General features: G+C 34.7%; 56 protein-coding genes, 1 tRNA gene, 1 other RNA gene and 6 pseudogenes (1 of these 64 cut by a window edge). 39 read left to right on the top strand and 25 right to left on the bottom strand.

The annotated features are described in order from the left end of the window. Positions 1 to 1,034 carry the start of an alanine--tRNA ligase gene (gene alaS / locus AAGD62_RS02090; RefSeq protein ID WP_155969157.1) on the bottom strand. It extends 1,609 nt beyond the left edge of the window, so only the first 1,034 of its 2,643 coding nucleotides appear in the window; its start codon is at positions 1,032 to 1,034; its stop codon lies beyond the left edge, outside the window. A 165-nt stretch (positions 1,035 to 1,199) separates the two neighbouring features. Here alaS and AAGD62_RS02085 point away from each other — a divergent pair, with 165 nt between their 5' ends. The 7 genes from AAGD62_RS02085 to gpmI all read left to right on the top strand — a co-directional run bounded on the left by AAGD62_RS02085 (position 1,200) and on the right by gpmI (position 7,096). Continuing rightward, a complete protein-coding gene (locus AAGD62_RS02085) occupies positions 1,200 to 1,643 on the top strand; it encodes a PAS domain-containing protein (protein ID WP_155969155.1) in 444 nt (147 codons plus the stop codon). Positions 1,644 to 1,741: 98 nt separating this feature from the next. Further along, positions 1,742 to 1,948, top strand: coding sequence for a 50S ribosomal protein L35 (gene rpmI, locus AAGD62_RS02080; RefSeq protein WP_007548610.1), 207 nt, complete (start codon positions 1,742 to 1,744; stop codon positions 1,946 to 1,948). Between the two features lie 20 nt (positions 1,949 to 1,968). Further along, positions 1,969 to 2,334: a 50S ribosomal protein L20 gene (gene rplT / locus AAGD62_RS02075; protein ID WP_006279340.1), complete on the top strand. Its 366-nt coding sequence runs from the start codon at positions 1,969 to 1,971 to the stop codon at positions 2,332 to 2,334. 12 nt (positions 2,335 to 2,346) lie between these two features. Next, on the top strand, positions 2,347 to 3,246 hold the full coding sequence (gene fmt, locus AAGD62_RS02070) for a methionyl-tRNA formyltransferase (RefSeq protein ID WP_155969153.1): 900 nt from the start codon (positions 2,347 to 2,349) through the stop codon (positions 3,244 to 3,246). Between the two features lie 80 nt (positions 3,247 to 3,326). Continuing rightward, a complete protein-coding gene (gene purH, locus AAGD62_RS02065) occupies positions 3,327 to 4,838 on the top strand; it encodes a bifunctional phosphoribosylaminoimidazolecarboxamide formyltransferase/IMP cyclohydrolase (RefSeq protein WP_155969151.1) in 1,512 nt (503 codons plus the stop codon). Between the two features lie 632 nt (positions 4,839 to 5,470). After that, positions 5,471 to 5,542, top strand: a tRNA-Asn gene (locus tag AAGD62_RS02060). A 33-nt stretch (positions 5,543 to 5,575) separates the two neighbouring features. Then, positions 5,576 to 7,096 carry a 2,3-bisphosphoglycerate-independent phosphoglycerate mutase gene (gene gpmI, locus AAGD62_RS02055; RefSeq protein WP_155969149.1) on the top strand — a complete coding sequence of 507 codons (1,521 nt, stop codon included), beginning with the start codon at positions 5,576 to 5,578 and terminating at the stop codon, positions 7,094 to 7,096. Positions 7,097 to 7,135: 39 nt separating this feature from the next. Here the strand turns inward: gpmI and fabD are convergent, their stop codons facing one another. After that, positions 7,136 to 8,116 carry an ACP S-malonyltransferase gene (gene fabD, locus AAGD62_RS02050; RefSeq protein WP_155969147.1) on the bottom strand — a complete coding sequence of 327 codons (981 nt, stop codon included), beginning with the start codon at positions 8,114 to 8,116 and terminating at the stop codon, positions 7,136 to 7,138. A 128-nt stretch (positions 8,117 to 8,244) separates the two neighbouring features. On the opposite strand from fabD, the gene rpmE reads away from it, so the two are divergent. From rpmE to AAGD62_RS02020, 6 genes and pseudogenes are all read left to right on the top strand, one after another. Further along, positions 8,245 to 8,448, top strand: a complete 204-nt coding sequence (gene rpmE / locus AAGD62_RS02045; RefSeq protein WP_007548602.1) for a 50S ribosomal protein L31 — start codon at positions 8,245 to 8,247, stop codon at positions 8,446 to 8,448. 38 nt (positions 8,449 to 8,486) lie between these two features. After that, a complete protein-coding gene (locus AAGD62_RS02040) occupies positions 8,487 to 9,272 on the top strand; it encodes an NAD kinase (RefSeq protein ID WP_155969145.1) in 786 nt (261 codons plus the stop codon). Between the two features lie 83 nt (positions 9,273 to 9,355). Continuing rightward, complete coding sequence (locus tag AAGD62_RS02035; protein ID WP_213863604.1) at positions 9,356 to 10,819, top strand: hypothetical protein; 1,464 nt, start codon at positions 9,356 to 9,358, stop codon at positions 10,817 to 10,819. Between the two features lie 357 nt (positions 10,820 to 11,176). Next, a pseudogene (locus AAGD62_RS02030) lies at positions 11,177 to 11,604 on the top strand (IS5-like element ISWpi1 family transposase); the annotation flags it as partial. A 51-nt stretch (positions 11,605 to 11,655) separates the two neighbouring features. Beyond that, positions 11,656 to 12,003 (top strand): IS630 transposase-related protein, encoded by a 348-nt coding sequence (locus tag AAGD62_RS02025; protein ID WP_155968342.1) that lies wholly within the window; start codon positions 11,656 to 11,658, stop codon positions 12,001 to 12,003. A gap of 19 nt (positions 12,004 to 12,022) precedes the next feature. Further along, entirely contained in the window at positions 12,023 to 12,514 is a 492-nt protein-coding gene (locus tag AAGD62_RS02020) for an IS630 family transposase (protein ID WP_155968340.1), read from the top strand. 107 nt (positions 12,515 to 12,621) lie between these two features. On the opposite strand, the gene AAGD62_RS06835 is transcribed toward AAGD62_RS02020, so the two are convergent. The 5 genes and pseudogenes from AAGD62_RS06835 to hemC all read right to left on the bottom strand — a co-directional run bounded on the left by AAGD62_RS06835 (position 12,622) and on the right by hemC (position 15,981). After that, positions 12,622 to 12,741 carry a hypothetical protein gene (locus AAGD62_RS06835; RefSeq protein WP_394356550.1) on the bottom strand — a complete coding sequence of 40 codons (120 nt, stop codon included), beginning with the start codon at positions 12,739 to 12,741 and terminating at the stop codon, positions 12,622 to 12,624. 129 nt (positions 12,742 to 12,870) lie between these two features. Next, on the bottom strand, positions 12,871 to 13,086 hold the full coding sequence (locus AAGD62_RS06830) for an IS3 family transposase (protein WP_353286574.1): 216 nt from the start codon (positions 13,084 to 13,086) through the stop codon (positions 12,871 to 12,873). A gap of 96 nt (positions 13,087 to 13,182) precedes the next feature. Continuing rightward, a pseudogene (locus AAGD62_RS02015) lies at positions 13,183 to 14,015 on the bottom strand (IS5 family transposase). Positions 14,016 to 14,224: 209 nt separating this feature from the next. Next, positions 14,225 to 15,112: a UDP-N-acetylmuramate dehydrogenase gene (gene murB / locus AAGD62_RS02010; RefSeq protein WP_155968567.1), complete on the bottom strand. Its 888-nt coding sequence runs from the start codon at positions 15,110 to 15,112 to the stop codon at positions 14,225 to 14,227. After that, a complete protein-coding gene (gene hemC / locus AAGD62_RS02005) occupies positions 15,103 to 15,981 on the bottom strand; it encodes a hydroxymethylbilane synthase (protein ID WP_010962666.1) in 879 nt (292 codons plus the stop codon). Before hemC ends, murB begins: the two co-directional genes overlap by 10 nt. A 293-nt stretch (positions 15,982 to 16,274) precedes the next feature. On the opposite strand from hemC, the gene AAGD62_RS02000 reads away from it, so the two are divergent. The 4 genes from AAGD62_RS02000 to AAGD62_RS01985 all read left to right on the top strand — a co-directional run bounded on the left by AAGD62_RS02000 (position 16,275) and on the right by AAGD62_RS01985 (position 20,297). After that, positions 16,275 to 17,107, top strand: a protein-coding gene (locus tag AAGD62_RS02000; protein ID WP_094189578.1) for an IS5-like element ISWpi1 family transposase whose coding sequence is annotated in 2 segments (ribosomal slippage) — positions 16,275 to 16,644 and positions 16,644 to 17,107 — 834 coding nt in all. Because the reading frame shifts where the segments join, the coding sequence is not laid out codon by codon here. 230 nt (positions 17,108 to 17,337) lie between these two features. Continuing rightward, the gene (locus tag AAGD62_RS01995) at positions 17,338 to 17,940 is read left to right on the top strand and encodes a cell cycle transcriptional regulator TrcR (RefSeq protein WP_155969403.1); all 603 of its coding nucleotides are present in this window, start codon (positions 17,338 to 17,340) and stop codon (positions 17,938 to 17,940) included. Between the two features lie 204 nt (positions 17,941 to 18,144). Then, the gene (rho, locus tag AAGD62_RS01990) at positions 18,145 to 19,548 is read left to right on the top strand and encodes a transcription termination factor Rho (protein WP_007549497.1); all 1,404 of its coding nucleotides are present in this window, start codon (positions 18,145 to 18,147) and stop codon (positions 19,546 to 19,548) included. 401 nt (positions 19,549 to 19,949) lie between these two features. Beyond that, on the top strand, positions 19,950 to 20,297 hold the full coding sequence (locus AAGD62_RS01985) for an IS630 transposase-related protein (RefSeq protein ID WP_155968342.1): 348 nt from the start codon (positions 19,950 to 19,952) through the stop codon (positions 20,295 to 20,297). Positions 20,298 to 20,472: 175 nt separating this feature from the next. Here the strand turns inward: AAGD62_RS01985 and AAGD62_RS01980 are convergent, their stop codons facing one another. Together AAGD62_RS01980 and AAGD62_RS01975 are read right to left on the bottom strand one after the other, a co-directional pair. After that, positions 20,473 to 20,955: an IS630 family transposase gene (locus AAGD62_RS01980; RefSeq protein ID WP_231115908.1), complete on the bottom strand. Its 483-nt coding sequence runs from the start codon at positions 20,953 to 20,955 to the stop codon at positions 20,473 to 20,475. 28 nt (positions 20,956 to 20,983) lie between these two features. Continuing rightward, on the bottom strand, positions 20,984 to 21,331 hold the full coding sequence (locus AAGD62_RS01975; RefSeq protein WP_155968342.1) for an IS630 transposase-related protein: 348 nt from the start codon (positions 21,329 to 21,331) through the stop codon (positions 20,984 to 20,986). Positions 21,332 to 21,417: 86 nt separating this feature from the next. On the opposite strand from AAGD62_RS01975, the gene AAGD62_RS01970 reads away from it, so the two are divergent. Further along, the gene (locus AAGD62_RS01970) at positions 21,418 to 21,729 is read left to right on the top strand and encodes a transposase (RefSeq protein ID WP_155968470.1); all 312 of its coding nucleotides are present in this window, start codon (positions 21,418 to 21,420) and stop codon (positions 21,727 to 21,729) included. Between the two features lie 35 nt (positions 21,730 to 21,764). On the opposite strand, the pseudogene AAGD62_RS01965 reads toward AAGD62_RS01970, so the two are convergent. The 3 genes and pseudogenes from AAGD62_RS01965 to AAGD62_RS01955 form a co-directional block, all read right to left on the bottom strand. Next, positions 21,765 to 22,597: pseudogene (locus AAGD62_RS01965) on the bottom strand (IS5 family transposase). A 59-nt stretch (positions 22,598 to 22,656) separates the two neighbouring features. Next, positions 22,657 to 23,372 (bottom strand): annotated as a pseudogene (locus AAGD62_RS01960) (IS4 family transposase); the annotation flags it as partial. A 296-nt stretch (positions 23,373 to 23,668) separates the two neighbouring features. Next, positions 23,669 to 24,061, bottom strand: coding sequence for a TraR/DksA family transcriptional regulator (locus AAGD62_RS01955; RefSeq protein WP_010963040.1), 393 nt, complete (start codon positions 24,059 to 24,061; stop codon positions 23,669 to 23,671). Between the two features lie 106 nt (positions 24,062 to 24,167). Between AAGD62_RS01955 and AAGD62_RS01950 the strand changes: the two genes are divergently transcribed. Then, a complete protein-coding gene (locus AAGD62_RS01950; RefSeq protein ID WP_151808123.1) occupies positions 24,168 to 24,815 on the top strand; it encodes a heme exporter protein CcmB in 648 nt (215 codons plus the stop codon). Positions 24,816 to 25,273: 458 nt separating this feature from the next. On the opposite strand, the gene trmB is transcribed toward AAGD62_RS01950, so the two are convergent. Further along, a complete protein-coding gene (gene trmB / locus AAGD62_RS01945) occupies positions 25,274 to 25,939 on the bottom strand; it encodes a tRNA (guanosine(46)-N7)-methyltransferase TrmB (protein WP_012673367.1) in 666 nt (221 codons plus the stop codon). Positions 25,940 to 26,078: 139 nt separating this feature from the next. On the opposite strand from trmB, the gene AAGD62_RS01940 reads away from it, so the two are divergent. The 3 genes from AAGD62_RS01940 (at position 26,079) to AAGD62_RS01930 (ending at position 28,438) form a co-directional block, all read left to right on the top strand. Continuing rightward, positions 26,079 to 27,731 (top strand): 30S ribosomal protein S1, encoded by a 1,653-nt coding sequence (locus AAGD62_RS01940; protein WP_012673366.1) that lies wholly within the window; start codon positions 26,079 to 26,081, stop codon positions 27,729 to 27,731. Positions 27,732 to 27,760: 29 nt separating this feature from the next. Next, positions 27,761 to 28,039, top strand: coding sequence for an HU family DNA-binding protein (locus AAGD62_RS01935; RefSeq protein WP_010963035.1), 279 nt, complete (start codon positions 27,761 to 27,763; stop codon positions 28,037 to 28,039). A 72-nt stretch (positions 28,040 to 28,111) separates the two neighbouring features. After that, complete coding sequence (locus tag AAGD62_RS01930; RefSeq protein ID WP_010082086.1) at positions 28,112 to 28,438, top strand: cell division protein ZapA; 327 nt, start codon at positions 28,112 to 28,114, stop codon at positions 28,436 to 28,438. On the opposite strand, the gene AAGD62_RS01925 is transcribed toward AAGD62_RS01930, so the two are convergent. Beyond that, on the bottom strand, positions 28,413 to 28,691 hold the full coding sequence (locus AAGD62_RS01925) for a succinate dehydrogenase assembly factor 2 (protein ID WP_006279484.1): 279 nt from the start codon (positions 28,689 to 28,691) through the stop codon (positions 28,413 to 28,415). The two genes, AAGD62_RS01930 and AAGD62_RS01925, sit on opposite strands and share 26 nt — an antisense overlap. A 99-nt stretch (positions 28,692 to 28,790) precedes the next feature. Between AAGD62_RS01925 and rseP the strand changes: the two genes are divergently transcribed. The 8 genes from rseP (at position 28,791) to surE (ending at position 41,261) form a co-directional block, all read left to right on the top strand. Next, positions 28,791 to 29,909 carry an RIP metalloprotease RseP gene (gene rseP / locus AAGD62_RS01920; RefSeq protein ID WP_155969478.1) on the top strand — a complete coding sequence of 373 codons (1,119 nt, stop codon included), beginning with the start codon at positions 28,791 to 28,793 and terminating at the stop codon, positions 29,907 to 29,909. Positions 29,910 to 29,917: 8 nt separating this feature from the next. Next, positions 29,918 to 32,254 (top strand): outer membrane protein assembly factor BamA, encoded by a 2,337-nt coding sequence (bamA, locus tag AAGD62_RS01915; RefSeq protein WP_341812756.1) that lies wholly within the window; start codon positions 29,918 to 29,920, stop codon positions 32,252 to 32,254. Beyond that, positions 32,255 to 32,806 carry an OmpH family outer membrane protein gene (locus AAGD62_RS01910; protein WP_155969474.1) on the top strand — a complete coding sequence of 184 codons (552 nt, stop codon included), beginning with the start codon at positions 32,255 to 32,257 and terminating at the stop codon, positions 32,804 to 32,806. Positions 32,807 to 32,810: 4 nt separating this feature from the next. Further along, positions 32,811 to 33,242 carry a 3-hydroxyacyl-ACP dehydratase FabZ gene (gene fabZ / locus AAGD62_RS01905; RefSeq protein WP_155969472.1) on the top strand — a complete coding sequence of 144 codons (432 nt, stop codon included), beginning with the start codon at positions 32,811 to 32,813 and terminating at the stop codon, positions 33,240 to 33,242. Positions 33,243 to 33,287: 45 nt separating this feature from the next. After that, the gene (locus AAGD62_RS01900) at positions 33,288 to 36,161 is read left to right on the top strand and encodes an FAD-dependent oxidoreductase (protein WP_341812755.1); all 2,874 of its coding nucleotides are present in this window, start codon (positions 33,288 to 33,290) and stop codon (positions 36,159 to 36,161) included. 303 nt (positions 36,162 to 36,464) lie between these two features. Continuing rightward, positions 36,465 to 38,024: a proton-conducting transporter membrane subunit gene (locus AAGD62_RS01895; protein WP_155969468.1), complete on the top strand. Its 1,560-nt coding sequence runs from the start codon at positions 36,465 to 36,467 to the stop codon at positions 38,022 to 38,024. Beyond that, on the top strand, positions 38,009 to 39,352 hold the full coding sequence (ffh, locus tag AAGD62_RS01890; protein WP_151808007.1) for a signal recognition particle protein: 1,344 nt from the start codon (positions 38,009 to 38,011) through the stop codon (positions 39,350 to 39,352). The genes AAGD62_RS01895 and ffh overlap by 16 nt, the downstream gene beginning before the upstream one ends. A 1,156-nt stretch (positions 39,353 to 40,508) precedes the next feature. Then, complete coding sequence (gene surE / locus AAGD62_RS01885) at positions 40,509 to 41,261, top strand: 5'/3'-nucleotidase SurE (RefSeq protein ID WP_010081939.1); 753 nt, start codon at positions 40,509 to 40,511, stop codon at positions 41,259 to 41,261. Between the two features lie 20 nt (positions 41,262 to 41,281). On the opposite strand, the gene hisS is transcribed toward surE, so the two are convergent. Together hisS and AAGD62_RS01875 are read right to left on the bottom strand one after the other, a co-directional pair. After that, positions 41,282 to 42,508: a histidine--tRNA ligase gene (gene hisS, locus AAGD62_RS01880; protein ID WP_155969466.1), complete on the bottom strand. Its 1,227-nt coding sequence runs from the start codon at positions 42,506 to 42,508 to the stop codon at positions 41,282 to 41,284. Next, entirely contained in the window at positions 42,505 to 43,077 is a 573-nt protein-coding gene (locus AAGD62_RS01875; protein ID WP_155969464.1) for a NifU family protein, read from the bottom strand. Before AAGD62_RS01875 ends, hisS begins: the two co-directional genes overlap by 4 nt. Before the next feature lie 169 nt (positions 43,078 to 43,246). On the opposite strand from AAGD62_RS01875, the gene AAGD62_RS01870 reads away from it, so the two are divergent. Then, entirely contained in the window at positions 43,247 to 43,498 is a 252-nt protein-coding gene (locus AAGD62_RS01870; RefSeq protein ID WP_223823149.1) for a J domain-containing protein, read from the top strand. 19 nt (positions 43,499 to 43,517) lie between these two features. Here AAGD62_RS01870 and AAGD62_RS01865 read toward each other — a convergent pair whose 3' ends face one another. Beyond that, the gene (locus AAGD62_RS01865; protein ID WP_223823148.1) at positions 43,518 to 45,047 is read right to left on the bottom strand and encodes an N-acetylmuramoyl-L-alanine amidase; all 1,530 of its coding nucleotides are present in this window, start codon (positions 45,045 to 45,047) and stop codon (positions 43,518 to 43,520) included. Positions 45,048 to 45,115: 68 nt separating this feature from the next. On the opposite strand from AAGD62_RS01865, the gene AAGD62_RS01860 reads away from it, so the two are divergent. From AAGD62_RS01860 to truA, 5 genes and pseudogenes are all read left to right on the top strand, one after another. Continuing rightward, positions 45,116 to 45,286 carry a J domain-containing protein gene (locus AAGD62_RS01860; protein WP_010082675.1) on the top strand — a complete coding sequence of 57 codons (171 nt, stop codon included), beginning with the start codon at positions 45,116 to 45,118 and terminating at the stop codon, positions 45,284 to 45,286. Between the two features lie 104 nt (positions 45,287 to 45,390). Further along, entirely contained in the window at positions 45,391 to 46,620 is a 1,230-nt protein-coding gene (locus AAGD62_RS01855) for a cytochrome b (RefSeq protein ID WP_006280242.1), read from the top strand. A 368-nt stretch (positions 46,621 to 46,988) separates the two neighbouring features. Then, positions 46,989 to 47,747: a cytochrome c1 gene (locus tag AAGD62_RS01850; protein ID WP_010963022.1), complete on the top strand. Its 759-nt coding sequence runs from the start codon at positions 46,989 to 46,991 to the stop codon at positions 47,745 to 47,747. Between the two features lie 284 nt (positions 47,748 to 48,031). Next, positions 48,032 to 48,154: pseudogene (locus AAGD62_RS01845) on the top strand (IS630 transposase-related protein); the annotation flags it as partial. A gap of 71 nt (positions 48,155 to 48,225) precedes the next feature. Continuing rightward, positions 48,226 to 48,963, top strand: coding sequence for a tRNA pseudouridine(38-40) synthase TruA (gene truA, locus AAGD62_RS01840; RefSeq protein WP_155969460.1), 738 nt, complete (start codon positions 48,226 to 48,228; stop codon positions 48,961 to 48,963). A 79-nt stretch (positions 48,964 to 49,042) separates the two neighbouring features. Here the strand turns inward: truA and dnaN are convergent, their stop codons facing one another. From dnaN to ffs, 7 genes are all read right to left on the bottom strand, one after another. Continuing rightward, positions 49,043 to 50,200 (bottom strand): DNA polymerase III subunit beta, encoded by a 1,158-nt coding sequence (gene dnaN / locus AAGD62_RS01835; protein ID WP_038199350.1) that lies wholly within the window; start codon positions 50,198 to 50,200, stop codon positions 49,043 to 49,045. Between the two features lie 123 nt (positions 50,201 to 50,323). Further along, positions 50,324 to 50,821, bottom strand: coding sequence for an invasion associated locus B family protein (locus AAGD62_RS01830; protein ID WP_006279310.1), 498 nt, complete (start codon positions 50,819 to 50,821; stop codon positions 50,324 to 50,326). After that, complete coding sequence (locus tag AAGD62_RS01825) at positions 50,814 to 51,707, bottom strand: RNA polymerase factor sigma-32 (RefSeq protein ID WP_174515941.1); 894 nt, start codon at positions 51,705 to 51,707, stop codon at positions 50,814 to 50,816. Before AAGD62_RS01825 ends, AAGD62_RS01830 begins: the two co-directional genes overlap by 8 nt. 318 nt (positions 51,708 to 52,025) lie before the next feature. Then, entirely contained in the window at positions 52,026 to 52,715 is a 690-nt protein-coding gene (locus tag AAGD62_RS01820) for an acyloxyacyl hydrolase (RefSeq protein ID WP_155969456.1), read from the bottom strand. Between the two features lie 589 nt (positions 52,716 to 53,304). Beyond that, entirely contained in the window at positions 53,305 to 53,637 is a 333-nt protein-coding gene (locus AAGD62_RS01815) for a YbaB/EbfC family nucleoid-associated protein (protein WP_010963017.1), read from the bottom strand. Between the two features lie 3 nt (positions 53,638 to 53,640). Continuing rightward, positions 53,641 to 55,242, bottom strand: coding sequence for a DNA polymerase III subunit gamma/tau (gene dnaX / locus AAGD62_RS01810; protein ID WP_012673353.1), 1,602 nt, complete (start codon positions 55,240 to 55,242; stop codon positions 53,641 to 53,643). 21 nt (positions 55,243 to 55,263) lie between these two features. Beyond that, positions 55,264 to 55,353, bottom strand: an RNA gene (ffs, locus tag AAGD62_RS01805) — signal recognition particle sRNA small type. Positions 55,354 to 55,589: 236 nt separating this feature from the next. Between ffs and AAGD62_RS06825 the strand changes: the two are divergent. Both AAGD62_RS06825 and AAGD62_RS01795 read left to right on the top strand, forming a co-directional pair. Continuing rightward, positions 55,590 to 55,706, top strand: a pseudogene (locus tag AAGD62_RS06825) (WPE palindromic element domain-containing protein); the annotation flags it as partial. Between the two features lie 107 nt (positions 55,707 to 55,813). Continuing rightward, positions 55,814 to 56,467: a glutathione S-transferase family protein gene (locus AAGD62_RS01795; protein ID WP_065094500.1), complete on the top strand. Its 654-nt coding sequence runs from the start codon at positions 55,814 to 55,816 to the stop codon at positions 56,465 to 56,467. 1 nt (position 56,468) lies between these two features. Here the strand turns inward: AAGD62_RS01795 and AAGD62_RS01790 are convergent, their stop codons facing one another. Then, on the bottom strand, positions 56,469 to 57,116 hold the full coding sequence (locus tag AAGD62_RS01790; RefSeq protein WP_010081993.1) for an O-methyltransferase: 648 nt from the start codon (positions 57,114 to 57,116) through the stop codon (positions 56,469 to 56,471). 250 nt (positions 57,117 to 57,366) lie between these two features. Between AAGD62_RS01790 and AAGD62_RS01785 the strand changes: the two genes are divergently transcribed. Beyond that, on the top strand, positions 57,367 to 57,645 hold the full coding sequence (locus AAGD62_RS01785; protein WP_006279425.1) for a DUF2671 domain-containing protein: 279 nt from the start codon (positions 57,367 to 57,369) through the stop codon (positions 57,643 to 57,645). The last annotated feature ends 26 nt before the right edge of the window (positions 57,646 to 57,671 follow it).

The raw sequence follows: 57,671 nt of genomic DNA, 5'->3' as shown, positions 1-57,671 counted from the left end.
AACGTCGTTTCTATTAAGCTTTTAGCTCTGATCAATTCAGGATAAATATCCCCCATATAAGCCGAACTCGTGCTATCTATCAGCACCGGAAAAACGCGATGGAGTAGGGAATCATTATATCCAAGCAGGTGGATATAACGCGCGGCTCTCCTAATTAATCTGCGTAATACGTAATTCCTGCCTTCATTTCCAGGGAGCACCCCCTCTGCGATGAGAAATGCAGCCGCGCGAAGATGATCTGCTACGATCTTATGCGCTATTTTATTTTCTGTTCTTCCACAATACTCTTGAGATTTATTTATCAGAGCAGAAAATAGATCAATATCATAGTTATCATGGACGTTTTGCATAACAGCCGCTATTCTTTCAAGGCCCATTCCAGTATCGATGCATTTTTTTGGCAATTTGTGTAAATTACCTTCTTCATCTTTGTTAAACTCCATGAATACCAGATTCCAGATTTCAACAATTCTATCGCCCTCTTGTAAATTAGGACTCCCATGGTCATAAAAAATTTCAGAACATGGACCGCACGGACCAGTGCTTCCCATACTCCAAAAGTTATCATCCGTTGTAATTCTTATGATTTTATCACTTGAAAAGCCACTTATCTTACGCCAAATCTCGTACGCCTCATCATCAGTATGGTAAACGGTTATGGATAGTCTGTTTTTATCAAGAGATAACTCCTTAGTGATAAATTCCCACGCAAATTCTATCGCAGTTTCCTTAAAGTAATCACCGAAGCTAAAATTTCCGAGCATTTCAAAAAATGTGTGATGCCGAGTTGTATAGCCAACATTTTCAAGATCGTTGTGTTTACCGCCTGCTCTTAGGCACTTTTGACTTGAAACAGCACGCTTCATTTCAGTTTTTTGAGCACCAGTAAAAATATTTTTAAACTGCACCATACCAGCATTTGTGAACATGAGCGTTGGGTCATGTTCTGGAATCAAAGGAGAAGAAGAAACCTGCTCGTGGTCATTACTTACAAAAAATTTTATAAATCTTTCTCTGATTTCGTTTAGCTTCATCGTTTTTATTGAGGTTATCTATAAATAATAAGTTGTAATGGAAATAAAATCAATACCACTCTCTAGATCTCAGAACTTCTAGTGACATGCACCTTGTGGTAAGAAAAAATCAATATATTCACGATAAATTTACCTCATATCTGTGTTTTATATGTGGAAATTAGAATGGAAATTTATGTAGGCAAAGAAAAAAGAATAGCAAATGTGGTGACTCAACACTGGAATGACATAAAAGGATCAGACAGAGATTGGCCAGAAAGGCATGAAATAGACACTGCAGAAATAATGGAATCATGGCAGCATTGTTTTGTCATTGAAGTCAAGGATCAAGGTTATATTTGTGAAAATGCAGGAGAAAAGGCTGTTGAATTCTATGGTTTTGAGAAAAAGACGCACATTGATAATAAGTATGCAATTGATGCACCATTTTTGCGACTATATAAAATAGATGCAGTTATTGATAAACTTGATACTGTAATAGAGAGTAAATGCCCGATCAATGAAGAGGAAGAAAGTGAAAGTGTTAAAATGAGGCAAGTATTGTTGCCACTTGGGAATAAAGAAGGTATAACACACATATTGGGCGTAATTACTTTTAAACTCCTTTAATATACAATTTTAATTTGATTCTTTAATAAAATTATTTATACTAATGCTTAATTACTATTAAAGAACTCAATAGTAGTGCTTGTAAATTTATTTGGAATATGAAGAAAATAAAATTAAAAACCAAATCTTCTGTGAAAAAGCGCTTTCACCTTACAGCTAAGGGTAAAGTTATTTCTACTCAGTCAGGCAAAAGGCATGGCATGGTAAAGAGAAGTAAATCTAATATTCGTAATCAGCGCGGTACAACGATTCTTGGTAAATCTGACTCGCGTATAGTTAAGCTTCATATGCCTTACGGTATTTAACAAAATGGAGGTAAAATAAAATGGCTCGGGTAAAACGTGGAGTCACTACTCACGCTCGTCATAAAAAAATATTGAAACTGGCAAAGGGTTATAGAGGGCGCGCAAAAAGTTGTTATAGAATTGCATTACAAAGAGTTGAAAAAGCACTGCAATATGCTTATAGAGACAGAAGAACCCGTAAACGTGATTTCCGTAGCTTATGGATAATACGTATTAATGCAGCAGCAAGAGAGCATGGGCTTACTTATGGTAGGTTTATGCATGGTCTTACACTTGCCGGCATTGATTTAAATAGAAAAATTCTTGCTGAGATGGCAGTTAATTATAAGGATGATTTTGCCAAATTAGTAGAAACTGTAAGTGGTAAATTAGCGGAGAATTCTTAAAGCAAAAACACCATGAGAATTATTTTCATGGGGTCACCAGAATTCGCTGTTAGTACGCTAAACTTACTATTGAAATCACAGAATAAAATAGTAGCAGTATACACCAAGGCTCCAAAACCTTCAGGGCGTGGACAGAAGCCAACGAAATCTCCAGTACATGTTATCGCTGAAGAAAGTAACATAGAGGTATGTACTCCTATCTCTCTAAAGTTTTCGGCAGAGCAAGGAAAATTTAGAAATTTCAAACCAGACGTTGCAGTTGTTGCCGCGTATGGATTGATACTTCCAAGAGAAATTTTGAATATTCCTAAATATGGTTGTATTAATATTCATCCTTCATTACTACCAAGGTGGCGTGGTGCAGCCCCGATACAGCACACAATTTTAGCAGGAGATCAAGAAACCGGGGTTAGCATTATGCAATTGGATGAAGGATTAGATTCCGGCCCTATTTTAAAACAGGAAAAATTTCTTATCGAAAAGAACGATAATTACAAGACATTGCATGATAAATTGTCTGAATTAGGCAGTGATTTACTGCTTGAGGTGTTAAATGAAATTGAAAAACAGGTTCCTATAGAGCAGAGCGATAATGATGCATGTTACGCTAACAAAGTGGAAGACTATAAAATTTATGCAAGTGATGCTTGTGAAGTTGCTTATAGAAAGGTTAAAGCGTTTTACCCAAAAGCATTCATTAAGATAGAAAATAAACGTATCAGGATACTTGATGCTGACTTTGAAGCTCTCGCTTCAGAACAAGGTAAGATTGTTAACGATAATATGCACATAAGTTTAAAAGGTGGCACTTTAATTCCTAAAGTTGTACAAATGGAAGGGAGAAATCCTTGCAGTATTGAAGATTTTATTCGTGGCTTGAAATCAAGCATGGTAAAAAAATTTATAGAATAGACTGCTTTAAATTAGTGTAGAAATGTAATAGCTAAATTTCCTTTTCTTAGATATAATCTTAAAAAACTTTCCATATAAAAATGAAAATAAAAAGAGCTTTAATATCAGTATACGATAAAACGAATATAATTGATCTTGCATCGTTTTTAACGCAGCAACAAATAGAAATTCTTTCAACGGGCAATACTTATAAAGTGCTATCTAGTGCAGGAATAAAAACACAAGAGGTCTCAGATTACACACAATTTCCAGAGATACTGGGTGGTAGAGTGAAAACTTTACACCCTAAAATTCATGGAGGAATACTTTATGATCGAGAAAAGCATAAAAAGGAAGTGCAAGATCTAGGTATTGAGCCAATAGACCTGCTTATAACTAACCTATACCCATTTTGGGAGACGGTGAATAGCGATTCAAGTGAGGAGCAAATTATAGAACAAATTGATATCGGCGGGGTGGCGTTAATTAGAGCCGCAGCAAAAAATTTTCATTTTACTTCAGTTATTTCTAGCATTCAAGACTATGAAGCACTGAAAGCTGAGATGATAGAAAATAACAATAAAACAACATTGGAATATAGAAAACACTTAGCAACCAAAGCATTTGCTCTCACTGCACACTACGATTCTAATATTCACAGTTGGTTTTTATCCCAGAGTAAAAATAATGAGTTACCAGAGTTTTTTGCTCTATACGGGCATAAAGTACAAGAACTCAGGTATGGTGAAAATCCCCATCAAAAAGCTGCATTTTATAGTAATCAATTTACAGAATATCCGTTGGAAAAACTACATGGAAAAGAGTTGAGTTATAATAATATAGTAGATATAGAATCCGCACTTAACATAACTTCTGAATTCGAAGAACCTGCAGCAGTGATAATCAAGCATAATAACCCATGTGGCGCTGCTATTGGTAATAATGCTTTGGAGGCATATGAAAAAGCTCTATCGTGCGATGAAGTAAGCAGTTTTGGTGGTATAGTTGCCTTAAACCGGGAGATAGATTTAAAGCTAGCAGAAAAATTAAACGAGATATTTTTGGAAGTAGTGATAGCACCATCGGTAAACAATGAGGCACTAAAAATTTTACAAAGAAAGAAAAATTTAAGAGTGATTATTCATAAATCTTTTCAACAAAATGTGAAATACCAAACTAAAAATGTTGTTGGTGGGTTTTTGGTGCAAGAAAATAATGACCACACAATAAAAGCAGAACAAGTAACAGAATGCACTGCAACAGAAAAAGAAAAGGAAGATCTTATTTTTGCCTGGAAAATATGTAAACATGTGAAATCCAACGCAATAGTTATAGCAAAAGATGGTTGTGCTATTGGCATCGGCGCAGGGCAAACAAGCAGAATAGATAGTGTGAACATTGCAGTGAAAAAAGCAGGTGAAAAATGTAAAGGTGCAGTGCTTGCTTCAGATGCATTTTTTCCATTCCCAGATAGCATAGTAGAAAGTGCAAAACATGGAATTACAGCTATAATTCAGCCCGGCGGCTCGCTGAAAGATCAAGATGTAATAGCAACCGCAAATGAAAATAAAATTGCCATGTTTTTCACTGGCGTTCGCAGTTTTTTCCATTAGGCTTTGTGTCTTATCGTCATACCGCCACAAACCGTCATACCGCGATTCATTCGCGGTATCTCTCAACATAGATCCCGCTAGCGGGATGACAAATATACCGCCGCGGCGCTAACAAGAGATCCCGCTAACAAGCAGCGGGATGACGAGCTTATCGTCACGCCGCCACGAACCTTCATACCGCCGCGGTATCTCTAGATCTCGCTAACAAGCAGCGGGATGACGGCTGTCGCTTAGCCACAAACGTTAAAAAATTTACCAAATAAAAAAAAGGCAAAGAAGCCCCGTGGTGCGAGTTTTGACCCTCTAATACTTTAAATTGGCGCTGTAATAATGTGCTAACGCTTAAAATAAGCGCGATTTGGCTGAATGTAGAAAAAATTAAAAAGACATGCAGCCGCTATAATTTTATGTAATCCGCCAATAGATACTCCAAGTTTTTTACTGAATTTTTGTTATTGAACCCGCGCGGATCAAAAACAAGTTTTGAGTCAGAAATACCCTTAATACTACAATAAGGGGGCTGGCGGAGTTTGTCAAGTAAGTTTTTTCGTTTCTGTGACCAGTTGGACTTAAAGTCTACACAAAAAACGTTTACAACCAACGTTCAACATGGTAAATTAAAAACGGTTTATTCCTCGGTAGCTCAGTGGTAGAGCAGTTGGCTGTTAACCAATTGGTCGCTGGTTCGAATCCGGCCCGGGGAGCGTTTCTCTGTGAAATTCTAGTGTTGATTTTATATGAACATTAAATCAGTGGTTTTATGTATACTAGATGGCTGGGGAAATGGAATAGAGAATAATAAATACAACGCTATCAGCAACGCAAATCCACCCTGTTGGCAATATATTAGCTCTAATTATCCAAAATGCAGTTTATCCGCCTGTGGAGCTGATGTGGGGTTACCTGGTGGTCAAATAGGTAATTCAGAAGTTGGCCATATGAATATTGGCAGTGGTAGAGTAGTAATGCAAAGCCTTCAGCGCATTAATCAAGAGATTGGAACAATAGAAAACAATGTAAATCTACAAAGTTTTATTAGTAATCTAAAAAGTAAGAACGGAGTATGCCATATAATGGGATTAGTGTCAGATGGCGGTGTTCATTCGCATCAAAAGCATATTTCAACTTTAGCAAATAAAATATCACAGCATGGAATAAAAGTGGTGATACATGCATTTTTAGATGGCAGAGACACATTGCCAAATTCAGGAAAAAAATGCATTCAAGAATTTACAAAGAGTATAAAGGGAAATGACACAAGAATTGCTACTGTTTCTGGGCGTTACTATGCTATGGACCGTGACAACAGGTGGAAGAGAACAATCGAAGCTTATGAGGCTATCGCATTTGCAAAGGCACCTTGTCATGATAATGCAGTATCGTTGATTGATGAAAATTATCAGAATAACATAACTGATGAGTTTATCAGGCCCGCAGTAATAGGTGACTATCAAGGTATAAAACCAGAAGATGGAGTGCTGTTGGCTAACTTTCGTGCTGATCGAATGATACAATTAGCAAGTATTTTGCTAGGCAAAACAGACTATATTGAGGTAGCAAAACTCTCTTCAATTCTAAGCATGATGAAATATAAAGAAGATCTCAAAATTCCTCATATTTTTCCTCCTACTTCTTTCGCTGATACTCTAGGACAAACAATAGCAGACAATAAATTGCAACAATTACGTATCGCCGAAACCGAGAAATACGCTCATGTGACTTTCTTTTTCAATTGTGGAAAAGAAGAACCTTTCTCTGGCGAAGAAAGAATACTCATTCCCTCACCAAAAGTTCAAACTTACGATTTGCAGCCCGAAATGTCAGCCTTCGAGCTCACAGAAAAGCTTGTAGAAAAAATTCATTCCCAAGAATTTGCACTGATAGTTGTAAATTACGCTAATCCTGACATGGTAGGGCATACAGGTAATATAAAAGCAGCCGAGAAAGCTGTGCTAGCTGTAGATGATTGTCTTGCAAAAGTGCTGAATGCTGTTAAAAAGTCAAGCAACACCGCATTAATTGTTACTGCAGACCATGGTAACGTGGAATGTATGTTCGATGAAGAAAATAATACACCTCATACAGCACACACTCTAAATAAAGTGCCATTTATTGTGTCTTGCGATAATCTAAAACTAAGAGACGGAAGGTTATCTGACATTGCCCCTACTATTTTACAGCTACTTGGAATTAAAAAACCAAACGAAATGACAGGCAGTTCGTTGATTTCTTGCATTACCCTCTGTCATTCCAGCTAAGCAGCGTTATGCACCGGAATGACATCAAATAGATGTGTTTTAACTTAATCCAACTTTTAAATTTTTTGCTGTTAGTACTAATGATTCATTAAAGAAGCTGTCAATATCACCAATACTATCTATATTTTTTGTACTGATAGATTGGTCAATTCTTTTGACCAAATTAGATAAAACTTTATTAGGGCCAATTTCAACAAATTTGTTAATGCCACGGCTTGACATATACAAAACCATTTCTCTCCATTTCACTCTGCTTACAACTTGCTTGGCGAGTAAAGTTTTTATAACTTTGGGATCACTCTCCTCTTTAGCTGTAACATTTGATATCAAAGGAACTATAGGACGGGTTATTTTAATACCCTTCAAAAACTCCAAAACTTTTTCATCAGCAGGTTTCATAAGAGATGAATGAAAAGGCCCACTAACCTGTAATTTAATTAGTTTCCTCACACTCGAGTTTTTGAATAAATCGGGTAACATTTCAAGAGCTTCTCTAGTGCCACTTATAACCACTTGTCCGCCACCGTTATCGTTTGCAATTTCACAAATTCCGTCAATTTGAACTGATTTCAATATATCTTCCACTTCATTTATCTCTGCTCCAAGCAACGCAACCATTCCGCCTTTACATTTCAGTGAAGCTTCATGCATTGCTTCGCTGCGAACTTTCAGCAGCTTGATTGCAGACTCAAGCGTTAACGCTCCTGCAGCACACAGCGCTGTATATTCGCCAACTGAATGCCCACAAACATATTTAACATTGTGATCAGTGAAAAGAGATTTGCCAAACACATGCTCCATAACACGTAGCATTGCAATTGATACTGCCATTATAGCTGGCTGAGCGTTTTCTGTAATGGTTAATTCTTCAATAGGACCGTTGAAGATTAAATGAGACAGCTTTCTATCCAATATGCTATCTACTTCATTAAATACTTGTCTTGCAACGGAAAACTCACTATATAAGCTCTTTCCCATTCCTACAAACTGAGAGCCCTGACCAGGGAAAGCGAAAATCATGATAATTATTACTTATTCCTTATTAAGTATAAGATTTTATTTATTTTTTGTCAATATTTTAGAATAATGATTGACTTAGTGAATTAAGTTCACTAGAATGTTAGCTGACTAAAAGTTTATAAACAACAATGAATTATCATAAAATTATTATAGTTATGACAGACGGTCAAGAGTTTGAAACTCGTTCCACTTATGGAAAGGAGGGAGATAGGGTAAAACTTGATAGAGATCCTCTTACTCACCCTGCATGGACTGGAAGTTTGACAAGCGGGTTAGCAAGTAAAACTAGCAAATTAGCTAAGTTTAACGATAAATATGGAAGCATTTTCTAATTCTCCTCCTCTTTAAGTTTTAGAGAGTTTACTGAAGCATGCATAAATACAAAAATATAGGCTATGTTGCTTCTCCATCACCAAAATCGCAGGAAGTATCTAAACTATTAAAGAAACTTAATTTTATCAATATAACAGAAGAAAATAAGTCCGAAATCGATCTATTGATAGTTGTTGGCGGTGATGGCTTTATGCTACGCACTTTGCACAATTACGTCATAGAAAATAAAAACATGCATGTGTATGGGATAAACACTGGCAATGTTGGGTTTTTGATGAATAAATGCTTTAAAGATTTAATTGATCATATAGAGCATGCAACTTCAACTCAGTTAACTTTGCTAAAAATGGAAGCAACAGACACAAGTGGCAAGAGATATCATTACATAGCAGTAAACGAAGTATACGTTTTTAGAAAAGCGAACCAAATAGTAGAGATGAATATTACTATTAATGATAAGCTAAAAGTAGAAAAATTTAGAGGGGACGGAGTAATATTATCTACCCCCACAGGCAGCACTGCATACAACTTCTCTGCCGGTGGCCCAATCTTGCCGCTAAATTCAAATTTACTTGCACTCACTTCTATCAATAGCTATTACCCAAGGCATTGGAATGGAGCGTTAATATCAAACGATACAATCGTACAAATTGACATTAACGACACAAAAAACCGTCCAGCACTTGTAGTATCAGATTACAAGGAGTTTCATAATATATCACAGATAAAAATACAAAAAGACCACGAAAACACAATAACTTTGCTTTTTGACAAAGATTACCCTCTGAATGAAAGAATCTTTGATAGACAATTTCTATACTAATAATTATCCGTAAATTGGTATTTACTATATCTTAATAACTATAGCGTAATCAATGCAGCATAGTAATTAACTTTGGAGTGAATATGCATGGGTCAGTCGAAAAATCAACAGTAAAATTAACTTCTTACGAACAAACAGGTGACAATAGCAAGATAACACTAAAAGATCCACCATCGCCTGAAGAAGCAGGAAATGCTATCTCAAGTGTACTGAATGTAGTACCACGTGTGCAGGGAATGTCACATGAAGAATCAGATGATGAGGAAGTGGATCCTACTTATGCATCTGTAAATCGACAAAAAGATGGTGATGGAGCACCACCGATTTTGCCAAAAGCTCCAGGTTTACAAGACAAAGAAGACAAAAATTTGTTTGGTCTTAGTACTGAAGTACTACCTCCTTCCCTAGAAGAAACAAAAGGTGAGACTCATGATTGGGTATCACAAACAGCAAGTTTAGGTTTAGAAGGATTATCTGGTAATGGATCAGAAGAACATATTTATGCAGTTATAAACCCAAATACAAAATCTTCGAAAAAGAGTTTAGACAGTGAAATAGGTGGTCAAAACTCAAAAGATGATTTAGGTGCGTCTTCAAATACTTTACCATCGTATAAAAGCAAAGATGACTCTGAAGAGTCTTTGTCACTAAATTCTGATATAGGTAGCACAACAAATAAAAAAACAAACAGATTTTTGCCAAGAGCAAAATATGCCATGCAGCAGAAGGGCTTTATAATTTTTACTGCAAGTGCTATTATACTCAGCACATCTGCAGCTTTATTATATTTACAAGATAAAGCAAAATTTATTGCATTTTTTACAAACAGCCCAAAATATATCACTATACCAGTTATCGCACTTGCTGCATTGCTTACAATTGGTCCAATATTTTTTGCAACAAGGCAATTTATAGATACTGAAGAACATTCCATTCAAAAAAAAGATGCGGATAAAATTTTAGCTGAGGTGTTGGAGCACCAGCCAAAAGATAAAGCTATAAAATCTGTAAGACTGGAATATAGCAATGGCACTCATTCAAATTTTGTACTTAATGCTTGGGAAGCTAAACGAAGCTTCATTAACATTGACGAAAAAGTAGTTAGTAGAACTAATAAAATAGAATCAGTAATTAACGACAGACCAATATTTACTGCATTATTTACTGGTGTAGTTGCTGCAAATATAGCGCTTCCTCTATGGCTATATGCGGAAGGCGGTGTTAATAACGTACAAAAATTTTACCAAAACCCTTTGACTAATAACATAGGATTATCATTACTTATAGGTTCTGGTATACTTGCATTATCAATTATATGTCTTGGCGTGCATTATTATAGAAAAACAAATTGCACTAACCTTATATATTCTGAAGAAGAGATTGATCCTAAAGATGTTAATGGGAAATTTATTGAGGAAATAAAACGAGAAAGAACAAATGTTCTTGGGGAAAATCACAGTAAAGACGCTAAACGCAGCAGCTTAACGCTTGAGCAAGTTGTGGTTCAATCTCATAATTGTAAGGATATTGTTTATAGTGTCGGTTAATAAAATGCATGATATAGCTAGTGCAGCCCTACGTCATACCGCTGCAGACCGTCATACCGCGATTCATTCGCGGTATCTCTAGATCCCGCTAACACGTAGCGGGATGACGATTGTCAGGGTAGCACCTCCCTCCCCTGTCATCCAAGTAGCTGACTGACCTTACCCAGAAAAAGTGGAGAGAAAGTTTGGAATGTTTTTCACAAAGAGAATGATGAATCAAAATGCTCAGGAATGCAATAGTTAATAGTGACGTTGTTTGTTATAAAAAATTTCTATGTATTCAAATATTGCAGTTCTAGAGGTTGTCCGGAAATAAGTAAAAGGCTATAATATCTGAAATTTTAGTACGGGGTAAAGATGAGAAAAAAGTATCCAACAGATCTAAGCGAAAGGGAATGGGCAAGAATAGAAAAACACTTCAGAGTATCATACAAGAAAGGAGGAAGGCCGCCAAAGTATAGCAAAAGAGAAATATTAGAAGCAATTTTCTATGTATTGCGTACAGGGTGTCAATGGCGGTATTTACCAAATGATTTTCCGCTATGGAAGACTGTGTATGAGCAGTTCAGGCAATGGAAGAAGCAGGGAATTTTTGAGAAAATGAATTATGAAATTACAAAATATAGTAGAAGAAAAATAGGAAGGAATGAGCAGCCGAGTGCCTGTATAGTAGATAGTCAATCTGTAAAGACTACAGAAAAGGGGGGATCAAAGGCTATGATGGAAGTAAAAAAGTAAAGGGTAGAAAAAGGCATATAATTACAGACACTCAGGGTTTTATACTATAGTACTTCCCAAAGTAAATGATAAAGGTATAATAAGCTATTTGAGTTATAATGGCGTATAGTGTGGATTTAAGGGAAAGGGCAGTATCGATGATAGAAAAAGGGAAGTCAAAGGTTGAGGTGGCAGAGCTTTTGGAGATAGGAATAGCAACTCTGTACCGCTGGTTAAGAAAGAAAGCCGCTGGTGAAAGCCTAAGGCCATCGAAAAACGGCAGCTTTATTCGAAAAATAGACCCAAAAATACTCGAAGAATATGTTAAAAAGAATCCAGATCATACGCTGGCAGAGATGAAACAAAATCTTGGATTTGGAATAAATTCAATTTGGTATAGGCTGAAACAGCTAAGAATTACTTTAAAAAAAAGTTACACTATATCAAGAGCGCAATCAAGAAGATAGGCAGCGATTTACCGATAAAATCTCAAAAATAGACCATTCCAGCATCTTATATATAGATGAAGCAGGAGTTGATAATAGGTTATACCGAGAGTATGGACGTGCTCCAATAGGAAAGAAAATTTATGCAGATATTCCAGGAAGAAAACGAGAGAGAATCAGTATAATAGGCGGGTGGATTGGAAAGAGATTTATTGCACCAATGACTTTCAAAGGTGGGTGTGACAAAGAGGTATTCAATACATGGTTAGAGAAGATGTTATTACCTAAATTGCCACATGGTACTACAATAGTTATGGACAATGCCACATTCCATAAAACTCCCAAAACAAAGGAGTTAATAGATAATGCTAGATGCCGTTTGCTCTATCTACCAACATATTCACCAGATTTGAACCCTATAGAGCATTGTTGGAATACCATCAAAAGCCGCCTCAGACCTTTAATGCATAAATATACAGACTTACAACTTTTGGTTGGTAATACCATAATGGAAATTTATCATTCATTTTAGAAAATACTATAGTTTGTTGAGCAGAGTGTTGTGAAGTATCAATAAGTATTTCTCTTTTCAATGAGCTAAAGAAGCTTTCCACAACAGAATTGTCGTAACAACAACCTTTATGACTCATCTATGTTTTTTATGGATAAGAGATATTGATAACCTTGCGAAGTATATTGTGAACCTTGATCACTATGTAATAGTAGATTTTTGGCAGGTTTACGCTTGTTAACGGCCATTAATAAAGAGTCCATAACCAATTGTTTATTTATTGAACTGCTCATTAACTACCATGCGTGAATATAGATCGATTATTGTTGCCAAATATAGCCATCCTTCTTTGGTTTTTATATAAGTAATCCCATACTTTATTTGGTTGATCGACAATAAAGTTTTGGTCTAATATATTGGGAGCTACTGTCCGTTTGTTGTTTCTTAATTTTAAATTTTCTTCTCAATATAGCCTGAATACCATTTTTCTGCATAATACTTTGCACTGTTTTTAAGTTGCAACTTTTACCCAAAGCCTTCAATTCAGCATGAATTTTAGGAGCTCCATATCTACATTTAGAAACTTGATATATTTTTTGAATAGCTGCGAGTAGCTCTTTATTTGCTGATTCTCTACTGCTTATTTTTCTTGTGGTCCACTTATAGAGGTTGTCCGGAAACTAGTAAATTCAAGCATATTCCCTCTTTAACATAACCCTACTCATAGCTAGGTATATGAAATTCTCAGTGGATGTTGTGAGTAAATCATACTCCTTCGATAGCCTTCTATTCCTATTAACCCAAGCAAAAGTCCTTTCTACAACCCATCTTCTTGGCTGTACTTTAAACCCTTGTTCTCTTGTTGGTAGTAGCTCAGGTGGCGTATCTTTGTGCACCCAAAATCTACATGGAGGCCTTTTAACAATTTCAATATCTATGTCATATTCTTCCTTTATGTGATTCTTTAAATTTCTTCCTTGGTATCCCATGTCAGCCCACATTTTTTTAACTTTAGTATATTTTGTTCTCATATTGTTTAATGCTATTTTAATACCATCTCTATCATTTTCGTTAGCAGCGCCTACGTAACAACCTAGTATAAAACCCTGAGTGTCTGTAATTATATGCCTTTTTCTACCCTTTACTTTTTTACTTCCATCATAGCCTTTGATCCTCCCTTTTCTGTAGTCTTTACAGATTGACTATCTACTATACAGGCACTCGGCTGCTCATTCCTTCCTATTTTTCTTCTACTATATTTTGTAATTTCATAATTCATTTTCTCAAAAATTCCCTGCTTCTTCCATTGCCTGAACTGCTCATACACAGTCTTCCATAGCGGAAAATCATTTGGTAAATACCGCCATTGACACCCTGTACGCAATACATAGAAAATTGCTTCTAATATTTCTCTTTTGCTATACTTTGGCGGCCTTCCTCCTTTCTTGTATGATACTCTGAAGTGTTTTTCTATTCTTGCCCATTCCCTTTCGCTTAGATCTGTTGGATACTTTTTTCTCATCTTTACCCCGTACTAAAATTTCAGATATTATAGCCTTTTACTTATTTCCGGACAACCTCTAACTTTGCTATTTTTCTCTCTAGATTCTTGCAAAGTTCTACAAGATTAACCACATTACCTCACGGTTTCTCTATGATTATTTTTTTAGATTACTTGTTTACCTTATTTGCCGTTCTCCTGAACGAATATACATAAGCTATAAAAACTATCTAATAGCTACCCAAAACCCTTATTTCCCACTCAAGTTCAACATTAAATTTATCCTTTACTGCATCTTTTACTTTGTTGCCAAGGTTTTCCAAGTCAGATGCAGTTGCATTATCGTAATTGAGCAAGAAGTTACAATGTTTCTGAGAGATTCTAGCTCCACCAATATTTAACCCTAGGCAGCCAGATTTATCAATTAACTCCCATGCTCGGTAGTTTTTTGGATTTTTGAATATGCACCCAGCAGTTTTTCCTCTTATTGGCTGGCTTTTATTTTTCCTCTCAATAACTTCCTTTAACCTTTGCAGTATAAGCTCATACTCTGAGTTTACTCCTTTAAACTCAGCTTCAACAAAAATCCAATTTCCTTTTAGGCTATGTCCACGGTAAAAATACCCCATTTCTTCGCTGGAGAACTCATATAGGTTTCCATCCTCTAGATTCACTGCTTTTATGGATTGTACAACACTTGCGATATCACTACCATATGCACCTGCATTCATTTCTATTCCGCCACCAACTGTTCCTGGAATTCCAACTAGAAACTCCAACCCACTAATCTGCTGATTTCCCGCAAAGTGAGAAAGGTTGCTGAGCAGCACAGCTCCCCCAGCTACAATAGAGTTGTTACCCTTACTTTTAATATATGCAAACTCCTTACCTAATTTTACTGTTATTCCTCGAATGCCACTATCTCGCACTATTATGTTGGATGTTGCACCAATAACGCTAACTGGCAGTTCAGTATTTTTAATCAAGTATGTTAAATCTTCAATATCACATGGTTTAAATAATACATCAGCTCGTCCACCAACATTTAACCACGTCGCTTTAGACATTAAGACATCATAACGATAGATTCCACGTACTTTAGGTAAGCTTATAAGCATTTTGATTTCAACTCTAATCCTGCATCCATACCCATTTTCTCCGCATCTTCTATAAATGAAGTGCGCTCAGTGAAGTATATATTTTTTCCACTTGCTAACATACAACGAAGGTGTAGCATATTTTCGCTCACATATTCAGCCAAAGCTGCAAGTGGTGTAAAACATGAACCATTCACTGTCTTCATAAAACTGCGCTCTGATTTCACTCCTATAAAAGACATATTATTATTAATTTTCTCTAAAAGATCGATAATTTTTACATCATTCCTTCTACATTGAATACAAACCGCCCCCTGCCCCACTGCACTTAACATAACTTTTGGTGGCAATACCTCTGTAATCAAGTGATGTTTTTCTAATCTTATGAGTCCTGCTTCAGCTAGAATTATTCCATCAAAACTTTGATTTTGCAATCTGGTTGTTACATTTCCACGTAGCGGTACTATATTTAAATCTGGTCTAACATTTAACAACTGAACTTTTCTTCTTATTGAAGAAGTGGCAATAGTAGCCTGCTGTGGCAAAGACTCAAGGCTATTGTGTTTATGAGAAATAAACGCATCGCATGAACTTAGCCTTTCTAAAACACAAGGAATTGTTAAACCCCCTGAGAAAAACGCAGGCATATCTTTTAGCGAATGAACTGCCATGTCTATATTATTTTCGAGCAATTCAGTCTCAATTTCTTTAATGAATAATCCTTTGCCTCCTATTTCAGCAAGATTTGCGTTTGCATACTTATCTCCAGAAGTTTTTATTTTAACAATTTCAATAGATAAGTTAGGAAAAGAATCCAGCAACTTTTGTTTTGCTTCCAAAGCCTGGGCAACTGCAAGCTTGCTTCCTCTGGTACCTATTTTGACTAGCATGTGTACGACTGTTTGAATACCAAACTTTAACCTAATTAATTACTTAAACACTTTGGTAGCGTGTATCGCATGAACCTCGGTTACCCTCTCTCTGATGTCATTCAAGTACTTGGATCCAGTTTAATTCATCATATGAGCCTTTGCATTTATTGTACTTTAACTTAAAACCAAAAGCAACTTTGACTTTACAAAATAATAACCTTTTATATGCATAAATAAGCTTACTGGATTCTAGAGGTTGTCCGGAAATAAGTAAAAGGCTATAATATCTGAAATTTTAGTACGGGGTAAAGATGAGAAAAAAGTATCCAACAGATCTAAGCGAAAGGGAATGGGCAAGAATAGAAAAACACTTCAGAGTATCATACAAGAAAGGAGGAAGGCCGCCAAAGTATAGCAAAAGAGAAATATTAGAAGCAATTTTCTATGTATTGCGTACAGGGTGTCAATGGCGGTATTTACCAAATGATTTTCCGCTATGGAAGACTGTGTATGAGCAGTTCAGGCAATGGAAGAAGCAGGGAATTTTTGAGAAAATGAATTATGAAATTACAAAATATAGTAGAAGAAAAATAGGAAGGAATGAGCAGCCGAGTGCCTGTATAGTAGATAGTCAATCTGTAAAGACTACAGAAAAGGGGGGATCAAAGGCTATGATGGAAGTAAAAAAGTAAAGGGTAGAAAAAGGCATATAATTACAGACACTCAGGGTTTTATACTAGGTTGTTACGTAGGCGCTGCTAACGAAAATGATAGAGATGGTATTAAAATAGCATTAAACAATATGAGAACAAAATATACTAAAGTTAAAAAAATGTGGGCTGACATGGGATACCAAGGAAGAAATTTAAAGAATCACATAAAGGAAGAATATGACATAGATATTGAAATTGTTAAAAGGCCTCCATGTAGATTTTGGGTGCACAAAGATACGCCACCTGAGCTACTACCAACAAGAGAACAAGGGTTTAAAGTACAGCCAAGAAGATGGGTTGTAGAAAGGACTTTTGCTTGGGTTAATAGGAATAGAAGGCTATCGAAGGAGTATGATTTACTCACAACATCCACTGAGAATTTCATATACCTAGCTATGAGTAGGGTTATGTTAAAGAGGGAATATGCTTGAATTTACTAGTTTCCGGACAACCTCTTAAATAGGAACATATGTTTAACTGAGTTATACTATACCTTAGGAAGGGGAAATATTTTGTTTGAAATATGCTTAAAGGTAAGCGCATTTAATTAACTTAAGAGGTGGGAAGTGACAAACAAAAAGTTATTGAATGACAAAATTAATGCTTTTTTAGTTTTAATAGTTTATATTTTAGCTCTGTATAACAGTAAGGGATACTTTAAATGGGAGATGCTTTTTTGATGTCAATGGAATCTTCTAAGGGCAATAACGATAGAAATAAACAGTTTCTAGTGCAAATAGCTGCTTGGTTAGTAGACAACACTGGTTTAACTTTTAATCAAATAGGACAATGTTGCAGATTGGCCCTTGAAGAAGTACAAGACATAGCTGATGAGGAAATAGAAGTAGAAAAATATAACCCTATTATTTCTGGAATAATTACTGAAAAAGAAATCGATGATTGCAAAAAAAATCCAAATCGTGTACCAAATTTGATTATAAAAAATATAAAAAAAAGGAGTAAAGCGATTGGTAGCATTCTTGGCTTTGCCTCTACGGCAAGACGTAGAGATAAACCTGATGCGATTTATTATTTAGTAAAAAAATTTCCTATCTTGGACAATAACGTTATAGCTAAATTAATTAGTACAACAAATTACACAGTTGAGCAGGTAAGAGATGGATCTCATCATAACATGCAAAATATAAAACCCCAAGATCCTGTACTACTCGGCTTATGTAGTCAAGAAAATTTAGAAGCAGAAGTGGAAAAAGCAAAAGTAGAAGAGGAGAAGCAAGAAAGGTTAAAAAAATATAAAGAATAGCTATTGAAAATCCTCAAATTTTTGTGTTTTGTTAACATTAAATTAACTTGACTTGACTTGCTAGTGTTTATTAGTATAATGTAAGTAAAGTACGGGGTTTAATGATAATTAAGCTTAATACGCACTGAAACTAACTCAGCCTAATTTATTATCTTATAGTCACATTTTAGGTTAGTAAGCATCAATTAAAATTTTTGGAGGATTATGACAACAATCAATGAAGATGTTTTGGCAAAAGGAAAGGTTACAGCTCAACCTGAAAAAAGTGAGCAAATTTACAATAACGATACAGTAAAACAGATGGTCAATGAAGGTACTGAGAAAAACAGAAAAACATTAGATCTGAGCGAATTAAAAGAGAAAACAGCAGAAGAATTGTTAGAGTTAGCTGAAGAAAGAAAAATTTCAACTAACGGTAAAAGCAATGGTAGAATGCTAAAGCAGGAAATAATATTCAGCTTAATGAAAAAAATGAGTGAAGAAGGAGGCATAACCACAGGGAGTGGAATAGTGGAAATATTGCCTGATGGTTTTGGTTTCTTACGTTCAGCAAGTGCAAATTATGCCCCAAGTACCGATGATGTTTATATTTCTAACGGGCAAATAAAGAAGTTTAATTTACGTACAGGAGATATGGCATATGGAGAAATAAGGCCACCTGGTGATAAAGAGAGATATTTTACTTTAACTAAGGTTCAAAGTATAAACTCTACTGAAGTAAGTGAATTAAGAAAGTACGTCCATTTTGATAATTTGCTTCCTCTTTATCCTGAGGAAAGCATAGTACTTGAGTGTAATAATGGTGATGATAAAAAAGGCTTAAGCATGCGTGCTATAGATATAGTAGCTCCTCTTGGAAAAGGGCAAAGAGCGTTAGTAGTTGCTCCACCTCGCACAGGAAAAACAGTATTGCTTCAGCAAATGGCTAACTCTATAGCTATAAATCACCCTGAAGTAGAATTAATAGTGTTACTTATAGATGAAAGACCTGAAGAAGTAACAGATATGATACGTTCTGTAAAAGGTGAGGTAGTAAGTTCTACATTCGATGAGCCTGCTTACCGTCACGTACAGCTTGCTGAAATAGTAATAGAAAAAGCTAAAAGAATGGTTGAGCATAAAAAAGATGTGGTAATTCTACTTGACAATATTACTAGACTTGCACGTGCTTATAATGCGGTTATTCCTTCGTCTGGGAAAGTTCTAACTGGTGGTGTAGATTCAAACGCACTGCAGAGACCAAAACGCTTTTTTGGAGCAGCTCGTAATATTGAGAATGGGGGTTCTTTAACTATAATCGCCACAGCTCTTATAGAGACTGGTTCAAAAATGGATGAAGTTATTTTTGAAGAGTTTAAAGGTACAGGAAATGCTGAGATCATACTTGATAGAAAACTTTCTGATAAACGTATATTTCCAGCTATTGATATTACAAAATCCGGAACAAGGAAGGAAGAGCTATTAGTTGATAAGGCTATACTAAATAAAATATGGGTGGTGCGTAGGATACTCAATCCTATGGGACCCGTTGAAGCAATGGAATTTTTACGTGACAAACTACTTTTAACAAAGAGCAATGCTGACTTTTTTAACTCCATGAATCACTAAAAGTAAGCCAGTTATGATGGATATGCTGAGCAAAAAGTAAAACGCTCTTATAGCTAAAATAATTTGGATTTACCAAAATATATTTATAGTTAAGTTGGCAATTTACCTTAAGTTAGCGCGTGACACTGGAATGACACCCTTGGTGGCAGACAGCTAAAGGAAAATATCAACTAGGTTTATAATCTATCACTACCGTGTTTGCAATTTTGTCGTGAAAAGCTTGTTTATATTCATCACCTACTGCACATACTAAAACTAAGATTAGTATAGCTAAGAATAAAATGGGATTACAAAGTGATATGCAATAAATTATAAAAAGAGCTATAGTCCTTTTCATTGCTTGCATTGTATAGTACTTCCCAAAGTAAATGATAAAGGTATAATAAGCTATTTGAGTTATAATGGCGTATAGTGTGGATTTAAGGGAAAGGGCAGTATCGATGATAGAAAAAGGGAAGTCAAAGGTTGAGGTGGCAGAGCTTTTGGAGATAGGAATAGCAACTCTGTACCGCTGGTTAAGAAAGAAAGCCGCTGGTGAAAGCCTAAGGCCATCGAAAAACGGCAGCTTTATTCGAAAAATAGACCCAAAAATACTCGAAGAATATGTTAAAAAGAATCCAGATCATACGCTGGCAGAGATGAAACAAAATCTTGGATTTGGAATAAATTCAATTTGGTATAGGCTGAAACAGCTAAGAATTACTTTAAAAAAAAGTTACACTATATCAAGAGCGCAATCAAGAAGATAGGCAGCGATTTACCGATAAAATCTCAAAAATAGACCATTCCAGCATCTTATATATAGATGAAGCAGGAGTTGATAATAGGTTATACCGAGAGTATGGACGTGCTCCAATAGGAAAGAAAATTTATGCAGATATTCCAGGAAGAAAACGAGAGAGAATCAGTATAATATAGTATTTTCTAAAATGAATGATAAATTTCCATTATGGTATTACCAACCAAAAGTTGTAAGTCTGTATATTTATGCATTAAAGGTCTGAGGCGGCTTTTGATGGTATTCCAACAATGCTCTATAGGGTTCAAATCTGGTGAATATGTTGGTAGATAGAGCAAACGGCATCTAGCATTATCTATTAACTCCTTTGTTTTGGGAGTTTTATGGAATGTGGCATTGTCCATAACTATTGTAGTACCATGTGGCAATTTAGGTAATAACATCTTCTCTAACCATGTATTGAATACCTCTTTGTCACACCCACCTTTGAAAGTCATTGGTGCAATAAATCTCTTTCCAATCCACCCGCCTATTATACTGATTCTCTCTCGTTTTCTTCCTGGAATATCTGCATAAATTTTCTTTCCTATTGGAGCACGTCCATACTCTCGGTATAACCTATTATCAACTCCTGCTTCATCTATATATAAGATGCTGGAATGGTCTATTTTTGAGATTTTATCGGTAAATCGCTGCCTATCTTCTTGATTGCGCTCTTGATATAGTGTAACTTTTTTTTAAAGTAATTCTTAGCTGTTTCAGCCTATACCAAATTGAATTTATTCCAAATCCAAGATTTTGTTTCATCTCTGCCAGCGTATGATCTGGATTCTTTTTAACATATTCTTCGAGTATTTTTGGGTCTATTTTTCGAATAAAGCTGCCGTTTTTCGATGGCCTTAGGCTTTCACCAGCGGCTTTCTTTCTTAACCAGCGGTACAGAGTTGCTATTCCTATCTCCAAAAGCTCTGCCACCTCAACCTTTGACTTCCCTTTTTCTATCATCGATACTGCCCTTTCCCTTAAATCCACACTATACGCCATTATAACTCAAATAGCTTATTATACCTTTATCATTTACTTTGGGAAGTACTATAGGCGGGTGGATTGGAAAGAGATTTATTGCACCAATGACTTTCAAAGGTGGGTGTGACAAAGAGGTATTCAATACATGGTTAGAGAAGATGTTATTACCTAAATTGCCACATGGTACTACAATAGTTATGGACAATGCCACATTCCATAAAACTCCCAAAACAAAGGAGTTAATAGATAATGCTAGATGCCGTTTGCTCTATCTACCAACATATTCACCAGATTTGAACCCTATAGAGCATTGTTGGAATACCATCAAAAGCCGCCTCAGACCTTTAATGCATAAATATACAGACTTACAACTTTTGGTTGGTAATACCATAATGGAAATTTATCATTCATTTTAGAAAATACTATAGAGGTTGTCCGGAAACTAGTAAATTCAAGCATATTCCCTCTTTAACATAACCCTACTCATAGCTAGGTATATGAAATTCTCAGTGGATGTTGTGAGTAAATCATACTCCTTCGATAGCCTTCTATTCCTATTAACCCAAGCAAAAGTCCTTTCTACAACCCATCTTCTTGGCTGTACTTTAAACCCTTGTTCTCTTGTTGGTAGTAGCTCAGGTGGCGTATCTTTGTGCACCCAAAATCTACATGGAGGCCTTTTAACAATTTCAATATCTATGTCATATTCTTCCTTTATGTGATTCTTTAAATTTCTTCCTTGGTATCCCATGTCAGCCCACATTTTTTTAACTTTAGTATATTTTGTTCTCATATTGTTTAATGCTATTTTAATACCATCTCTATCATTTTCGTTAGCAGCGCCTACGTAACAACCTAGTATAAAACCCTGAGTGTCTGTAATTATATGCCTTTTTCTACCCTTTACTTTTTTACTTCCATCATAGCCTTTGATCCTCCCTTTTCTGTAGTCTTTACAGATTGACTATCTACTATACAGGCACTCGGCTGCTCATTCCTTCCTATTTTTCTTCTACTATATTTTGTAATTTCATAATTCATTTTCTCAAAAATTCCCTGCTTCTTCCATTGCCTGAACTGCTCATACACAGTCTTCCATAGCGGAAAATCATTTGGTAAATACCGCCATTGACACCCTGTACGCAATACATAGAAAATTGCTTCTAATATTTCTCTTTTGCTATACTTTGGCGGCCTTCCTCCTTTCTTGTATGATACTCTGAAGTGTTTTTCTATTCTTGCCCATTCCCTTTCGCTTAGATCTGTTGGATACTTTTTTCTCATCTTTACCCCGTACTAAAATTTCAGATATTATAGCCTTTTACTTATTTCCGGACAACCTCTATAACTCTTACTTTCTGTCCTTTCATTTTATTTTTTAGCTTTTCATTTTCTAATATAAAATCAAAATCTAATTCGCCAGCGTTCCCATAGCTTACTATAATTTCTTTTTTGCAAGCGAAAAATAAAATCTACTTCCAAATCATAATGCTGCTGAATGAATTTTACTGAAGACGATCATAGATAAATAATAATTTCTCTTGATTTAATAAACGCATTTGAGTGATAACTTCGGGTAATTGCTCTGCCGCCAACGTTTGTTCACCTATATTCCAAGCTGCAAGACGAGCACTACAAATCAGCGAAGTACACAAATCAACAAACAAATTGCCAATGGTGCCTGTTGTTCCATTTGGTTCAAACTCGGATACAATTTCCCCAGAGCTGGGTAATCTCATACCAGAAACATCTGCTGCAATAAGTCTATAGCCTCTCCAACTCAGGTTCATCCTGATAGGCTGTTTGGATGCTTAAATTCTTGAAAGCCTGTATGGCAAATCTTATATCTTGCTTTAGAAAAAGCTTGCTTTGAGGGTACATGTCAATGGCTCCATAAGTTCACATTCTATTCCCAAACTTTTTTTAACTAACTTTAAAATCATAGAAAATACTGTCGAAAAAGCTTGTTCGTGTAAAACTCAACACAATGGATTTTCTGAAAAGTTTTCGAGTATATTATATTTTTAATTTGTAGAATAAGGTTTTTTCCTTTTTGCATATTTCACCTAAAAAGGACACATTTTAGACTTCTTTGTTGAAATAAAACAGAAACAAAAGTGCTGTCCCTTGCACTCTTTGGATAATTTAATGATAAAAAATTTAGAGAGAAATTTTATACACTATCGCTGATATTTTTCCTTAAGTTGACGCCATTGCCTGAACGGATACAACTTAATTTTTAATCTGCAGGAGTCAAGTTGAGAATGTCCAATTTTCCACTTTCTTTATAGCATAACATACTTCAGCGCCTCTTGCTCCTCTTGAAGTCCAATGGGCTCACCACTTATGTGTAAATTAATCGTTAATGTTGTACACGTTCTTTTCTTTTTCTACTCTCTCTTGCTCTTCAATACAATATATAGCAAGCGGATTAGCTTTAAGTCTTTCGACTCCTATTTCTTCTCCTGTTCCATCGCAGTAACCATAAGTGCCTAATTTTATTTTTTCTAACGCCTCCTTAATTTTTTCTTTTCTATCTTTTCGACGCTTGATTAATTCCTCGTTTCCACTATCTTCATCAGAATAGTATGTATCAATACTATTATCTTCTAGTTCTTGTTTCTCTAACTCAGCGAGTATTGATTGTAACTTTAAGCTGAAGTATTCCAGTTGTTTTACGCTCATATATTCTTCATCTTCTGAAGGAGTGTAATCTTCTGGTGACTTTATTTTTGGTAACTTTTCCATAATTGCATTATCAAAAAAATAATAAAACCTATATAATTTATGAACAAAAAATTATACTACCTCAAAGTAAACACTATAATTTATAATAAACATTTAAAAGCCTAGTATGATCGACTCAGTAAAAAAATTAGTAATAGATGATAAGAACTTTACCTATATAGTATGTATTTTTATCATAATGTTAAGTTTATCTTCATTTACACTTAAAAACAACAATAAACAAGAAGTTATGTTAACATTAACATGGATATGTGCTACATTTGTTTTGCAGATTTCTACAAATAATTTGTTTACATCTGATTATCATGATGGAATATTAGAGCAAATCTTTGTACAGCCACTCTCTTCTAGGCTTATAGTTGCTTATAAAATTTTCGCTCACTGGTTATTATTTGGGTTACCGATTTCAGTAATTTCTTCCATATTCAGCTTTGCAATTCTAGGCAATAGTATTGAACACTCAATAGCAGTTGGAGTGTCTTTATTATTTAATACGCTGATAATCATTAATATTTCAGCTACTGGAAATGCATTGATGATTGGTCGAAACAACTTAGCATCAGGAGTATCGCAAATTCTTGTTTTGCCAATGATAATGCCAACCTTTGTGTATTTTAAAATGCTAACTCAATTTGAAAATTTATCCTTGAATATTTATACACTACTAATCACCATCTTAGTTTTTGTTATTTTGATTGTTAACAGCACCATAACTACTCACATGGCACTAAAATTTGCTGTGGAACAGGATTGAAAAATCTTACTGTTATTCAGTAGACTTCTTGCATAACCTAGAAAAAAGGCAAATAGTTATTATAGATTTAGGTTTATCGACAATTTGAAAAACCTTCATTCCAGCATCCTTCCCTGTCATCCAAGTAGCCCTTCGTTGTCATCCCAGTGTCAAAAACTGGGATAACAGCTAACCTGACAACCGTCATCCCGCTACTTGTTAGCGGCTAAGAGATACCGTGACAGTATGACGGTTCGCGGTGGCATGACGATAAGCCTCATCATCCCGCTACGTGTTAGCGCCGCGGCGGCATGACGAGAAAGGGGCTACTTGGATGATACCTTTTTCCTACTTAGTTTGGGTTATGCAAGAAGTCTATTCCTTCATAAGGAGAAGTAGTTAAAGGAATTTACTCTATTTCTCCCTCTTTTTTTATTATTTTTAATCTATAGTTAACGTAAAAGAGATATGCAAAAACTCTATTGATCCATAGTCTGCAAATTATTAATAACACTTACTTTAAAGAACCTCACTTTACGCTGATCTTTGAGCGCTCTTCTGTGGTATTTTGTAAGAGTATAACTTGTGAAATCGTCTTCCCTATAGATTAAAGAGTTACACTGCTTTATATGTGATGCTATCCACTCTGCATAGTCCTGATGATCGGTTGCAATGAATATTTCCCCTGTTATAAGTATTTTTTTTGCTAATAAATTTAAAAATTCCGTATTAATTAATCGTCTTTTATTGTGACTTCTTTTTGGCCATGGATCTGGAAAGAGAATAAAGAATCTTTCAACACTGTTATCAGGAAAATTTGCAATCAATTCTCTTGCATCTTCTGTCCACATTAAAATATTTTTTATGTTCTGTATTTCTATGTTTGTTAGCAAGCGAGAAACCCCCTTTAAGTAGGGCTCACATCCTATAAATAATAGATCAGGTTCATTGAGCACCTGGTAAAGCATATTTTCACCGTTGCCAAAGCCTATTTCTACCCATATTCTTTTTTGTGAATTTACAATTTTCTCTATAGATTCCTTGCTGTTTTGAATAGAATATTTTTCCAATATTTCATCAACATCAGGTTTTAGCCTGGACCTTCTGGAGAACGATCTAATCCACTTGCTATTCTTAAATAGCATATTCTTGATACATATATAATTTTCTCACTATATTTTATATAGCTTAAACAATTCTCGAAATGAGTTAATGAAAAATTACTTGTCAATAATTGTTAATATTATATAATATATGAGTTCTAATAAAGTTTAAGTTAAAGGTATGAATAATAATAATCCAGTCGTAAATCTACCGGTTACTATCAGAAAGCTATCATCAAACAAATTTATAGAAGAGATATGTCAAGGACAATTTGAGGATCAAGATAATACCTTGTTTGAAGATTCTTTTGTTAACAAAATTAAAGAAGGAGATGTGGTAGAAGGTGTAATTACAAGAATAAACCCTAACGACGTTGTGGTTGATATTGGTTTAAAATCTGACGGGAGAATTCTGATCAAGGAACTCGGTTGTAATGATGAGGTCATTATTGGCTCGAAAATCAGAGTTTATGTGGAAAGAATTGAAGATTATCATGGTAATGTTGTTCTTAGTCGTGAAAAAGCAATTAGGGACGAAAAATGGAATAAGTTGGAAGAAGATACAGTTACAAGGGCTGAAGTAAGCGGAGTTATTAAACGCTCAATTAAATGTGGCTTTATTGTTGATCTTGGTGACGGAATAAGCGCTTTTTTACCGCTGAGTCATGTGGATTTGAAGCAAGTAAAAGATGCGAAGCACCTTATTGAAACTGAACAAAAGTTCATCGTGCTTAAAATGGATAAGAAGCAGGGCAATATTGTAGTATCAAGAAAGCTGGTGTTAGAAAAATTGCACGCTGGTGAAAAAATTAAATTTTTAGAATCTTTAAATGAAGGCGATATAATAGAAGGGAAAATAAAAAGTATCACTCATTACGGTGTATTTGTCGGTATTCATGAATCAGATGTAGTGGGAGTTATAGATGGATTGTTACATATTACAGATATCTCTTGGAGTAGGGTAAGTCATCCGTCTGCAGTTTTTACTTGTGGTCAGACTATAAAAGTTAAAATTATAAAAATAGATAAGGAAAATGCTAAAATTTCCTTGGGTGTGAAGCAGCTAGAAGATAGCCCTTGGCAAGATGCAGAGTCAAAATATCCAGTTGATAGTGTGCATAAGGGTTATGTAACAAGCATAGAAGATTATGGATTATTTGTTGAGCTTAGACCTGGAATTGAAGGTTTAGTGCACTCGTCAGAAATAACTTGGGTTAAGAGTAATTTACCAGTTAGTAGTCTCGTAACAAGGGGACAAGAAGTATATGTAAAAATTCTCAGTATTGACATTGCTAAGAGTAGGATGAGTTTAAGCATGAAAAGGTGTGTAGACAACCCTTGGCAAGTATTTATCAATAAATATCCTCCTGGTTCTATTGTTTCTGGTGAAGTGAAGAATAATACCGGCTCATATGTATCTGTTGCTTTCGGTGATTCTGAAATAGATGAGAACGTAGAAGGGACAATATATGTGAAAGATTTTAGTTGGTCTAAAAATGGTTCAGATGAGATAAAGAAGTATAATGTAGGTGATAAAATAGAAGCAAAAGTAATAAGGGCTAACGTGAATCGGGCAAGAATTTATCTTGGAATAAAACAAATAGAGTATGATCCTCTTGAAGAACTGATAAAGAAAGTTAAGGTAGGTGATAAAATACAGGTTATTGTAGGTAAGAGAGAAGATAATGGACTAGTCGTTGAAGTTGAGAACGATGTAACCCTTCTAATAGATCAAGAGCATTTACCAGAGAATAAAAAATTCTCTATATCAGAAAAAATAGAAGTTGAAGTATTGGGTGTTGAAGAATATAACATAGCATTATCTGCTAAGTGATAAGGTTTACTTATTTTGGCTTCATATAAATGGCAACAAAGTCTGATATAATAGCGAGGGTAGCAAAAAGACATCCTTTTTTAGATAAGATTGTTATAGCAGCTATAGTTGATAGATTTTTTGGGATACTTTCAAGCACATTGAAACATCATAATAGAGTTGAAATTAGGGGGTTTGGTTCTTTTTCAGTTAGAAGTTATAACTTGAAAGAAACAAGCCATTTAATGTTACAGAAGTTTACAAAGAATCAATACTTTAAAACATATTTTCGTAGCAGTAAAAAATTATCTGATTTGATAAATGAATAAAAATTTATACCATAAATAAGATGAAAGTAGGGGTTTGAGTTTATACTGTACGATAGAAATTTTTAGCACCATATGCAAGTAGTAGAAATAGTTATACGTAATAACACATATAAAATATCTTGCGAAAGTGGGAAGGGGAATCATTTATTACGCCTTGCTAATAGTTTTGACAAGTTAGTTAGTTCTGTATCTCAAAAAACTGGAGGTAAGGGTTCGGATGCATTAAATTTCTTACTTGCAGCACTAATTCTTGAGGATAAAATTTTAGAATTAACAAAGCGATTAGATGAAGTAAATCAAGAGCGCGAAAAGTATAGAAACGAGAAAAGAATAGAATATACTGAGGTACTAGATAAGGTAAATAAGATTATCACTAATCTTGAGTGCATAAAGGATTAGCTTCAATAAAGCAAGCAATTAAATTGACTATCTGACTATTCAAGCCAGGAGGGAGGTTTGTCTTACGAGTTATGTAACAATATAATTCGTAATCATCAAGATCAACTATTTTTTCGTATTCGATTAGTTCGCTTAAGGAAAATTTATCAAGATATTTCAATGCGAAATGCCCTAAAAGTATATCGGTTTCTTTGCAACCCCTATGCCAGCTTCTATATATTAATTTTCTTCTGAGTAGTGAGGTATCTGTCATTACAATTAAACTTTTTTTAATTTAAAAGTTAAACTAAATACTTGTCAAGCGAGGCGCATTTTAATATACTTAACATTTTGTTAAGATCTAAATATACAGGTGGAATTAATTTCTAATCTTATCCATCAATTTAGCGATGGAATATATTATTTTTTATCATTTTCTTTAATAATTTCTGTCATAGTATTCGTGCATGAATATGGGCATTATGTTGTTGCCAAAGCATGCAAAGTTAAAGTTGAATCTTTTTCCATAGGTTTTGGTCCTGAAATTTTTGGTTTTAACGATAAGTCTGGAACTAGATGGAAATTAAGCGCTGTTCCATTGGGTGGTTATGTTAAAATGCTAGGAGATACTAATGCAGCGAGTGTCCCAGCTGATCAACAAGAATTAACGGAAGAAGAAAAATTGTATTCATTTCATACAAAACCGCGTCATAAAAAAGCAGCAGTAGTTTTTGCAGGGCCTTTTGCAAACATGGTACTTGCTGTTATAGCTTTTACAATATTTTTTAGCATAGCAGGTTATTATCGCACTCCACCGGTGATTGAAAATGTAATCGAAGGTAGTGCAGCTAAGCAAGCTGGTTTGTTGCCAGGTGACACTATTACACAAATCAATGAGCATAAAATAAAATACTTTGAAGATATTTCACGTGTGATAATGTCGAATCCTAAAATAAGAATGGAGATTGAGTATAGCAGAAATAATGAGAAGCACAGGACCAGTTTAACTCCATTAATAATCAAGGACAAAGACGTTTTTGGCAACACAATAGAAAGAGAAACTATAGGGATTATTTCAGTCAATACATTAAAGCAGTCGTCTTTTCTTGGGGCTGTGAGCTTATCAGTAAGTGAAACTTACCACACTATGTGCTTAACGATCAAAGCTCTCTTTCACATTATTGTTGGTAAAAGGAGTATCAATGAAATAGGTGGGCCAATAAAAATCGCAAAGTATTCAGGGCAATCAGCTAAAAAGGGGTTCGTTATGGTTGTGTATTTCATGGCAATTATTTCAGCTAATTTAGCTGCAATTAACTTGCTGCCAATACCACTGCTAGATGGTGGGCATTTATTTCATTATATCATAGAAGCGGTTATACGTAGGGATTTAAGCTTGAAATGTCAAAAATATGCAGCTATTTTTGGTGCTTTAGTGTTGTTTTTGCTTATGGCAACTGGAATGTCAAATGATATTAGGGATCTTTTTTGAAATAAAATATGAAAAAGCTATTTTATATACTGGTAGTGGTTTTTATTTCTTTTCCTGCCCTGCTTGTTGCTTTAGGAACTGCGGAAAAAGTGCAGGTGAAAGATGTCAAATGTATTGGTAATGAGAGGGTAAGCAACCAGACAATAGGGTTCTATATAAAACTAAAATCTGGTGATTATATAAACGACGATGATATAGACTCAATTATAAAAGATCTATATAAAACAAAGTTATTTGCTAGTGTTAATGCTTACATAGATGATAAAAAAAATTTAGTAATAAAAATTCAAGAAAATCCACTGATTAACAAGGTAGTGTTAAAAGGCAATAAGTTATTTAACAGCAAAGAGCTGCTAAGTAATGTGATTCAATCAAAGTCGCTAACTATTTTAACTGAAACAAAATTGCAAAACGATTTAGTGAATTTAGTCACTACTTATAGAAATAACGGTAAGATTGGTGTTAAAATTGAATATGACCTGAATAAGCTTGATGGCAATAGGGTCAATCTAATTTTTAAAATAAAAGAAGGCAAAACCTCTAAAATTAAGGATATAAGATTTATAGGCAATAAAAACTTTTCTGAAAATGAGCTAGAGCAAGTTATCAAAAGACATAGTAATGACATATTTAGTAAGTTATTTAGAGCTATTTTTAAAGGCGGAAATCATTATTCACCGCAATATCTATTGATTAACACAGAATTGCTCGATCATTTTTATTCATCTAAAGGATATATTCAAAATAATATTCAACCAATTGTTGAGGTTGATAATAACAATCAAACAGAGTTAACTTTTTTGATTGACGAAGGACAGCAGTATTTATTTGGAAATAATGAGGTTAATATTGAAACTGAAATTCAGGATTTGAGCCTAAAAGAAGAAATATTGGATTTTATAACAGAGGAAAACGATAAGATATTTAATAGAGTTAAAATTAATAATACAGTAGAAAAAATAAACAAATATTTAAATGAGAAAGGATATATATTTGCAAAAGTTAATCCAGAGTATGCACAACGTGACAATGTTGTAGATGTAACCTACAGAGTGCTGCCGGGTAAAAAGATTTATATAAATCAAATTACAATTGATGGTAACGATCGCACTTTAGATAAAGTGATCAGAAGTAAGCTAAGTGTAGCAGAAGGTGATGCGTACAATATATCTGAGATTCAAAAGTCACGTAAAAAACTAATGAGTAGTGATTTTTTTGAAACAGTGAAAGTAAATAGTTATGCAGTTAATGATAATGCAGTAAATCTTGACTTAAGTGTTAAAGAAAAAAACACTACTTCGTTGTATTTGGGAGGAGGTGTGTCTCTTCCTGGTGGAGCATTGATTAAAATTGACCTCAAAGACCGTAATTTATTTGGTACTGGAAAAGAGCTCTCTTTTGCTCTTGAAAAAAGTCAATACGTATTTTCTACTGATTTAGAGTTTGTTGAAAATAATTTTAACGATTCTGATACGTCACTAGGCATGGGTGTATTTTATGAAAAACAAGATAAACCAAACACTACTTTTCATAGTTGCGATATGGGATTTTTTACAAAGTTATCATATAAAGTCACAGAGAACTTAACTAATTCCCTTCGCTATTCTTATAAGTATAATCATATACACATGGATAATAAGGGTGGACAAGACACCGATATCTCTGAAATAATACTGGACCGAAAAGGTAAACATCAGATTTCATCAGTGGGATACACGTTGGCATATAATAAACTGGATAATCTATATGCTCCAAAAGAAGGGTATTTACTGCGCTTAAGTCAGGATATTTCAGGATTGGGAGGAAACGTGAATTTCCTAAAATCTGAATTCTTATCTTTTTATACGCACCCTATATTAAGCAAAATTGACGATGATATAACGCTACGCTTTAAGATGGCGGCAGGTCATATTTTTTCTTATACTGATGAAAATCTAAACATTGGCCAGCACTTTTTTAAAGGGGGTAATGAGATTAGAGGGTTTGACCTTTCCGGTATTGGACCAAGAGCAGAAGACAAAAATAAAAGCTCATTAGGAGGCAAAACTTATTTTAATCTAACACAGCAAGTGGATTTTCCTCTACCAAAACTATATGACTATGCTGGTATCAAAGGCTCACTATTTGTTGACTATGCAACACTTTTTGGCTTAGATGATAAAAATAAGAAGTATGAAGGGAAATACTACGATAGCAAGCTTGTGAGAGTGTCACCAGGTTTTGGCTTTTCAATGCTTTCTCTTTTTGGTAGACTTAGATTGGATTTCGGGTTTCCTTTAGTAAAGGAATCTTATGATATAATACCATCACCAAATGTTAAATTTTCTATTGAAGCGGGGATTTGAATGAAATATATACAGTTATTTATATCAGTTATTGCCTTAATTATTTCCTTATTTGTGGGGTATAAGTTTGTAGGATATCAACCTCAGAACACAAAGGCTGCAATTATCGATAGTGACAAAGTCATCAATGAATCTCTTGCTCTGCAAAATATACAACAACAAATAAAGGAGCAGAATTCTAGATTACAACAAGAATTTGAAAATGAGTTAGAAAAACTTAAGCCATCAAAAGAAGAATTTGACCTTTTGTCAGAAGAAGCAAAAAAGGAAAAGACAGGACAATTTAATAAGCACACTGTAAATACTAGAGATAATTACGCTAAAAAAATGTTACATTTAGAAGAAAGCTATAGAGACGCAGTAGAGAGTGTTTTTAACAAGATAAAAGAAGTCGCTAAAAAAACGGCAGAAAAAAACAACATAGATTTGGTACTATTTATTTCAAAAAAGAACCAAGTTTTATACTCCATGGATGAAGTTGATTTATCAGATGTGGTATTGAACAATATAAACAAGGAAATACCTGAATTTGCTTTACAAAGCATTGAGTAGGATTATGCAATTTAATATCAGTGATATTATAAAAATATTGCCACATTCTTATCCGTTCCTCTTGGTTGATAGGGTTATAGAGTGTGATCCTGGTAAAAGTATAAAAGCAATCAAAAATATGACTTTCAATGAGCCATTTTTTATTGGCCATTTCCCTGGTCATCCAATAATGCCCGGAGTCTTGATAATTGAATCTCTAGCTCAGGCATCTGCCATATGTGTTCTTGGTAAAGAAACAATAGAAAATAAAGTTGTTTACTTGAGATCCATTGAAAATGCAAAATTCAGAAAGCCAGTTACTCCAGGGGACACATTGATTCTTCAAGCTAACATTCAAAGTGTGTGTTTAGGTGTACACAAATTTAGGTGTATTGCATCTGTTAGCGAAGAAAAAGTTGCAGAAGCAACAATCTCAGCAGTACTGCAAAATAAATAAAATCTTCATCTGTAAGAAACAGCATGTACACTGTATAGTATAGCAATGAAGCTGAATTTCAAAATCTCATTTTCGAATCTATATACTCGTGATGGATTAACAAAATTAGATGAGACATTTTTGAATTATATTAAATCATGTGATGAGAGCTTGTTTTGTTCATTAATTGAAGCAAGAGAAAAAGCAGCTTCTTCTTCGATGTCATCCCAGTGTCACCTCCCATCATCCCAGTGTCACCCTCCGTCATCCCAGTGCTTGACACTGGGATCTAGAAAACAAGAAGGACGGTCAGCTACTTGGATGACAGATAGTCAGTTAATAATAGACCTTTCGTACTTACTTGATGGATTTATTGCAAAACTTTTCAATATTGAAAAAGGAATAGAAGAGCTAAAGAAAAAGCACAACGACTTTGCTGTAATATATAAATGCAAAAGGTTATTTGTCCAACGCTATGCATTGAAGAAATACACTAATGTGGCGAATATAGATATTACTAACAAACTAAGTCATTTTCTCACTTTGCCAACAACAGAAAAAAATTTCGCTGAGCAGGTGATGCATTGGTTTGAAGATAAAGAAAATCACAAAGAGGAAATAGAACTTGCGGCACAATATGCAGTGTGGAGAGTAAAAAATAAACAGAGTATATTATTCAGTATTCATAAAAAAATCGACCACGAAAACCTCATACTATTTTCTAAAAAAGAAGTAGACAAAGTTGAAGTGCTGTATTCAAATGAAGTAAAAAGACGATATGGTTTTGATCTAACAAGCAAAAAGGTGAGTTTGAATAAAGCACTAGATAATGCTCACTACTGCATATTTTGTCATAAGCAAAGTAAGGACAGCTGCTCAAAGGGGCTAATCAATGATGACAACACTTTCAAAAAGTCTCCACTTAGAGTTGAGCTGCATGGCTGCCCACTAGAACAGAAAATATCAGAAATGAATCTGGTGAAAAGCGAAGGGTACAGCATAGCAAGTCTTGCAATTGTGATGATAGATAACCCGTTATGTGCAGCTACTGGACACAGAATATGCAATGACTGCATGAATTCGTGCATATATCAAAAACAAGAACCCGTAAATGTGCCAGCAATTGAAACAAGGATTCTGGATGATGTGCTCAGTTTACCGTACGGATTTGAAATATATTCTCTGCTCAGCCGTTGGAATCCTTTAAATTTTCAGCGTCCATTGCCAAGAGGAAACACTGGAAAAAATGTTCTAGTTGTAGGCCTTGGTCCTGCTGGTTTTAATTTAGCTCATCATTTGTTGAATGATGGGCATAACGTTATCGCCATTGATGGACTAAAGATTGAACCTTTGATCGATAATTTCCAGCTAATTAAAGATTTCAAACACGAAAAATTGAGTGAACGCGTGGCAGGAGGATTTGGTGGAGTGGCAGAATATGGTATTACTTCTCGGTGGGATAAGAATTACTTAAAGATTATTAGATTACTGCTGGAAAGACGTAAGAATTTCGCACTTTATGGAGGCATTCGTTTTGGTGGCACGATTAATGTTGATGACGCGTTCAACTTGGGTTTTGATCACATTGCCCTAGCACTTGGCTCTGGCAAGCCACGAATGATCAAAATAAAGAATATACTAGCTCGTGGAGTGCGTATGGCATCTGACTTTCTTATGTCGTTACAACTGACTGGTGCTCTTAAATTTGATTCTATAGCAAATCTGCAAGTTCGTATGCCGATAGTTGTCATAGGTGCGGGGCTTACTGCGATTGACACTGCCACTGAAGCTTTAGCGTATTATCCAATTCAAGTAGAAAAATTTCTTCTTCGTTATGAGATATTAGTTGATAAGTATGGAAAGGACTGTGTTGAAAAAGATTGGACAGAAGAAGAACACAAAATTGCAAATGAGCTCATATCGCACGCAAAGTTGATCCAAGCAGAGCAAGAGTTAGCAAAAAAAGAGAATAGAGAAATAAAAATATTAGAGTTGATGCAGAGCCTCGGGGGAGTGAAAGTTATATATAGAAAAGAGCTAAAAGATTCACCAAGTTATCGATTAAATAGCGAAGAGGTGCAAAATGCACTGTCAGAAGGAATTTACTTTATTGAAAACTTAGAGCCAGTTGAAGTTGTGACGGATAAATATAACCATGCTGAATCAATAAAACTGATAGACACAAAATCCGGCGAAATCAAACGTATAAAAGCACGTTCTATTTTTATAGCAGCAGGTACTGAGCCAAATACGGTTATTGCAACAGAAGATGAAAAGCATTTTAAATTAAGTAATGGGTATTTTACTCAATTGAATTCATTGGGAAAAGAAATAGACCCAATATTTTCTCCTAAAATGCAAAATAAAGAGAGAATATTAGTATACAAGCAAGGCAATAAAACAATTAGCTTTTTTGGTGACCTTCATCCTTCGTATAGCGGCAGCGTCGTGAAAGCTATGGCAAGTGCTAAGAACGGCTACCCTATTATTTCTCAGCTTTTGAGTGGAGTTAATAGCTTCGTTTCTGTCATTCCAGTGTGTGATGTTGTGGGCCAGAAAAAAAATGCGTGGTCAAGTGTTGAAGACCTGGCTAATAAAGAATTATTTAATAGAATCAAAGAGCAATTCACTGCAAAAGTCATAAAAGTTCAATATTTAACAGATAAAGTGATAGAAATAGTGATTAAAGCACCTCTTGCGGCAAAGAATTTTAAACCTGGACAATTTTTTAGGTTGCAAAATTTTGAAACCAATAGCAGAAAAACTAACCTTGCTATGGAAGGTATAGCTGTGACTGGCACTGAAGTAGACAAAAAAAAAGGAATTATTTCCACTATTGTGCTGGAAATCGGCGGCTCCACTAATTTATGCAGACACTTAAGAGAAGGCGAGCAAATAATTCTTATGGGCCCAACTGGCAGACCTACTGAGGTTTACTAAGTCTCAATATTAAAGTGATGCCAAATTTTATTTCAAAAAGTAAATAATTTACTAACGCTCGTGCACAAATTAAAAATAAATTATGCACGAGTGTAGCGTTATGAATTAGGAGTGCTATATTAAAGCTTACCTCACTATTAAAGCTATCGGTCAGATTAGATTAAAAACCTAATCTGACCGGTTTCTCTATAACCCTCTAAACTCTGATATAATTATATGATAATTAGTTTAATTAGTGGTTAATATGCAAATTGATTTTATTCATATATTGAGATAGCATAAACCATATTGGTTTTAATTATTGTGCAACTTTATAAATCGTCACTGTTACTTCTACTGACTGTATTAATAGTTATAGTCCTAAAATTACCTGAAAATTTGAGCATTGCAGTAAATTGGTCTCTCCCAATTCTAGATTTTGATTTATCTTTTCGTACCATACTAATATCTTTTTTATCAGTTGCATTTTTAGCTGTTCTACCAGCACAAAATTTGACTTTTTCAGAGATGCTATCTTTTGCTGCTTACACTATTAGTTCACTTTATGCAGTTTTATCTGAACATATGATATTGGTTATAATATTCTGTGAATTAATGACCATCAGTGCATTTTTTATTATCGCAGCTAGCTGTAGAGATAGTGGACCTGCAATAAGGTACGCTTGTGTACACTTTTTCGTTGGAGTTATATTAATAGCAGGATTGGCACTTCAAAGCACTAACCTGATAATTTTGGGTTTATTGATAAACTGCGCTTGTTTTCCTTTTTCATTTTGGGTTGTTGATGCATATCCTGCTGCATCGCTACATGGCACCACATATCTCTCTTTATTTACCACTAAAGTCTCTTTTTTAGTGATGCTTTTACACACTTATAACCTATGGCAAGATTGTACTGAAATATTAGCGCTTGTAGGCGCCATCACTGCAATTTACAGCATTATATTTGCTTCTCTTGAGCAAAATATTCGCAGATTTTTATGCTATAACGTTGTAGGACAAATGGGCTTGCTGATTATTGCAGGAAGTTTGCTCAGTCCTTCGGAAAAAGCAATACCAATTTTGATACTGCATATAATCTTCTCTCTTGTTTATCAATCATTATTGTTTGTGGTCAGTAATTCGATTATTTCACAAACAAAAACAATTAGTTTTAATGGAGTGGGTAAACTGATGTCAGTGGAAGGCATGTGTGCTATAATCGCAATACTTACAATGGCTGCATTTCCTGGAACCGTTGGATTTATCAGTAAATCATATATCACAGCTGAAATTGAAATGAACACTGTTGCCTTAAAAGGGTATAAAAATTTATATAAGCTTCTAAATTTGCTGCTTCATTTAAGCGTGGGGCTAAAGTTTCTTTATTACTTATTTATTGCAAAAAGTAAGTCAAAACCTTTAGCAGAGAGAGGAGGCAAAATGACTATGATTATTTTAGCATTTATATGCGTAATCGCTGGCAATCCTTACTTACCTATTTACAATAAACCTTCGATTTTCGATTTTGTGTACAACACAAAAAATATTTTGTCGCAATTTAATTTGTTACTATGTACCACTTTATTGTTTATTCCTTTACGCAAGTTATTTTACCCGAGAGTAAATTTTAAAATGGATGTTGATTGGATTTTTAGAACTTTCATATCCTATATTGTCTTGTTGTTCAATCAGTTAGTCTCTAAAACTAGAGAAATGTTTGCCAGCGTAGTGCAAAACTTGACTAATCCACTTACTGGTTTATACTTTAATAATATTACTAAACTTAAAGAAGTGCTGGGTTATAACTCAGTGAGTTTTGTTTCAGCTTCTTCTCTCTTTTTAATGAGTATTCTACTAATGCTATTATGTTTAAATCGTTAACTGAAAGTTTAAATTCTGTATTTAGTAAACTGAGAGGAAAGTCAATCATTTCTGAAGATGATTTTAATCTTGCCATGCGTGAAATACGCATAGCCTTAATTGAAGCTGACGTTTCACTTGAAGTTGCAAAAAAATTCATCAACGACATTAAAGATAAAGTGATTGGGGAAAAAGTCATAAAAAGTGTTTCTCCAGCACAAATGATAATTAAAATTGTACAGGATAATTTAGTTGCAGTTCTCGGATCAGAGAAAAGTGACTTAAATCTAGCAGTTAAACCCCCTGCTGTGATTATGATGGTGGGCTTACAAGGTGCAGGTAAAACAACTACCTCAGGAAAGCTTGCTTTAAAACTAAAAAAGCAAAAGAAAAAAGTGATGCTTGCCTCTTTAGACATTTATAGGCCTGCTGCCCAGAAACAACTTGAAGTGCTAGGTAAACAAATAGATGTGCAAACTTTACCTGTAGTAATAGATGAGAAGCCCATTACAATTACAAAAAGGGCACTGGCAGCAGCAAAGAACGATAATTATGATGTATTAATACTAGACACTGCAGGCAGGCTTCATATTGACAATAATATGATGAATGAGTTGAAAGCCGTAAAGGAAATAGCTTCACCTGCAGAAGTTATTTTAGTAGCCGACGCAATGATAGGCCAGGATGCGGTCAACATTGCCAAATCATTCAATGAGGTAATAGGTGTAACCGGCATTATTCTTACCCGTGTTGATGGTGATGCACGTGGTGGTGCTGCTCTTTCTATGAAAATGATCGCCGATTGTCCAATTAAATTTATTGCTTGTGGTGAAAAATTAAGTGACCTCGATGATTTTTATCCAGATAGAATTGCAAAAAGAATACTTAGCATGGGTGATGTTGTCTCATTGGTTGAAAAAGCTGCTGAGATTGTTGGTCAGGAAGAAATTGATAAGTTACAAAAGAAAGTGAAAAAAGGTAAATTCGACCTAAACGACCTAGTGGGAATGTTAAAAACTCTGAGTAAAATGGATGGCATTAGCAACATAATGAAATTCATTCCTAGTTCATTTACAAAAAAGCTAAGTAGCAGTGTGCCAGATGACAATAAAGTGAAAAAATATATAGCCATCATAAACTCAATGACTGAAAAAGAAAGGCAAAATCCAGATATTTTAAATGGCAAAAGAAGACTTAGAATTTCTAAGGGGTCCGGAACAACTGTAACTGACATTAATCTTCTAATTAAGCAGTATAATCAAATGAGCTCTATGGTAAATAAGTTCAGTAAAGTTGACCATAGTAAACTCAAAGAATCTGATTTGATGGATATGCTAAGCAGAAAGTAAGTCAGCAGGTAGTGGAATGAGACAAATCATCAGTAAACCTTTAGCTATATCAAAAGCGGCTTAGGTCTCGCAAAAAAATTTACAGCTTCTTGCTAGCCAAGAAATTTATTATTAATTTTAAGAAATACTATAGCTGACCCAAGCAACACGTCATACCGCGATTCATTCGCGGTATCTCATCCGCTAACAAGAGATCCCGCTAACACGTAGCGGGATGACGAGGTCATGCCACCGCGCAAACCGTCATACCGCCGCGGTATCTCTTAGCCGCTAACACGTAGCGGGATACTTAACCATCATCTACACCGTCATACCGCGATTCATTCGCGGTATCTCAAAGCATAGATCCCGCTAACACGTAGCGGGATGACGAGGTCATGCCACCGCGCGAACCGTCATACCGTCACGGTATCTCTAGATCCCGCTAACACGTAGGGGAATGACGAGGTCATGCCGCCGCAAACCGTCATACCGCCGCGGTATCTCTTAGCCGCTAACACGTAGCGGGATGACGGTTGTTGTTTAGCTATAAATATTAAGAAATTTACCAAATAAAAAAAAAGGCAAAAGAAGCCCCGTGGTTATTATCCGCTTTAAAATATTGGCGTTTTTTATGTTTTAAACGCTTGACAAGCAAGATTAAGCTGCTTTTAATTGCAACTAACTTACGCTGCAAATGTTTAAGAAGTTTACTAAGCAGAAAAAAAGACAAAGAATCCCCGAGTTAGCTAGTCTTTTACTATCTCTGTCGAGTATTGGCATTTTTTGATGTCTTGTAACGCTTTATAAGCGCGTTCAGCTTATTTAGATAAAAATCTAGATGTAGATGAAGTTTTGTAAAGACATACAGTATCTATGTACTGCAAAAAATTAAACATAAGACGCCGATACATTAAGTAATCCTTACCTTTTAATCTGCAGATTGGCGAAAGCAAATACAATAGCTTCAGTTTTATGATAAGGGGGCTGGCGGAGTTTGTCAAGTAAGTTTTTTCGTTTCTATTGTAATGACAGTTATGGCCTGTGCAAGAAATCTATTGATTTACAGCAGGTTCTTTGTTACAGTTCGTAGTTATGCAAAGAAACTTAAAGCCTCATGAGTTTATTTACAGCCAGTGGTTTACATAATTTGGAGCTGTATAGCTGAACATTGTATATGATAATATTAATAACAAACGATGATGGTTTTGGAAGTGAAGGAATAAAATTACTCAAAGAGGTTGCACGGAATTTTGCGTCAGAAATATGGATAGTGGCACCAGATACTGATAGAAGCGGAGCTGCAAGATCTCTTGATTATCCAGTGAAACAATCTATTGGAATAAAACAACATAGTGAAAGGGAATTTAGTGTGTCTGGTACTCCTGCAGATTGTGTCATTATTGCGCTAAATAAAGTTATGAATAAAAAACCAGACTTAATATTGTCCGGAGTAAATATTGGATCAAATGTCGGGGACGATATTTGTTATTCAGGAACAATTGGTGCTGTAATGGAAGGTGCTGCAAGGTCTATACCTTCTATTGCGCTAAGCCAAGTTTATCATGATAAAATAGACTGGCACAATACAAAGGTTTTTGCACCAAAGGTTATTGCCAAGCTAGTTAAGGTTGGTTGGCCTAAAAACATAGTGATGAGTGTAAATTTTCCTGCTACGGAAAAAGTAAAAGGAGTAGAATTTGCTGAACAAGGTGAATATAACATTGATGGGGATTTAACTTTTACTGAAAATTCGAATGGCTCTTTTAGCTTAAATTGGTCTCGAGAGCACTCAGGCAGTGGTAGTATAAATAAAATAAAAGAAGGATTTATTACTATTACACCGGTAAAATTAGATTTTACAGATTATGATACATTGAATACTATGAAAAATTCTTGTGCAGACGAATTTTCTTCTATAGCTGACTGAGAAAAACATTTGCATTGCTCCTAATAGATATTTTCTATTGTGTTATCGCGAGCAATTATTTTTTCTTCACCTGTATCCATGTTTTTAATCTTTAAAGTTTTACTACTCAATTCTTCATCGCCAAAGATTAAAGCAGCTTTAGCATTTGCTTGATTTGCTTTTTTCATTCGGGTTCTGAGCGTTCCGCTATATTCATAGATTACATATAAACCATTTCTGCGCAATTCATTCGCAAGTGTTAGGGTATATTCTTCAACCTCTCTACCGATTGGAATTAGGTAAATAGGTCGCTCTTCTTTCGGAGAATAATTGATTAACTCCATTATGCGCTCAATACCCCCTGCAAATCCTATTGCTGGAGTGTGTTTTCCACCTACTGAAGATACTAAATTATCGTATCTTCCACCGGCAAAAACTGCCCCTTGTGCACCTAAATCCTCTGTAACAAACTCAAACACTGTGTGGCAATAATAATCCAAACCTCGAACTAGTTTATTGTTTACGGTATAAGGTATATCAAGAATTGTTAATCCATTTAGTATTTGTTCAAAGAAATCTGAGGACTCTTTCGTATAATAATTGCTGATTTTGGGCGCATCAGAAATTATTGATTTATCTTTCTCGTCCTTGGAATCCAGTATTCTGAGTGGGTTTTTGATCAACCTATTTTTGCTATCTTCTGATAGATCATTTTGATACTTTGTAAAGTATAAGATCAAAGCTTCTCTATATTTAGTTATTGTTTCACCATCACCTAAAGAGTTGATTTCCAGCTTTACATTTTTATTGATGCCAAATTCAGTTAGTAAGTGCTGAGCGAGTGATATCAATTCAATATCAGCTTTTGGATCTTCTATGCCAAAAACCTCAAAATTTATCTGATGAAATTGCCTTTGTCTTCCCTTTTGCGGTCTTTCATAGCGAAATGCAGGTCCTGTTGAGAATAATTTTATCGGTGTTTGCAGTTTTTTTTCAATGAGTAGCCTGACAATCGCTGCAGTGAACTCAGGACGTAAAGTTATGCTCTTTCCCCCTTTATCATTGAAGCTATACATCTCTTTAGTGATGATATCTGAGCTATCACCTAAGGTTTTTGTAAAAACCTCCGTGTATTCAAATATCGGAGTTTGAGCAGGCAAAAAGCCATATAGATTTGAGATTCTGCTTGCTGTTTGCTCTATGTGTTTAAACTTGTACCATTCATCAAACAGGAGATCTTTTGTTCCTCTAACCGTTTGATTAGTCATAGTGTGGTCTCTATACCTGCAATCTCTGGTATGTGGTAGCTCAGCATATTTTGCACTCCTTGCTTTAAAGTAATTGCAGCACTTGGGCATCCAGAGCAAGCTCCTTGTAACTCAACATAAACTATCCCGTCTTTATAGCCACGAAATTTGATATCGCCACCATCTTGAGCAACTGCAGGTTTGATATAACTTTCCATTAATTCTTTTATTCTATTTACAATTTCTATATCATTTTTATCAAAAAATTCTTCATCCGGTATATTATTATCATTTACTCCTTCTTTATCTAGTGCTTTTCCACCTGAAGTAAAGTGATCCATGATTGTAGTTAAAATTTCTACTTTTAATGTATCCCAATTAATTCCACCCAATTTTGTTACTGAAATAAAATCATGACCAAAAAACACTCTTACCACATGTTCTATTTGAAAAAGATTTGCTGCTAGTTTAGAATTTTTTATCTCATTTGCATTTGAAAAATCAGCCGTTTCTCCTTCGTTTAGAATTGCAAATCCAGGGAGAAATTTCAGTGTGTTTGGATTAGGTGTTTCTTCAATCTGAATGAACATGTTATTTACCATGACGATTATAATTGTTACTATTTAATCATAAAATGATAAAAAAATATACATGTCATTCATCTTTTTCCTTTTTTTGATATTCATAGTAGTTACATTTGTCTTGCCTAGCGTTGTTGTATTTTTTCTTTTCCTGACAAAAAAAAATAACATAAGTTTCATGATGAACTCTATATTGAGTAAGTTTTTGAACGAATTTAGTAGCAGTAGAAGTTATACTGAAAATTACACTGGTGATAACATGTCCAAGGATGAAGCATTAAAGATACTGGGGCTGAATCCTGAGGCAAGTCAAAATGAAATCAATAAAGCATATCAAAATTTAATGAAATTAGTTCACCCAGATAAGGGAGGCTCGGAATATTTTGCGCAAAAGCTAAATGCGGCACGTGATAAATTGTTAAAAAAGTGATCTTAAAAAAAGTTTTCGTTTAACGAATTTCTTCCTTTGCTTTTTCTAAATACTCCAATATTGCTTCATGTAGTGCAGTCCATGTTATCTGTTCTTCCAGGGAAGGTATAAATTCTTGTCTCCAAGCATTCTTAAACTCCTGAAACCACTGTTTTTCAAAACCCTGAAATTCTAAAGAAATATCTACTTTAAAGCTATCAATTAAACTGGAAACTTCTGCAGCTTTAGAGCTATCTAGTGATTTTAAAGATAACACTCCACTCTTTAAAATCTCTAACTCTTCCAATACATTAAGCTTAAATGGTTTATAGAGTGAAGACCATATGCGATATCTTAAATAAGAATCATAGTATAACTTAATTTTGTACATTAAAGTGGTAGATGCATCAGGAGAAATGTTATTCTCATATTGTGCAAGAGAAGATAATAAATTCTCATAATCTACTTTGCTTAAACATGGTTGTAGAGTCGATTTAATTTTTTCACTAAAGGTTAGATAACTAGAAGAAATGCCATGACTATATTCACTAAAGAATTCAGGAAATATATCTGCTTGTTCTAGTTTAAGAGGTAGATCTTTTCTAATTTCTCTTGGTAAATTATGTATTGAAAACTGATAAATAACCCATACAAAATTCTCATCAAACTCATCTGAGTAATCAGCATTATTATCAGGAAAAATTACATTACCTTTCTTATCATTCCAAGGTTCTATCTTATAGAAAAATCTGTTCAGCCTTTGTTTTAATTTCAAAATACCTTCATTTCTATCACCTGCTTTATACAATGTTTTGCCCATTTTGTGTTTAGCATCTTTAGGGTTTATTCTGTCACTTATGTGCAATCCAATTTCATTTTTCTCTAATAACTCCCAATCAAACAATTTGTGTGGATCTGGTTTACGCATTGTATAGCCAAGCTCTGGATCATACACTATAGTTCCTATTTCAGAATGACTAAATATCATATCCCTTTTAATTTTAAAACGCTCCATAAGGTATAAAATCAGCTCTTTAACAGATCTCATTTGCTCTTCCGGAAAAGGCTCAAGTCCTGTGTTTACAATTTCAATACCTACAGAATAGTTGTTAAGCTTCCGTAACTCTTCAAGCTTACTATCTACCTTAACTCTTGCATAACTAATACCAGCATGCCATGCTTCTTTCTCTAATGGAACCATTAAGGTGATGCTGCCATCCCTATCGACAATAAAATGAACTGACAATCCTCTAGCATTCAGCGTATCTTTTGTACCTTTTAGTGTTGATGTTTCAGTATGGTGAACTATAACCATTAACACTTTTTTACCTGCCCTATCACCATAATTTAAAGCTGAAGCTGGATCTAAAAATAACAAATCCTGATCTTTCAATAATGGTAATTTTTCTTGTAAATCTTGAAAATCATTCTCGATATTGCTTGAACTGGATACTTGCCCAGATATGAGAAATGCTGAGACAGTAATCAGTAAAACTAATAAATATTTGTTGACTTTAGATAGTTGGATTTTCATACCATCTTCATAAACACTTTGTAGATAATTTTTCATTATATAGTTAGAATAGGGTTGTTGAATAAATTTACAAGACAAAATCATACTAGTCTGGTAGTAGTAACATGTTCAGAGATGGAGCATTTAAAGTGCTAGGAATAGATTCTGGAGCGAACCAAAATGAAATCAATAAAGCATATCAAAATTTAATGAAATTAGTTCACCCAGATAAAGGAGGCTCGGAATATTTTGCACAAAAATTAAACGCAGCACGTGACAGGTTGCTGAAGAGGTAATTAATATTGCTTTAAAGTTTTTATTTGTGCGTAAAGGATAAGTTGCTACAATAAAAAAATAAGATAAAAGTAGCAATGGACATGTGTTCAGAAAGGTTTAAGTTATGCAGGAAGATAACAAAAAAGAAACAATAAAAGAAGAAAAAGGCATATTAGGATGGATAGAATATAGATTGCCTATATTTTCTTTTCTAAGACACACTGCTTCTTACCAAGTGCCAAAAAACTTAAATTATGCTTGGAACTTTGGCTCTTTGGCTGGTATAGCGCTGATTTTACAAATAATAACAGGTATATTTCTTGCTATGCACTACACTCCGCATGTTGATTATGCGTTTAATAGTGTAGAGCGCATAATGCGAGATGTGAATTACGGGTGGTTAATACGCTACACTCACGCTGTTGGAGCATCGCTCTTCTTTATGGTAGTCTATGTTCATATAATGCGTGGATTATATTACGGATCTTATAAAAGACCGAGAGAGATGGTGTGGTTTATTGGAATATTTATATTTTTTGCAATGATGGCAACTGCCTTTATGGGATATGTATTGCCTTGGGGACAAATGAGTTTCTGGGGTGCAACAGTTATAACCAACTTATTTTCTGCTATACCTTTAATTGGCAATAAAATAGTTATATGGTTATGGGGTGGTTTTTCAGTGGATAACCCAACACTTAACCGTTTTTTCGCTCTGCATTATCTTCTGCCTTTTGTTATTATTGCTTTAGCTATGCTTCATGTGATAGCTCTGCATAGGTTTGGCTCTGGTAACCCAAGTGGAGTGGAGGTAAAATCAGATAAGGATACCATCCCTCTCTATCCTTATTATATAGTCAAGGATTGCATAACTTTTGGTCTGTTTTTTGTAGTTTTGTTCGCATTTGTTTTCTATGCTCCCAATTATCTTGGGCATCCAGACAATTATATAGAAGCTGATTCTATGGTCACTCCGGTACATATAGTGCCAGAGTGGTATTTTTTACCTTTTTATGCAATGCTACGTTCAATTCCAGATAAACTTACTGGTGTGCTTACCATGTTTGCGTCTATTTTAGTGTGGTTTTTGTTACCTTGGCTTGATAAATCAAAAGTTAAAAGTGGTGCTTATCGCCCGGTGTTTAAGAAATTTTTTTGGGTTTTTGCAATAAATTTTGTACTTCTTGCCTGGCTTGGAGGACAAGAGGTAAAAGAGCCTTACATCACTATGAGTAGGCTATCTACTCTTTATTACTTTGCATACTTTGTGATAGTTTTACCACTGCTTAGTAAGTATGAAAAGCCAAAAGAACCACCAAAAACCTTAAGTGATTCTGTGCCGGAGATGAGGTGATGTCAATTCAAAGCAGATCTCTTACAAAATTCTCTGTCATCCCAGAGCTCTCTTCTGTCATCCCAGAGCCCTCTTTTGTCATCCCAGTGCTTGACACTGGGATCCAGAAAAAAAATAAATGGATTCCAGCATCATGTACACAATTGTATGAACGTTGTATACAACACACAGTGTCATTCCACTATCTTCCGTTGTCATCCCAGTGCTTGACACTGGGATCCAGGTATAAAAATACTTACAAATCATGCAATGGACAACAGATTCTAGGAGTGCATGATAACCATAATGTCAGTGATGAAATAAGCTGGATTCCAGTGTCAGCTACTTGCATGACATCAATTCGAAATTTACTAAAACAGTGGTTATGCATGGGATCTAATGTATTTGCAATCTTCTGCATGTTATTTCTATCTAGTCTTATATCTGCAGAAGAATTTAAATCATCACCAAATAAGAAAATAGACTGGAAATTTGATGGAATTGTCGGATCTTTCGATAGAGAGTCAATTCAGCGTGGCTATAAAGTGTATAAAGAAGTCTGTGCTGCTTGTCATTCAATGAATAGGGTAGCATTTCGTAATTTGCAAGATGTCGGTTTTTCTGAAGAAGATGTAAAACAAATAGCAGCTTCTTATCAAGTTAAAGATGGTCCGAATGATTTGGGTGAAATGTTTGACAGACCTGGAGTACCTTCGGATTATTTTATTGCGCCTTTTGATACAAAAGAAGCAGCTGCAGCAAGCAACAATGGTGCAGTCCCACCAGACTTATCATTAATTATTAAAGCAAGGCATGATGGTGCAAATTATGTCTATTCATTGTTAACAGGCTATCAAAACGGCGAACACGATGAAAATGATTTATATTTTAATTCGTATTTTCCAACAGGCAGATTAGCTATGGCGCCACCACTTTCTGAAGGAATGGTGGAATATGATGGTGCAAGGCAAGCCACAGTTGAAAATATGGCGTATGATGTGATAAATTTTTTACAATGGGCAGCAGAGCCAGAATTAGAGCGCCGGCATAAACTTGGATTAAAAGTAGTGGCGTATTTTATAATTTTAACAGTGTTTTTTGTATTAACTAACAACAAAGTTTGGAGCAAGCTCTATAAAAAGAAGTGATAGTCAATTTTGCCTCAAGCACAATGGTTGTCATCCAAGTAGCTAACACTGGTTCCTTTATGACGGTGTCATCCGAGTAGCTGACACTGGGATGGCTTTGTCGCATCGTACCTTATACGGTAATAATTTACGATAAATTCATGTAGCCATTTCGAATTTAGCCATACCAATGTCAGTAAATTTATTAAGCAAACAGCACTTAATGAGCAGTTCTTTTTCACGATTTATAGCTCTTTTCATAGAAGTCCGGATGTGATAAGGATAGATAATGATAAGGAGGTTGAATGCCAGCAGCATATAGTTATGATTTAAGAAAAAAAGCAATGGAGGCCCTAGACGAAGGAGAAAGCAGAGAAGCAGTGGCAGCAAGATTTAAGATTGGACGAACTACTTTATGGGAGTGGCAGCACTGTAGGCTTGACCATAAATTATGTTAAGATAGAAAATGACTATTTTAGATAGAGCTTGATGTAATGCAGTGCGATACAAAATAACGGTAGAATATAATGGTAGTAGTTTCTCTGGTTGGCAAAAACAGCAACACTCTGCTAACTCAATCCAGGAGAAGATAGAAAATGCTATATTTAATTTTAGTGGTGAGAAAGTTACTTTGTACTGTGGTGGCAGAACTGATGCAGGGGTTCATGCTTTAGGACAAGTTGCTCATTTTGATATCGAAAAGGAATTTGAGCTTTATAGAATAAGAAACGCAATAAATTATCATTTAAAATCAATTCCTATAGTTGTGCTCAATGTAGAAGTTGTAGATGATGCGTTTCACGCACGGTTTTCAGCAAAAAAAAGATATTACGAATACAGAATAGTTAATCGCTATGCTCCTGCCGCTCTGGAGACGGGTTATGTATGGCAAGTGTTTAGCCCACTTGATGTAAATATTATGCGTGAAGCTGCTAAACATCTACTTGGAAAACATGACCTTTCAAGTTTCCGTTCAAAAGATTGTCACGCCGCAAATCCGATAAGAACAATTGATGATATCGATATAATACAAAACGGGAATCATATACACATCAAAATATCTGCTATTTCCTTTTTACATAACCAAGTGAGAATTATTGTGGGTACTTTAGTTGAATTTGGAAAAAATAGAACCAATCCGCAAGAAATGCTAAATATATTAAACCAATGCAAAAGAAATGCCGCTGGAGTTACTGCACCACCTTTTGGCTTATATTTGGTAAAGATAGATTACTAATTTAATAAAAGCTAGTGAAATAAGTGCCATACCGCCACGGTATCTCCAGATTCCGCTAACAAGCAGCGAGATGACGAGTTTAAGTTCTCATTGGCATTACTACATATAATGCACTTGAATCGTCTTCATCAGTGATAATTGTAGCACTATTACCATCGGCCAAGCTAAACTTACATTTATTTTTTATGCAGGATAGAACATCAAGTAAATAACGCGAGTTGAACCCTATTTCTATAGGGGCTTCATTGTAGTCCACTTCTATGGATTCAGTTGCATCACTGCACTCTTGGGAGTTTGAATGCAGAGTTAGTAGCTTTTCTTGTAGTGAGAATTTAATGGATTTTACTTTATCAGATACAACAACGGAAACTCGATCTATAACATCTGAAAGTTTTTTACTTTCAATAATCATATGCTTATCTTGAGATGCTGGAATAACTGCTTTATAATTTGGAAAAGTTCCATCTATTAATTTTGATATTAGAATATATTCACCGCATGTAAACTTGATTTTTCTGTCTGAGAGTTTTACTTTAATTTCATTACAATCGTCCAATATTTTTAACAGCTCCATAACAGTTTTACGTGGAATGATCACACCAAATTCGCCATTGATGTTCCCAGGCTTTGGCCTCTTTATACATGATAAACGATGGCCATCAGTTGCAACGCAGTACAGAAATTGCTCATCTGTATGTAGATATATTCCATTTAAATTATACCTTGTATCATCTAGTGATACAGCAAATTTTGTTTTAGTTAATAAGTCTATCAGGTCTGTATTTAGTAGAGTAAAATCATGTTTATAATTGTCTTCTTCAAGAGCAGGAAAGCTGCTTGAAACTACATTCGGTAAAGAAAAGTTTGCATTTCCGCAAGACATCAATAATTTTCCTTGGTTATTTACTTCAAAATTGACATCCAAATCAGCGGGTAACTTCTTCACTATGTCATGTAAAGTATGCGCTGAAATTTTTACTTCTCCTTCTGTTAATACGGTTGCAGCAAGTGAGGCAAACATTGAAATGTCAAGATCAGTTGCCATTAATTTTATGCTGCCGTGTTGTGCTTTGATATTTATACACGCCAAAACATCTATTGCATTACGCCTTTCAACCACTCCACTTACTCTGGATAATGTATTTAAAAGACTTGTGCGGCTCACGCTAAAACGCATCTGCTCGCACACAGAATTTTGCTTTTTGATTTCTGTATCTACACCTGCAACCTCTGACATTGCTAACTCTCAAAAATATATTTTAAATGATATCCACATCCCATATAAAGTAAAGTGCTATTTATCGAAAGGGCAGTCTGTTTTATACTACAACTGGAAAATTACCTATTCTGTTACAATAATTTACTTTGTATGGCATAAATCATGCATTTTTTGATACGCTTTTTGAAAACCAAGTAGGGAATAAGTATCATCAATGGTCACTGTTTTTGTTTTTCCATTAACTACCATTGATAATCCCTGCTTCATTTTTAGAATGAGATCTTGATCTATTTTTGTATGCTCTGCCCACGCAAAACTTCCCTGTATTATGGGCAGTGTATATTTAATTTTTTTGTCGATATTGAGAGCTACAGGCTCCTTATCATACTGAAAACCAGAGGTAACGCTTACCTCATCTGCTTTTTTATCAACATAACTAACCATTACATACGGCTTGCGATTGGTTGTATAATATTCGCTTTTTTTTTTAGGATAGGATACAATATAACATACTTTCTCTCCATCTTCCAATGCAGTATACACGAGCCAATCTTTATATTTTTCCTTCAATTGTACATCACTAACCGATGCAAAAGCGCCTATCGAAAAAAATATTAGAAATATAAAAAAACTACGCATGCAAACCAAATTTCAAACTTTCAGATTGTATATATTGTTTTACCTTAGCCATCGCCTGCTCAGCCAACTGCCTTATTCTTTCTCTTGAAACACAATATTTTTTACTAAGTTCATCCAGAGTTTGAATGTTTTCAGACAAATATCTACTGATAAAAATGTCTCTTGCCCTTTCGTTGAGGCTCGCTAGTGCATTGTTTAAAATTGTTTCTTTTAATTCTTTTTCTTCATGATTCTGATAGGTTACTTCTTGACTAACCAAGTTACATGGGATCATATCTTGTAGCTCCCTTTTAGAGTCATCACCTATTTTTATGCAATCGTTTAGCGACTGATCCTTACAAGCCATACGGTAATTCATCTGCAGAACGTCTCCTTCGGATACAGAAAGCTCATTAGATATTGCTTTTATTTCTTCATTATTTAAGGTTTCCCTGTTTGTATACTGTAAAATTCTTTTTTTTATTTTACGTAAACTAAAAAACAATCTTCTTTGTGCTTGCGTTGTGCCTATTTTCACAAACGACCAAGATTTCAATATAAAGTCTTTTATTGAAGCTTCAATCCACCACACCGCATAAGTTGAAAAACGAAACCCTAAATCAGGATTAAACTTTTTCACTGCATGCATTAAACCCATATTTCCTTCCATGACCAGGTCCATCAACAATAGTCCATAATTTTTGAATTTCATTGCAATTTTCACTACCAAATTCAAATGGCTGGTAATCAATTTATGAGCAGAAGAAACATCCTTATATTGGTTCCAATTTTTTGCTAATCGTACCTCTTCCTCTTGAGACAGCATAGGAAATTTTTGCACCCTAGCAATATATTGCATGAGATTGGTTCTGCTATCGACACATAAGCTTGCCATTGGGGTCAACATAACAACTTAAATTAAAACTTCATGCATATAATATATTGATTTTCCAGCAAAAATTCAAGCTTTGATTTGAAAAAAGTACAAATTTTTCATCTAATTTCTTGGAGACAGTAGGCCGCAGTGTTAGCTAATTGGATAACATTATGTAACTTTAGATGATATTCTACCAGTACAATGGTAAACGTTACAGCTTAAACACATAGCAAATAGTGTTATTCCAGTGCCTTGACACTGGAATCCACATTTCTTTTTTCTAGATCCCAGTGTCATGCTACTTGGATGACAAGAAAAACCCCACTGGGATAACAAGACTGAGATAGACTAGAAATTAAACGCTACTCCAGCTTCTGCACCAACAGTGCTGTAAAGAACTTTGAGTTCCCCTTTGTCTTTGCCTGCAGCAGCATCTTTATCAAAATGAGCACCAAAAGAACCGAAATAACGAGCTCCAGCATAAAGTTTGACTTCCGGAGTTACATCATAACTAACACCAGCTTTTACTTGACCAGCAAAACCAAATTTACTTTTTTGATCATTCACAGCGTCTTTCAAAGGAGTGCTAATATACGCTGCACCAACACCAACACCAATATATGGAGTGATAGGCATATCTTCAATTGCTATATCGTAATAAACGTTAACTAGTCCTGAAATTGCTGTTACACTGTCTGCAATAGTATCTGGCATAAATCTTGCATCTGTAACATTATTTTTGTTTAGGTATGAATAAACTCCTTCAACATCAACCCTGATGTCGTCCATTTTGTAACCAAACGCACCACCACCAGCTAGAAAAGACGCTTTTAATGGACTGTAATCACTATTGTCTTTCGTATAGGTAATACCATCAACTTTTGTGAAAAGAGGTAAAATTTCACCGTTGTATTGCAAACGAATATAGTAACTAGTTTCTTCATCACTTATTGGACCAACAGGATCTGAAAAAGCAGAGTTTGATAAACTTAGCAACGTTGCTAAAGCGGCTGCTGAAAAAAACTTTTTATAATGCATAATTGTCCTCGTAAAAAAATTAAAATTCCACTTTAGCAGTCTAAGTAACAACTAAAGTTAAGTCAAGTGCTAACTTAATAACACAAAATATTCTACATTTTAACTAATTTTTAGGAGAAGACAAAGATTTTATTAATGAATAAATACGACTCTTGATTTTTTGGTATAGCTAACACAGGTAAGATTTACTATCGAAAGACCTCGTCATCTCGCTGCTTGTTAGCGGATGAGAAATCCACAACTGTACGAACATTGCAATTTGGGCCTACCAGGAGGGCAATGCCTCTTATCCAAGTACCATCTTCTTGTCATCCCAGTCTGGGATCCAGGAATTTTATTAAGTTGGTAAGCATAAAAGTAGCCGTTTTATGTTAAAACACAATGTTCTTGATGAGATTACGGCAAGGCTGGATTCCAGACTGGAATGACATCGTTTACTATGTGCCATATTGCAATGTTTGTACAGTTGTGGAATGAATCACGGTATGACGTAGGGCTATGCTAGTATAGGTACATTATATGAAGAAGTACTAGCGTTGGGAATATTAGAAAAAAAATACTTACACTAAAAGAAACTTCAGTAGTAAATTCAAAAAGGAAGTTTAAACCCAGATGGTAAACCCATCATACCTGCAAGATCAGAAGTTGCATTCGCCATATCTTCTTCTGCTTTTTTAACGGCATCATTAAACGCTGCTGTTACTAAATCCTCTACTATATCTTTTTCCTCATTTCTCATAAGTTCTAAGTCTATGTTCACCTTTTTAGCTTTATAGCTACCTATTTTTATGACTTCCACTAATACAGAAACTTTGCCACCACCAGAAATACCTTGAAACTCTTTTCCAACATATTTTTCTTGAGCTTCTGCAAGCTTTTTTTGCATCTCTTGCGCTTGTTTCATTATTTGACTAAAATCCACAACTTACTCCTTATTTTCTATATTAACTACTTTTGCACCTTTAAACGTGTCAAGGATATCCTTAACTGCAGGTGCATAATTTAAATTACTCACTTCCCTGTTTATATAACCTGTATCAACTGCAATAACCCACTCTTGCTGAGTCACCTGGTTTAAGTAATTTTTTAAATCATTGCAAAAATTACTATCCAACTTAGATACAGCTTTTAATTTTAAATATCCAGGTTTACAATCTATTAATTGTAGATTATTACACAGTTGTTTGTAAAGATAAATTTGGTTACTTCGCCTTAATAGTTGCAAAATCTTATCAAAATCGTAATTTTGTTGTTTATTTTCCACATGGATCCCAGTGTCACGCACTGGGATGACAGAGTGGGGTTGTTGTTTACTTTCCACATATTTTTTTGGATCCGAGTAGTCAGCTACTTGGATGACAGAGGGGGAAGGTGCAACAGGTCTGCCCTGTCTATTTCCTTGCTCTACATTCTGTGAAAGAACTTTTTTGATCACCTGTTCCGGAGAAGGCAGATCAGAAAGATAACAGAGGCTAATTAACATCATTTCAGCAGCAACATCGTTGCATGTTGAAGTTTTTATATCTTGAATACCTTTAAGCAACATCTTCCACAATCTCGAAAAAAATATTAAAGATCTCTTTATACTTAAATCTTTTATCCTATTCTTTTCATGCTCTGTAACTGCATTATCAATCTCTTTTGTAATCAAAAAACGGCATACTAACTGAATTGTTTGCAATAGACCTTCAAAAATACTAAGTGGGTTTGCTGTTTTTACCGCCTTGTCAAACACTGATAGAGCTTTCTGTAAATCACCTTCTAATATTGCCCCTAATAGATCGAATATAATATCTTTATCCACTAGGCCAAGTATGTCTGTCACATTTTTAGTGGATATTGCACCATCTTTGCTATATAGCACTGCTTGATTCATCAAAAACAAGGCGTTACGCATTGAATTTCCAGAGTGTCGTGCAATTAATTCTAATGCTCCCTTTTCAATGGAATAACTCTCTTTTTGTGCAACATCATTTAAACGTTCCACTATTTTAGCTACAGGAATGTTGTGTAAATCAAATCTTTGACAACGTGCAATAATAGTTATTGGTATCTTTTTTATTTCCGTAGTTGCTAAAATGAACTTTACACTAGATGGTGGCTCTTCTAGGGTTTTAAGTAATGCGTTAAATGCACTGCTAGATAGCATGTGTACTTCATCTATAATGTAGACTTTGAATTTAGAGCTTATAGGTGAATAGCAAATATCTCCCAGGATTACTTTAATATCGTCAATGCTAGTGTGACTTGCTGCATCGATTTCAATTACATCTGGATGGCTTGAATTTTTTATTGCTAGACAATTTTCACATGATCCGCAAGGTTCAAAAATTGGCCCCAGGGAACAATTCAAACATAAAGCTATTATCCTTGCAGTGGTGGTTTTACCAACTCCACTACTACCAGAGAGCAGTATAGATTGTGGGATTTTGTTTAAAATAAAAGCATTTTCTAATACACGCACTAATATATCTTGACCTACTAGATCTTTGAAGCTACTAGGACGATGTTTTAATGCTATATTCATAGCCTCGGATAAAACAAATAATGAAATAGGTATGCAACCCAAAAAGGTTCTGATATGGCTGCTTCATTTCTGATCTGACCAAATTACAGAGTTTTTGCCTGCATACCTTATAAAATATTATACTTTTTTTTTTATTTAGCAAGGTATATCCTATATTAGCTCTATAATTTGATATGTTAAATTTTTTACAGTGCTATTTTGAAGTAAATAAAAAGTTAGTTGTCATGCAAGTCACTACAAGATTGTCACTCCAATGTTTATTTATGTCATTTCAGCGCTTATTTATGTCATCCCAGTGCCTAGGCATACAGCTGTATGAATGTTGTGATATAAGAGCAATTTTTACCGAAAAGGATGTCATCCCAGTACTTGACTACTTGGATCCAGAAAACTTAACTGTAAATGAGCGCACTAGGCAATTGTATAACAAGAACTGGATTCCAGTGTCAGCTACTTGCATGACACTACCTGCTACGCAAACTTCTGTGGACTACAAAGAAAGTTCGTACAGTTGTAGGTCAAGCCATAGAGTAACAAAAAAAGGATATTGGTATAACAAAAGAGGAACATTATGATTTTATATCATTTTCCTCTTTGTCCATTTTCACGAAAAGTTAGAGCTTTTCTAAAAGAAAAAAAATTAGGCTGTGATCTAGTGTATGAAAATCCGTGGGAAAAGCGGAATGAATTTATGGAGATCAATCCAACCGGGCAAGTACCAGTGTTAATAGATAATAACTTTGTAATAGCGGATAGTAATGCCATTTGTGAATATATAGAAGAGACTTACAATAGCGACGTCAAATTACTTGGTTCATCCACTATTATTAAGTCTAAAATACGCGCTCTAATCAATTGGTTCGATAACAAATTTTACAATGAAGTTACTAAGTATATTATGAATGAAAAAGTAATTACTAACCGCAGCCCTGACTCTAGATTTCTTCATGCAGCTCAGCATAACCTGCCTTGCCATATGGAATACATCGAACACTTAATTAACAAGAACGTTTGGCTTGCAACTGATAAGTTCACTTTAGCTGATATTACTTTAGCATCGCATATTTCCGTAATGGATTATGTAAGTAGTTTTCCATGGGAAAAAAGTAAAATTTTAAAAGAATGGTACTCCATTGTTAAATCAAAGCCTTGTTTTCGTGAGATATTATTAGAGAGGATTTCTGGTTTAATCCCTCCTAAACATTATGCTGACCTTGATTTTTAACTTATGTTAGCTTTAAAGCTACAGTCATTCCTTCATCAGTTGGAATCAATATAGAGAAATATTTTTTTTCATCTGATAATCTATTATTAAACTCCCTCATGGCATGCCATGATTTTTCTGATACTTCTTTTGGAGGCGATTCTAAAAATACTGTGTTAAACAGTAGAGTGTTATCTGCAACGATTAGCCCATCTTGTTTAATGTATGACTCTGCCCAATCTAAATACTTAGGATAACTACTTTTGTCAGCATCAATAAATATCATGTCAAATGGTGCTTTTGCTGATAATTCATTAATTTTTTCCAGTGCATCGCCTTCTATTAGAGTAATTTTATCACTTAGATTAAAAGCACTAAAATTTTTTTTTGCTATTCTTGAGTGTTGAGGATTATTTTCTATTGTATATATATGACCGTCTTTTAGTAGAGCTTTTGCCATGCAAATCGACGAGTAACCGTATAACGTGCCAATCTCAACAATACTTTTGATTTTTTGGATTTTTATAAATAAACTTAATAGCTTTCCTTCTTCAGGGCCAATTTGAATATGTTGCTTTTTTTCAAGAATACAATATTCTTCTATTTTTTTATATTCTTTTGCAAATAGATTTCTTATGTATGACAATTTTATACTAAAATTATTACGCATATATTATAAATTAGGGAGACTTAATTCATACACAATTTATAAATATAATAATATAGTTTAAAATAATAAAAACATTTATTTTAAGTTATTATTTCATAGTATAAAATTTTAAGTGACAAAAATTATTATATATCGTACTATAGTTAACTAGTATAATAAACAGTCGATTATTATGCTAGAATTAAAGGGATTGTTTATGCGCATTTCTCTTTTTAAAATATAATTTTTATAATCAATTAGAGGGGGTTATATGTCTTATACTATTGCTGGTGAAGTTGAAACGTTAAACAAAAAATCTAACAAGAATGAAGGGGTTATGTTACTACATAATCCAGCTTATCGTGAAAAGTATAAAGAACGTTTTGATGAAGCTCAGAGAAAAGTTATGGATATGGTTCAGTTTTATGATGGGACAATAGTATTAATAGAGAATAAAATCGCTATGTATTACTACACTTGGCACAGTAAAAAAAGAGAGTTTGAGCGTAAAAAACAACAAACAGTAGTGAAAAACAATGACTCAGCATAGAGTCTTTTATATGGTAAGCTACAGTG

The sequence above is a fragment of the Wolbachia endosymbiont (group A) of Eristalinus aeneus genome (assembly GCF_964026915.1).
In the GTDB taxonomy this organism is placed as follows: domain Bacteria; phylum Pseudomonadota; class Alphaproteobacteria; order Rickettsiales; family Anaplasmataceae; genus Wolbachia; species Wolbachia pipientis.
This window is presented reverse-complemented; position numbering and strand designations above follow the sequence as displayed.

Excerpts from the sequence above, each read along its gene's own strand:
- dnaN (WP_038199350.1), bottom strand. The coding sequence starts at position 50,200 with ATGTCAGAGGTTGCAGGTGTAGATACAGAAATCAAAAAGCAAAATTCT.
- AAGD62_RS01820 (WP_155969456.1), bottom strand. The coding sequence starts at position 52,715 with ATGCATTATAAAAAGTTTTTTTCAGCAGCCGCTTTAGCAACGTTGCTA.
- AAGD62_RS02035 (WP_213863604.1), top strand. The coding sequence starts at position 9,356 with ATGCATGGGTCAGTCGAAAAATCAACAGTAAAATTAACTTCTTACGAA.
- AAGD62_RS01955 (WP_010963040.1), bottom strand. The coding sequence starts at position 24,061 with ATGGAAAAGTTACCAAAAATAAAGTCACCAGAAGATTACACTCCTTCA.
- AAGD62_RS01790 (WP_010081993.1), bottom strand. The coding sequence starts at position 57,116 with ATGCGTAATAATTTTAGTATAAAATTGTCATACATAAGAAATCTATTT.
- AAGD62_RS02025 (WP_155968342.1), top strand. The coding sequence starts at position 11,656 with ATGGCGTATAGTGTGGATTTAAGGGAAAGGGCAGTATCGATGATAGAA.
- rho (WP_007549497.1), top strand. The coding sequence starts at position 18,145 with ATGACAACAATCAATGAAGATGTTTTGGCAAAAGGAAAGGTTACAGCT.
- AAGD62_RS01940 (WP_012673366.1), top strand. The coding sequence starts at position 26,079 with ATGAATAATAATAATCCAGTCGTAAATCTACCGGTTACTATCAGAAAG.
- bamA (WP_341812756.1), top strand. The coding sequence starts at position 29,918 with ATGAAAAAGCTATTTTATATACTGGTAGTGGTTTTTATTTCTTTTCCT.
- AAGD62_RS01860 (WP_010082675.1), top strand. The coding sequence starts at position 45,116 with ATGTTCAGAGATGGAGCATTTAAAGTGCTAGGAATAGATTCTGGAGCG.
- AAGD62_RS01925 (WP_006279484.1), bottom strand. The coding sequence starts at position 28,691 with ATGACAGATACCTCACTACTCAGAAGAAAATTAATATATAGAAGCTGG.
- rpmI (WP_007548610.1), top strand. The coding sequence starts at position 1,742 with ATGAAGAAAATAAAATTAAAAACCAAATCTTCTGTGAAAAAGCGCTTT.
- AAGD62_RS01910 (WP_155969474.1), top strand. The coding sequence starts at position 32,255 with ATGAAATATATACAGTTATTTATATCAGTTATTGCCTTAATTATTTCC.
- AAGD62_RS01930 (WP_010082086.1), top strand. The coding sequence starts at position 28,112 with ATGCAAGTAGTAGAAATAGTTATACGTAATAACACATATAAAATATCT.
- dnaX (WP_012673353.1), bottom strand. The coding sequence starts at position 55,242 with ATGAATATAGCATTAAAACATCGTCCTAGTAGCTTCAAAGATCTAGTA.
- AAGD62_RS01900 (WP_341812755.1), top strand. The coding sequence starts at position 33,288 with ATGAAGCTGAATTTCAAAATCTCATTTTCGAATCTATATACTCGTGAT.
- AAGD62_RS01850 (WP_010963022.1), top strand. The coding sequence starts at position 46,989 with ATGGGATCTAATGTATTTGCAATCTTCTGCATGTTATTTCTATCTAGT.
- AAGD62_RS01935 (WP_010963035.1), top strand. The coding sequence starts at position 27,761 with ATGGCAACAAAGTCTGATATAATAGCGAGGGTAGCAAAAAGACATCCT.
- trmB (WP_012673367.1), bottom strand. The coding sequence starts at position 25,939 with ATGCTATTTAAGAATAGCAAGTGGATTAGATCGTTCTCCAGAAGGTCC.
- fmt (WP_155969153.1), top strand. The coding sequence starts at position 2,347 with ATGAGAATTATTTTCATGGGGTCACCAGAATTCGCTGTTAGTACGCTA.
- ffh (WP_151808007.1), top strand. The coding sequence starts at position 38,009 with ATGTTTAAATCGTTAACTGAAAGTTTAAATTCTGTATTTAGTAAACTG.
- purH (WP_155969151.1), top strand. The coding sequence starts at position 3,327 with ATGAAAATAAAAAGAGCTTTAATATCAGTATACGATAAAACGAATATA.
- AAGD62_RS01825 (WP_174515941.1), bottom strand. The coding sequence starts at position 51,707 with ATGTTGACCCCAATGGCAAGCTTATGTGTCGATAGCAGAACCAATCTC.
- AAGD62_RS01970 (WP_155968470.1), top strand. The coding sequence starts at position 21,418 with ATGACTTTCAAAGGTGGGTGTGACAAAGAGGTATTCAATACATGGTTA.
- AAGD62_RS01795 (WP_065094500.1), top strand. The coding sequence starts at position 55,814 with ATGATTTTATATCATTTTCCTCTTTGTCCATTTTCACGAAAAGTTAGA.
- AAGD62_RS01985 (WP_155968342.1), top strand. The coding sequence starts at position 19,950 with ATGGCGTATAGTGTGGATTTAAGGGAAAGGGCAGTATCGATGATAGAA.
- rplT (WP_006279340.1), top strand. The coding sequence starts at position 1,969 with ATGGCTCGGGTAAAACGTGGAGTCACTACTCACGCTCGTCATAAAAAA.
- AAGD62_RS02085 (WP_155969155.1), top strand. The coding sequence starts at position 1,200 with ATGGAAATTTATGTAGGCAAAGAAAAAAGAATAGCAAATGTGGTGACT.
- AAGD62_RS01950 (WP_151808123.1), top strand. The coding sequence starts at position 24,168 with ATGATCGACTCAGTAAAAAAATTAGTAATAGATGATAAGAACTTTACC.
- hisS (WP_155969466.1), bottom strand. The coding sequence starts at position 42,508 with ATGACTAATCAAACGGTTAGAGGAACAAAAGATCTCCTGTTTGATGAA.
- AAGD62_RS01855 (WP_006280242.1), top strand. The coding sequence starts at position 45,391 with ATGCAGGAAGATAACAAAAAAGAAACAATAAAAGAAGAAAAAGGCATA.
- rpmE (WP_007548602.1), top strand. The coding sequence starts at position 8,245 with ATGAATTATCATAAAATTATTATAGTTATGACAGACGGTCAAGAGTTT.
- AAGD62_RS01875 (WP_155969464.1), bottom strand. The coding sequence starts at position 43,077 with ATGTTCATTCAGATTGAAGAAACACCTAATCCAAACACACTGAAATTT.
- AAGD62_RS06835 (WP_394356550.1), bottom strand. The coding sequence starts at position 12,741 with ATGGCCGTTAACAAGCGTAAACCTGCCAAAAATCTACTATTACATAGT.
- AAGD62_RS01830 (WP_006279310.1), bottom strand. The coding sequence starts at position 50,821 with ATGCGTAGTTTTTTTATATTTCTAATATTTTTTTCGATAGGCGCTTTT.
- fabZ (WP_155969472.1), top strand. The coding sequence starts at position 32,811 with ATGCAATTTAATATCAGTGATATTATAAAAATATTGCCACATTCTTAT.
- hemC (WP_010962666.1), bottom strand. The coding sequence starts at position 15,981 with ATGCTAGTCAAAATAGGTACCAGAGGAAGCAAGCTTGCAGTTGCCCAG.
- gpmI (WP_155969149.1), top strand. The coding sequence starts at position 5,576 with ATGAACATTAAATCAGTGGTTTTATGTATACTAGATGGCTGGGGAAAT.
- murB (WP_155968567.1), bottom strand. The coding sequence starts at position 15,112 with ATGCTTATAAGCTTACCTAAAGTACGTGGAATCTATCGTTATGATGTC.
- AAGD62_RS02040 (WP_155969145.1), top strand. The coding sequence starts at position 8,487 with ATGCATAAATACAAAAATATAGGCTATGTTGCTTCTCCATCACCAAAA.
- AAGD62_RS01785 (WP_006279425.1), top strand. The coding sequence starts at position 57,367 with ATGTCTTATACTATTGCTGGTGAAGTTGAAACGTTAAACAAAAAATCT.
- surE (WP_010081939.1), top strand. The coding sequence starts at position 40,509 with ATGATAATATTAATAACAAACGATGATGGTTTTGGAAGTGAAGGAATA.
- AAGD62_RS01975 (WP_155968342.1), bottom strand. The coding sequence starts at position 21,331 with ATGGCGTATAGTGTGGATTTAAGGGAAAGGGCAGTATCGATGATAGAA.
- AAGD62_RS01870 (WP_223823149.1), top strand. The coding sequence starts at position 43,247 with ATGATGAACTCTATATTGAGTAAGTTTTTGAACGAATTTAGTAGCAGT.
- AAGD62_RS01865 (WP_223823148.1), bottom strand. The coding sequence starts at position 45,047 with ATGAAAAATTATCTACAAAGTGTTTATGAAGATGGTATGAAAATCCAA.
- fabD (WP_155969147.1), bottom strand. The coding sequence starts at position 8,116 with ATGATTTTCGCTTTCCCTGGTCAGGGCTCTCAGTTTGTAGGAATGGGA.
- AAGD62_RS01995 (WP_155969403.1), top strand. The coding sequence starts at position 17,338 with ATGGGAGATGCTTTTTTGATGTCAATGGAATCTTCTAAGGGCAATAAC.